The sequence below is a fragment of the Shewanella sp. 10N.261.52.F9 genome (genome assembly GCF_041471165.1).
Classification (GTDB): domain Bacteria; phylum Pseudomonadota; class Gammaproteobacteria; order Enterobacterales; family Shewanellaceae; genus Shewanella; species Shewanella marinintestina.
Map to the genome: position 1 here is coordinate 26574 of NZ_JBFRNX010000007.1, position 57671 is coordinate 84244.

55 protein-coding genes (1 of these 55 only partly in view) are annotated in these 57671 nt (G+C 43.0%); 20 read left to right on the forward strand and 35 right to left on the reverse strand.

Annotated features, from left to right (window positions below; genetic code table 11):
- Nucleotides 1-72: 72 nt before the first annotated feature.
- From AB4298_RS05355 to AB4298_RS05365, 3 genes are all read right to left on the reverse strand, one after another.
- Entirely contained in the window at nucleotides 73-417 is a 345-nt protein-coding gene (locus AB4298_RS05355) for a 5-carboxymethyl-2-hydroxymuconate Delta-isomerase (protein WP_248999189.1), read from the reverse strand.
- Between the two features lie 66 nt (nucleotides 418-483).
- Complete coding sequence (locus tag AB4298_RS05360) at nucleotides 484-843, reverse strand: VOC family protein (protein WP_371985942.1); 360 nt, start codon at nucleotides 841-843, stop codon at nucleotides 484-486.
- A gap of 145 nt (nucleotides 844-988) precedes the next feature.
- The gene (locus AB4298_RS05365) at nucleotides 989-1696 is read right to left on the reverse strand and encodes a DUF445 domain-containing protein (protein WP_248999191.1); all 708 of its coding nucleotides are present in this window, start codon (nucleotides 1694-1696) and stop codon (nucleotides 989-991) included.
- A 364-nt stretch (nucleotides 1697-2060) separates the two neighbouring features.
- On the opposite strand from AB4298_RS05365, the gene AB4298_RS05370 reads away from it, so the two are divergent.
- The 3 genes from AB4298_RS05370 to AB4298_RS05380 all read left to right on the forward strand — a co-directional run bounded on the left by AB4298_RS05370 (nucleotide 2061) and on the right by AB4298_RS05380 (nucleotide 6447).
- The gene (locus tag AB4298_RS05370; protein ID WP_371985943.1) at nucleotides 2061-5198 is read left to right on the forward strand and encodes a DUF748 domain-containing protein; all 3138 of its coding nucleotides are present in this window, start codon (nucleotides 2061-2063) and stop codon (nucleotides 5196-5198) included.
- 149 nt (nucleotides 5199-5347) lie between these two features.
- Entirely contained in the window at nucleotides 5348-6001 is a 654-nt protein-coding gene (locus AB4298_RS05375; RefSeq protein ID WP_371985944.1) for a Type 1 glutamine amidotransferase-like domain-containing protein, read from the forward strand.
- Nucleotides 6002-6090: 89 nt separating this feature from the next.
- Nucleotides 6091-6447, forward strand: a complete 357-nt coding sequence (locus AB4298_RS05380; protein ID WP_371985945.1) for a glutathione S-transferase N-terminal domain-containing protein — start codon at nucleotides 6091-6093, stop codon at nucleotides 6445-6447.
- 91 nt (nucleotides 6448-6538) lie between these two features.
- Here AB4298_RS05380 and AB4298_RS05385 read toward each other — a convergent pair whose 3' ends face one another.
- From AB4298_RS05385 to AB4298_RS05400, 4 genes are read right to left on the reverse strand one after another with little or no spacing between them, the layout of a single operon-like run.
- Nucleotides 6539-6946 carry a CBS domain-containing protein gene (locus AB4298_RS05385; protein ID WP_248999195.1) on the reverse strand — a complete coding sequence of 136 codons (408 nt, stop codon included), beginning with the start codon at nucleotides 6944-6946 and terminating at the stop codon, nucleotides 6539-6541.
- Nucleotides 6943-7293, reverse strand: coding sequence for a P-II family nitrogen regulator (locus AB4298_RS05390; RefSeq protein ID WP_248999196.1), 351 nt, complete (start codon nucleotides 7291-7293; stop codon nucleotides 6943-6945). Before AB4298_RS05390 ends, AB4298_RS05385 begins: the two co-directional genes overlap by 4 nt.
- On the reverse strand, nucleotides 7283-8068 hold the full coding sequence (locus AB4298_RS05395) for a DUF1538 domain-containing protein (RefSeq protein ID WP_248999197.1): 786 nt from the start codon (nucleotides 8066-8068) through the stop codon (nucleotides 7283-7285). Before AB4298_RS05395 ends, AB4298_RS05390 begins: the two co-directional genes overlap by 11 nt.
- Nucleotides 8069-8803 (reverse strand): DUF1538 family protein, encoded by a 735-nt coding sequence (locus AB4298_RS05400; RefSeq protein ID WP_371985946.1) that lies wholly within the window; start codon nucleotides 8801-8803, stop codon nucleotides 8069-8071.
- Nucleotides 8804-9520: 717 nt separating this feature from the next.
- On the opposite strand from AB4298_RS05400, the gene AB4298_RS05405 reads away from it, so the two are divergent.
- The 6 genes from AB4298_RS05405 (at nucleotide 9521) to trpA (ending at nucleotide 16312) form a co-directional block, all read left to right on the forward strand.
- Nucleotides 9521-11104, forward strand: coding sequence for an anthranilate synthase component 1 (locus AB4298_RS05405; protein WP_248999199.1), 1584 nt, complete (start codon nucleotides 9521-9523; stop codon nucleotides 11102-11104).
- Nucleotides 11101-11715, forward strand: coding sequence for an aminodeoxychorismate/anthranilate synthase component II (locus AB4298_RS05410; RefSeq protein ID WP_248999200.1), 615 nt, complete (start codon nucleotides 11101-11103; stop codon nucleotides 11713-11715). The genes AB4298_RS05405 and AB4298_RS05410 overlap by 4 nt, the downstream gene beginning before the upstream one ends.
- A gap of 4 nt (nucleotides 11716-11719) precedes the next feature.
- Entirely contained in the window at nucleotides 11720-12778 is a 1059-nt protein-coding gene (trpD, locus tag AB4298_RS05415) for an anthranilate phosphoribosyltransferase (RefSeq protein ID WP_248999201.1), read from the forward strand.
- A gap of 1 nt (nucleotide 12779) precedes the next feature.
- Nucleotides 12780-14207, forward strand: coding sequence for a bifunctional indole-3-glycerol-phosphate synthase TrpC/phosphoribosylanthranilate isomerase TrpF (trpCF, locus tag AB4298_RS05420; RefSeq protein WP_371985947.1), 1428 nt, complete (start codon nucleotides 12780-12782; stop codon nucleotides 14205-14207).
- An 85-nt stretch (nucleotides 14208-14292) separates the two neighbouring features.
- The gene (trpB, locus tag AB4298_RS05425; protein WP_371985948.1) at nucleotides 14293-15492 is read left to right on the forward strand and encodes a tryptophan synthase subunit beta; all 1200 of its coding nucleotides are present in this window, start codon (nucleotides 14293-14295) and stop codon (nucleotides 15490-15492) included.
- A 10-nt stretch (nucleotides 15493-15502) separates the two neighbouring features.
- Entirely contained in the window at nucleotides 15503-16312 is an 810-nt protein-coding gene (gene trpA / locus AB4298_RS05430) for a tryptophan synthase subunit alpha (RefSeq protein ID WP_371985949.1), read from the forward strand.
- Between the two features lie 111 nt (nucleotides 16313-16423).
- Here trpA and AB4298_RS05435 read toward each other — a convergent pair whose 3' ends face one another.
- The 12 genes from AB4298_RS05435 to AB4298_RS05490 all read right to left on the reverse strand — a co-directional run bounded on the left by AB4298_RS05435 (nucleotide 16424) and on the right by AB4298_RS05490 (nucleotide 30415).
- The gene (locus tag AB4298_RS05435) at nucleotides 16424-18229 is read right to left on the reverse strand and encodes an aryl-sulfate sulfotransferase (protein WP_371985950.1); all 1806 of its coding nucleotides are present in this window, start codon (nucleotides 18227-18229) and stop codon (nucleotides 16424-16426) included.
- Between the two features lie 353 nt (nucleotides 18230-18582).
- A complete protein-coding gene (locus tag AB4298_RS05440) occupies nucleotides 18583-18888 on the reverse strand; it encodes a hypothetical protein (protein ID WP_371985951.1) in 306 nt (101 codons plus the stop codon).
- 450 nt (nucleotides 18889-19338) lie between these two features.
- Nucleotides 19339-19833 carry a hypothetical protein gene (locus AB4298_RS05445; RefSeq protein ID WP_248999207.1) on the reverse strand — a complete coding sequence of 165 codons (495 nt, stop codon included), beginning with the start codon at nucleotides 19831-19833 and terminating at the stop codon, nucleotides 19339-19341.
- Nucleotides 19834-20414: 581 nt separating this feature from the next.
- Nucleotides 20415-21170 carry a putative porin gene (locus AB4298_RS05450; RefSeq protein WP_371985952.1) on the reverse strand — a complete coding sequence of 252 codons (756 nt, stop codon included), beginning with the start codon at nucleotides 21168-21170 and terminating at the stop codon, nucleotides 20415-20417.
- Nucleotides 21171-21632: 462 nt separating this feature from the next.
- Complete coding sequence (gene nqrF / locus AB4298_RS05455; protein ID WP_248471300.1) at nucleotides 21633-22850, reverse strand: NADH:ubiquinone reductase (Na(+)-transporting) subunit F; 1218 nt, start codon at nucleotides 22848-22850, stop codon at nucleotides 21633-21635.
- Between the two features lie 55 nt (nucleotides 22851-22905).
- On the reverse strand, nucleotides 22906-23514 hold the full coding sequence (nqrE, locus tag AB4298_RS05460) for an NADH:ubiquinone reductase (Na(+)-transporting) subunit E (RefSeq protein WP_371985953.1): 609 nt from the start codon (nucleotides 23512-23514) through the stop codon (nucleotides 22906-22908).
- 8 nt (nucleotides 23515-23522) lie between these two features.
- The gene (locus tag AB4298_RS05465) at nucleotides 23523-24146 is read right to left on the reverse strand and encodes an NADH:ubiquinone reductase (Na(+)-transporting) subunit D (RefSeq protein ID WP_220782342.1); all 624 of its coding nucleotides are present in this window, start codon (nucleotides 24144-24146) and stop codon (nucleotides 23523-23525) included.
- A 3-nt stretch (nucleotides 24147-24149) separates the two neighbouring features.
- Complete coding sequence (locus AB4298_RS05470; RefSeq protein ID WP_371985954.1) at nucleotides 24150-24923, reverse strand: Na(+)-translocating NADH-quinone reductase subunit C; 774 nt, start codon at nucleotides 24921-24923, stop codon at nucleotides 24150-24152.
- A complete protein-coding gene (locus tag AB4298_RS05475; RefSeq protein ID WP_371985955.1) occupies nucleotides 24913-26127 on the reverse strand; it encodes an NADH:ubiquinone reductase (Na(+)-transporting) subunit B in 1215 nt (404 codons plus the stop codon). The genes AB4298_RS05470 and AB4298_RS05475 overlap by 11 nt, the downstream gene beginning before the upstream one ends.
- Nucleotides 26127-27488 (reverse strand): Na(+)-translocating NADH-quinone reductase subunit A, encoded by a 1362-nt coding sequence (locus tag AB4298_RS05480; RefSeq protein ID WP_371985956.1) that lies wholly within the window; start codon nucleotides 27486-27488, stop codon nucleotides 26127-26129. Before AB4298_RS05480 ends, AB4298_RS05475 begins: the two co-directional genes overlap by 1 nt.
- A 1013-nt stretch (nucleotides 27489-28501) precedes the next feature.
- Nucleotides 28502-29764: a dicarboxylate/amino acid:cation symporter gene (locus tag AB4298_RS05485; RefSeq protein ID WP_371985957.1), complete on the reverse strand. Its 1263-nt coding sequence runs from the start codon at nucleotides 29762-29764 to the stop codon at nucleotides 28502-28504.
- A gap of 363 nt (nucleotides 29765-30127) precedes the next feature.
- The gene (locus AB4298_RS05490; protein WP_371985958.1) at nucleotides 30128-30415 is read right to left on the reverse strand and encodes a hypothetical protein; all 288 of its coding nucleotides are present in this window, start codon (nucleotides 30413-30415) and stop codon (nucleotides 30128-30130) included.
- A gap of 142 nt (nucleotides 30416-30557) precedes the next feature.
- Here AB4298_RS05490 and AB4298_RS05495 point away from each other — a divergent pair, with 142 nt between their 5' ends.
- Nucleotides 30558-30983 (forward strand): GFA family protein, encoded by a 426-nt coding sequence (locus AB4298_RS05495; RefSeq protein WP_371985959.1) that lies wholly within the window; start codon nucleotides 30558-30560, stop codon nucleotides 30981-30983.
- Between the two features lie 8 nt (nucleotides 30984-30991).
- Here the strand turns inward: AB4298_RS05495 and AB4298_RS05500 are convergent, their stop codons facing one another.
- The gene (locus AB4298_RS05500; RefSeq protein WP_371985960.1) at nucleotides 30992-31693 is read right to left on the reverse strand and encodes an energy-coupling factor ABC transporter permease; all 702 of its coding nucleotides are present in this window, start codon (nucleotides 31691-31693) and stop codon (nucleotides 30992-30994) included.
- A 97-nt stretch (nucleotides 31694-31790) separates the two neighbouring features.
- Here AB4298_RS05500 and AB4298_RS05505 point away from each other — a divergent pair, with 97 nt between their 5' ends.
- Nucleotides 31791-32294 carry a hypothetical protein gene (locus AB4298_RS05505; protein ID WP_248999216.1) on the forward strand — a complete coding sequence of 168 codons (504 nt, stop codon included), beginning with the start codon at nucleotides 31791-31793 and terminating at the stop codon, nucleotides 32292-32294.
- A 164-nt stretch (nucleotides 32295-32458) separates the two neighbouring features.
- On the opposite strand, the gene AB4298_RS05510 is transcribed toward AB4298_RS05505, so the two are convergent.
- A complete protein-coding gene (locus tag AB4298_RS05510; RefSeq protein ID WP_371985961.1) occupies nucleotides 32459-33040 on the reverse strand; it encodes an SRPBCC family protein in 582 nt (193 codons plus the stop codon).
- A 470-nt stretch (nucleotides 33041-33510) separates the two neighbouring features.
- Between AB4298_RS05510 and AB4298_RS05515 the strand changes: the two genes are divergently transcribed.
- Nucleotides 33511-34296 carry a 5'-methylthioadenosine/adenosylhomocysteine nucleosidase gene (locus AB4298_RS05515; RefSeq protein ID WP_371985962.1) on the forward strand — a complete coding sequence of 262 codons (786 nt, stop codon included), beginning with the start codon at nucleotides 33511-33513 and terminating at the stop codon, nucleotides 34294-34296.
- Between the two features lie 151 nt (nucleotides 34297-34447).
- Here AB4298_RS05515 and AB4298_RS05520 read toward each other — a convergent pair whose 3' ends face one another.
- The 4 genes from AB4298_RS05520 to yqfB all read right to left on the reverse strand — a co-directional run bounded on the left by AB4298_RS05520 (nucleotide 34448) and on the right by yqfB (nucleotide 40020).
- Nucleotides 34448-37558 carry an efflux RND transporter permease subunit gene (locus tag AB4298_RS05520; protein WP_371985963.1) on the reverse strand — a complete coding sequence of 1037 codons (3111 nt, stop codon included), beginning with the start codon at nucleotides 37556-37558 and terminating at the stop codon, nucleotides 34448-34450.
- Complete coding sequence (locus AB4298_RS05525) at nucleotides 37555-38898, reverse strand: efflux RND transporter periplasmic adaptor subunit (RefSeq protein WP_371985964.1); 1344 nt, start codon at nucleotides 38896-38898, stop codon at nucleotides 37555-37557. The genes AB4298_RS05520 and AB4298_RS05525 overlap by 4 nt, the downstream gene beginning before the upstream one ends.
- Nucleotides 38898-39515 carry a TetR/AcrR family transcriptional regulator gene (locus AB4298_RS05530; protein WP_371986008.1) on the reverse strand — a complete coding sequence of 206 codons (618 nt, stop codon included), beginning with the start codon at nucleotides 39513-39515 and terminating at the stop codon, nucleotides 38898-38900. The genes AB4298_RS05525 and AB4298_RS05530 overlap by 1 nt, the downstream gene beginning before the upstream one ends.
- A 190-nt stretch (nucleotides 39516-39705) precedes the next feature.
- Nucleotides 39706-40020, reverse strand: a complete 315-nt coding sequence (gene yqfB / locus AB4298_RS05535; RefSeq protein ID WP_371986009.1) for a N(4)-acetylcytidine aminohydrolase — start codon at nucleotides 40018-40020, stop codon at nucleotides 39706-39708.
- A 234-nt stretch (nucleotides 40021-40254) separates the two neighbouring features.
- Between yqfB and AB4298_RS05540 the strand changes: the two genes are divergently transcribed.
- Complete coding sequence (locus tag AB4298_RS05540) at nucleotides 40255-40497, forward strand: DUF2986 domain-containing protein (RefSeq protein ID WP_371985965.1); 243 nt, start codon at nucleotides 40255-40257, stop codon at nucleotides 40495-40497.
- A gap of 75 nt (nucleotides 40498-40572) precedes the next feature.
- On the opposite strand, the gene AB4298_RS05545 is transcribed toward AB4298_RS05540, so the two are convergent.
- Together AB4298_RS05545 and AB4298_RS05550 are read right to left on the reverse strand one after the other, a co-directional pair.
- Nucleotides 40573-42108, reverse strand: coding sequence for an MATE family efflux transporter (locus AB4298_RS05545; protein WP_248999223.1), 1536 nt, complete (start codon nucleotides 42106-42108; stop codon nucleotides 40573-40575).
- A 59-nt stretch (nucleotides 42109-42167) separates the two neighbouring features.
- Complete coding sequence (locus AB4298_RS05550) at nucleotides 42168-43001, reverse strand: ion transporter (RefSeq protein WP_248999224.1); 834 nt, start codon at nucleotides 42999-43001, stop codon at nucleotides 42168-42170.
- A gap of 212 nt (nucleotides 43002-43213) precedes the next feature.
- Between AB4298_RS05550 and AB4298_RS05555 the strand changes: the two genes are divergently transcribed.
- The 3 genes from AB4298_RS05555 (at nucleotide 43214) to AB4298_RS05565 (ending at nucleotide 45211) form a co-directional block, all read left to right on the forward strand.
- Nucleotides 43214-43717: a L,D-transpeptidase family protein gene (locus AB4298_RS05555; RefSeq protein ID WP_371985966.1), complete on the forward strand. Its 504-nt coding sequence runs from the start codon at nucleotides 43214-43216 to the stop codon at nucleotides 43715-43717.
- Between the two features lie 84 nt (nucleotides 43718-43801).
- Nucleotides 43802-44362: a VOC family protein gene (locus AB4298_RS05560; protein WP_371985967.1), complete on the forward strand. Its 561-nt coding sequence runs from the start codon at nucleotides 43802-43804 to the stop codon at nucleotides 44360-44362.
- A gap of 144 nt (nucleotides 44363-44506) precedes the next feature.
- Nucleotides 44507-45211 carry an SDR family NAD(P)-dependent oxidoreductase gene (locus tag AB4298_RS05565; RefSeq protein WP_371985968.1) on the forward strand — a complete coding sequence of 235 codons (705 nt, stop codon included), beginning with the start codon at nucleotides 44507-44509 and terminating at the stop codon, nucleotides 45209-45211.
- 49 nt (nucleotides 45212-45260) lie between these two features.
- Here AB4298_RS05565 and AB4298_RS05570 read toward each other — a convergent pair whose 3' ends face one another.
- Nucleotides 45261-45524 (reverse strand): hypothetical protein, encoded by a 264-nt coding sequence (locus AB4298_RS05570; protein WP_371985969.1) that lies wholly within the window; start codon nucleotides 45522-45524, stop codon nucleotides 45261-45263.
- Between the two features lie 89 nt (nucleotides 45525-45613).
- Nucleotides 45614-46528, reverse strand: coding sequence for a M14 family metallopeptidase (locus AB4298_RS05575; RefSeq protein WP_371985970.1), 915 nt, complete (start codon nucleotides 46526-46528; stop codon nucleotides 45614-45616).
- A gap of 214 nt (nucleotides 46529-46742) precedes the next feature.
- Between AB4298_RS05575 and AB4298_RS05580 the strand changes: the two genes are divergently transcribed.
- On the forward strand, nucleotides 46743-47123 hold the full coding sequence (locus tag AB4298_RS05580; RefSeq protein ID WP_248999230.1) for a SpoIIAA family protein: 381 nt from the start codon (nucleotides 46743-46745) through the stop codon (nucleotides 47121-47123).
- 92 nt (nucleotides 47124-47215) lie between these two features.
- Here AB4298_RS05580 and lolE read toward each other — a convergent pair whose 3' ends face one another.
- From lolE to AB4298_RS05595, 3 genes are read right to left on the reverse strand one after another with little or no spacing between them, the layout of a single operon-like run.
- On the reverse strand, nucleotides 47216-48469 hold the full coding sequence (lolE, locus tag AB4298_RS05585) for a lipoprotein-releasing ABC transporter permease subunit LolE (RefSeq protein ID WP_371985971.1): 1254 nt from the start codon (nucleotides 48467-48469) through the stop codon (nucleotides 47216-47218).
- Entirely contained in the window at nucleotides 48466-49164 is a 699-nt protein-coding gene (lolD, locus tag AB4298_RS05590) for a lipoprotein-releasing ABC transporter ATP-binding protein LolD (RefSeq protein WP_371985972.1), read from the reverse strand. The genes lolE and lolD overlap by 4 nt, the downstream gene beginning before the upstream one ends.
- Nucleotides 49165-49220: 56 nt before the next feature.
- Entirely contained in the window at nucleotides 49221-50444 is a 1224-nt protein-coding gene (locus tag AB4298_RS05595) for a lipoprotein-releasing ABC transporter permease subunit (protein ID WP_371985973.1), read from the reverse strand.
- Nucleotides 50445-50662: 218 nt separating this feature from the next.
- Between AB4298_RS05595 and AB4298_RS05600 the strand changes: the two genes are divergently transcribed.
- From AB4298_RS05600 to AB4298_RS05610, 3 genes are all read left to right on the forward strand, one after another.
- Nucleotides 50663-51259: a hypothetical protein gene (locus tag AB4298_RS05600; RefSeq protein WP_248999234.1), complete on the forward strand. Its 597-nt coding sequence runs from the start codon at nucleotides 50663-50665 to the stop codon at nucleotides 51257-51259.
- Between the two features lie 89 nt (nucleotides 51260-51348).
- On the forward strand, nucleotides 51349-54822 hold the full coding sequence (gene mfd, locus AB4298_RS05605) for a transcription-repair coupling factor (protein WP_248999235.1): 3474 nt from the start codon (nucleotides 51349-51351) through the stop codon (nucleotides 54820-54822).
- Nucleotides 54819-55835, forward strand: coding sequence for a peptidoglycan binding protein CsiV (locus tag AB4298_RS05610; protein WP_371985974.1), 1017 nt, complete (start codon nucleotides 54819-54821; stop codon nucleotides 55833-55835). The genes mfd and AB4298_RS05610 overlap by 4 nt, the downstream gene beginning before the upstream one ends.
- On the opposite strand, the gene AB4298_RS05615 is transcribed toward AB4298_RS05610, so the two are convergent.
- From AB4298_RS05615 to nagZ, 3 genes are all read right to left on the reverse strand, one after another.
- Nucleotides 55832-56107 carry an acylphosphatase gene (locus AB4298_RS05615; RefSeq protein WP_371985975.1) on the reverse strand — a complete coding sequence of 92 codons (276 nt, stop codon included), beginning with the start codon at nucleotides 56105-56107 and terminating at the stop codon, nucleotides 55832-55834. The two genes, AB4298_RS05610 and AB4298_RS05615, sit on opposite strands and share 4 nt — an antisense overlap.
- A gap of 263 nt (nucleotides 56108-56370) precedes the next feature.
- Nucleotides 56371-56910 (reverse strand): alpha/beta hydrolase YcfP, encoded by a 540-nt coding sequence (gene ycfP, locus AB4298_RS05620; protein WP_371985976.1) that lies wholly within the window; start codon nucleotides 56908-56910, stop codon nucleotides 56371-56373.
- Between the two features lie 73 nt (nucleotides 56911-56983).
- Nucleotides 56984-57671: the 3' portion of a beta-N-acetylhexosaminidase gene (nagZ, locus tag AB4298_RS05625; protein ID WP_371985977.1), read on the reverse strand. 320 nt of this gene lie beyond the right edge of the window; 688 of the gene's 1008 nt are visible here — the last part of the coding sequence; its start codon lies beyond the right edge, outside the window; its stop codon occupies nucleotides 56984-56986.

The window sequence follows — 57671 nt, forward strand, 5'->3', positions numbered from 1 at the left end:
AGTGGTTTTTTATTGGGTATATTTTTTGCTAACGCACTTATTCTAGAACGTGTAAATAGCTCACTTTATTCGCTAATTTAACACTTTAAAGTAATGCTTATGCTGTATATCAACGACTTCTATCGTAACGCTACTGACTGCAGAGGTAATAAGAGCAATAGCATCGTATACTCGTTCAAGCAGCAGCGATTTTTGCTCATCAGTGCGGCCTGGCATAATCGCAATATTGAGATGAATAAAACTGCCGCTTTCATCTTCACCAACTTGAAAATAGTCACAGCGCAGTGCACGAGTTTTAATAGCACTTGGTTCAAACAGCTGAGACTCAATTAATCCTCTATGACACGCAGTCACTAAAGCTTCTACCGACAATACATCGGCTAACGGGGCGGCATACTCAATGGTGCAGTGCGGCATAATTAACTCTTCTTATATTTAATATTAGCTCATACTTTGGTTTGCAATAAAGCGCTTTGATAAGTGTTACTCAGACCAAACAGCATATTCATTGCCATTAGGATCGATAAAGTGAAAACGCCTACCACCAGGAAAGGAAAAAATGCTGTGGCTTATCTCGCCGCCTGCGGCAGTTATTTTATCTTGGGTAACTTCAAGCTGTGCAGAATAAATAACAATAAGTGGAGAGCCGTTCGCGCAGGTAAAGGACATATCACTAACAAAAAATCCACCTGTAATACCGACGTCAATAAAACAGCTATATTCGGGCCCATAATCAACAAACTGCCAAGCAAAAACCTGGCTAAAAAAGGCTTTAGCCTTATCCAAATCGTGTACAGGGATCTCTAAATAATTAATACTATGATGTTGATTACGATGTTGCATCTCCGCCTCCTTTTCAAACCTATTTAATGATTAAAACATAATCAGCGTCGAATAACAGCCTCCAACATTAGCAGCTTTCTCATCAATTCACCGCAATAAAAAAGGGAGCCTTAGCTCCCTTAATATGGTTTTAATTATTTAGCTGTTAACCTTGGATCAAGGCTGCCGCTAAACCTATCAAGCCGCCAAATACCCCGCCCCAAACCACAAGCCAACCAAGATGCTCTCGGATCATCTCTTGTACAATCTCTTTAACAAGCTGTGGCGTCAGTTCATCGAGTCGCTGCGTCACAATCTCTTCAACTTTTGCGCGCATATCGGCAATCATATCCGGCTGTTCAAGCTCGGCTTTTACCAACGCATAGAAATCGTCACTTTGGGCAATTTCGCTTAATGAACTTTTCATTTTTTCAATAAAAGGCTCACGTAATGGTGTAATAGCATCACTGCCACCAAACATTGCCAACATGCCACCGAGTGACGATTGCTCAACCGTTTTAACTAACGCATCAAAGGCCGGTGACAAATCAATTTTATCAATCACAGGCTGTAGGTTAAGTTGCTTCTCGACTCCGCCCTCGCCAGAAAGAAATCGGTCAATGTTCTCTTCAGTAAAAAACTGTTTCATCATCAAATTGGCTATTGCAGCTTTAAACTCTTCAAAGCGTGACGGAATAACACCTGAACCGTATAAGCCTGGCACTTTTTCAAACAGCATATGAATCGCAAGCCAATTGGTTACCGCGCCAGAAAGCGCAAACAAACCAACAGTTAATACAATCGGCAGAGCAAACAAATAACCCACTGCAACCAAAATGGCCGCTAGCAGATTAGTAATAACACTTTTATTCAAGCTAATTCCCCAAAGCAAGATCGAAAACGCGCTATGGTATCAATCAAGAAAGACCCGAAGCAATAGTCAGCATCACGCTTATTTCATTCCACTAAGATCAATTAACGCCAACTCATGGATTTGTGTAGTTAACTCCCCTATCTCCATGGATAAATCGCTCACAACAAAAGTGCGTTTGTAACAACTGTTTTCATACGTTAATAATTTAAAGGGATTTAATAGAAAATATTATGATCCAAGAGTCGTTTACCTGATAATGAAGCTAAAATTAGTAGGGCAAGTATCAGGCTTTAACAAACAGTACTTTTAACGTCGCTGTTAGCATGACAAGCACTCCGCCATAAACGAATCGACAAAGGTTAGTATGTCTTTTATCAATAAGTTGCTTAAACCACTCCTTAATAGCTATCGCCAACGTCCAAAATATCAGCGTCTGCTCATTATACTGAGTGCTATTTACTTTAGTTTTACCGTAATACTTGGCCTTTTGGTTCCCTATGTACTGGTGAAACAAGCTCCAAAACAATTGTCATCGTTGTTGCAGCGCCCTGTTACCCTTAAAAGCGTTAAAATAAACCCATTTACGCTTGAAGTAGCCATTGATAAATTCAAAATCAAAGAAACTGATAATCAAGACTTTATCGGTTTTGACCAGCTAAGCTTCGAATACCAATTCTGGAATTCTCTGTATAACACCGCCTTTAGTATCGCCGATGTTACGCTAACAGCTCCCAGTGCGAATATTGAGCGCCTTGCTACTAAGCGGGCATTACGCTTTAACTTTTCCGACATCATAGATACCTTCGCAAATCGGGCTAAAGAGCAGGCTGAAACCGATAACTTAGAGGCCAATTCCGAGCAAAAATCTGCCAGTATTCCGCATTTTATTGTCAGCAACTTAAGCATAGTGAGTGCCGACCTTAACTTTGTTGATAAGGTGACCAATAGCCAGTTGCACTACCCGCAGCTCAATCTCAACGTTGCATTTTTTGACTCAAAACATGCCATTGCAACTTCGCTTAATAATCTCGGCAACGAGCAACAAACCAACCACTATGCTATCCATATTACTGGCCGTAAAGGCGGAGAGATTGCGACGCAAGGTTTGGTACAACTGTCTCCTCTTAACATCGTTGGCGATCTGCAGCTAACCAAAATACAGCTTCCTCAGTTTTGGTCATTTATTGCTGAGCAATTCTCGCCTGCACTGACATCTGGTTATGTCAGCTTATCGAGTCACTACCAATTAAAGCTGCAAGATGAACAACTGAAATTAACCACCAATCAAGGCGAAATACAATTTGGCGATATTAATTTTGACTACCAAAAACAATCAATAATTAAGCTACCTATGATTGCTTTAAAAGGCATTGATTTTGATCTTAATCAGCAATCTGTTAGTGCTGAGTTACTCGATACTCAAGGGCTTATTGTCAATGCGAAGCTAAATAACAACGGCGTCGATTTAGTTAAGCTATTTACGCCAGTTGCATCGAACAAGTCGCAAGCATCAACAAACAGTACAAGTCAACAGCCAAAAGTGAGTGCCGAGGAAGCAGCTACTCCTCAAGCGTTATCAGCAACAGTGCCTAGCCGTTGGCATGCTGTTTTAAATGCTATCGAGCTTAAAGGTTATCAAGTTAATATCAGTGAGCAATTACTGACTAAAAATACTCAATGGCAATTAGATGATATCGCCTTTAGCACTGGTAGTATTAACGCCAATCTTGAAACCCCTATCGACTACCAGCTGTCCCTCAATATCAATCAACAGGGGAAAATCAAATCAAGTGGCAATCTCGATGCTATCAAACAAACGCTCAACGCTAAGCTTGCCGTCTTAGACTTTGCATTACCACAACTGCAAGATTACTTAAGTCCCTATATCAATATCAGCCTTAAAAAAGGTGAGTTCAGCACCCAAGGAGCTGTTACGTTTGATGCAAAATCAGAGCAAGCGACGTATTCTGGTACCTTAGATGTTAATGATTTACTGATAAAAGACACAGTACAAAAAAAAGAGCTCCTAAAGTGGCAAGCATTAACAATCAACCAGCTTACCTTTGACCGAGCAGCTAATAGCCTCAGTATTGACCATGTTGCGCTTAATAAGCCTTTTGGGCGCATTATTATTGCCAAAGATAAAACAACCAATATCGGTGACTTAATTGTCACAGAGCAAACAGCTGGTGAACAAACAACGACGAGTCACGCTAAACAAACACCAACTGTAGCAGCTAAGGTATCGAGCAAACAAAATGAATCAGCCTCGCCTTTAGCGCTTACAATCAACAAAATAAGCTTCAAAGATGGTTCGACTTTCTTTGCTGATAATTCATTAACGCCAAACTTTGCTGCCAGTATTGAGCATTTAGATGGTGAGATCAGTAAACTATCTTCTAGCAGCGAACAAACTGCTTCAGTTGATATTAAAGGGAAAATTGATCGTTATGCCCCAGTTAGCTTAAAAGGCGATATTAATCCATTACTTGCGCAGCCCTATCTCGATCTCGCCCTAAGTTTTAAGCATGTCGAGCTGACATCAGTCAATCCATACTCAGGCACCTATGCAGGCTACTACATAGACAAAGGCTTACTGTCGTTAGATCTCAATTATAAACTGGATAAAAACCAACTTGTGGGTGATAACCACTTAGTGGTCGACCAATTAAAACTAGGTAAGCCAAGCGATAGCAGCCTTGCTACAACATTACCTGTCACCTTAGCCATTGCCTTACTGCAAGACCGACATGGCGTTATAGACTTAGGCCTGCAAGTATCTGGTGACGTAGATGATCCAAGCTTTAGTATCGGCAGTATCGTGATGACAGCCTTTACCAATGTGATCACCAAAGCCGTTACCGCACCGTTTAGCTTACTTGCGGGTTTACTTGGTGCTGATGACGATGAATTGGACAAAATCAGTTTTGCCGCGGGCGCTGCTAGTCTTGATACTAAGCAAGTCGATACACTAGATAAGCTCGCAAAAGGCTTAGGCGATAGACCTATGCTAACGTTAAATGTTGAAGGCGGCGTTAGTATGATTGACGACAGTCAAGCATTAAGCGAGCAGCAACTACAAAGCAAATTAGCGCAGCTCGCCAAAATGGAGACCTCAGCATTGCCAAAAGCTCTATCAGCCAGTCGTTACCCTACTGATGGGGCTTTATCTGCAGCGCTGATTTCGTTATATGAAACTGAAATTGGCAGCTCAGCTGAATTAGTGAAAGATAAAATTGAAGCTGAGCACCAAGACGAGCAAAAACTCAATGACGAGCAAGTCACTGAACGCTGGCACATCGCGCTGTATAATCTCTGCTTAGCTAAACAGCGTGTCAGCGAGGAAGCTTTAGGTCTACTAGCACAGTCTCGTGCAGCAGCAGTAAAAGGGTATTTAATCGAACAAAAAAGTATCGCGCCAGAGCGTGTATTCCTGCTTGATAGTCGAGTAGAACTTAATACAGGCGCAAGCCAAGCACTATTAACGCTCGGAGCAAATTAGCTAGACAAGTTATTGTTAAACACTAAAGCACGCTTAATAGCGTGCTTTTTTCTATAAATTAAGGACTTTCGATTCAATCGTCTTAACAATAGCGGTTCTTAACGCTAAGTTAGTCTTATATACACGTTTATAAGCTCAAAGGATTGAAGATGAAGCTCGCCTTTTTAAGTGACCCCAATAGCGAAAATGCCCACAAGGCAATCAAATCTATACTCAATGAAATCATAACTACCGATGCAGAAAACAACGGCGGCACCATCAAAATAGGCTATATCGCCTCACAGCCAGATCCTACGCGAGAGTATTATCAACAAACTCAGCTGCTATATAAACGGCTTGGCGCTGACCTATCAGTCTACCTTGAATTGGAATCGGGCTTTTTGCAAAGCAGCCTAATGGCTTTACTGGAATGTGATGCTATTCATCTGTCTGGCGGCGATACTTTTCGCTTTTTAGCCGCCCTTAAGCAAAAAGGCTTATTACCCTTATTACGACAATTTGTGGTTAATGGCGGCGCGGTTATTGGCGTCAGTGCTGGCGCAATGATTATGACTCCTAATATTAGCAGTGCTGTACTTTGTGGTGATAGCAACCATTGTGACCTAACAGATCTAACGGCATTAAATCTTGTCGACTTTCTATTTGCTCCACATATCTCAGCCCAACTTTTACAACAAGGTGACTTCAAACAACAGGTTTCATCTTTTAGCCAACAACTTTGCTTATGTGCCGATAACGAAGCGCTAGCGGTTATCGATAATAGGGTCCTTTCATATGGGCAACCTCATTGGGCTATAGCGTAAAACAGCTGTAAAGTTCTCTAATCAATACTTTCAACCCTGTAACGCTTGAGTTAAAATCGGCGCGAGTATCAATACATCAGAGGTAGTTAATGTTTATCATTCGTTGGGTATTAGGACGTATCATTTTGTTTTTAAACTTTGTTTTTGCGCCTAAGAAACTAAAGCGTCCGGCAGAAGAACAACAAAAAATCGACAACGCCACCAGCAACATGACTATTTACGAATACAAAGCATGCCCATTTTGCGTAAAAGTACGTCGCTCATTACGTCGTCAAGGTTTGAACATAGTAACCTTAGATGCCAAGCAAGAGCCACATAAGAGCACGTTGCTAAATGGCGGTGGCAAACTACAAGTACCATGCATGAAAATTGAAGAAAACGGTCAATCAACTTGGATGTATGAATCATCTGAGATCATCGGTTTTCTTGATAAAAAGTTCGTTTAAGCAACTTAATTATTCAAATTTTATAACGCGAAAGGCAGCATTAATATGCTGCCTTTTTATTTCAAGACTGATTAATGCTTAAAATATGCCGTCAACTCGACCTATTTATCATACCTTTGAGCACAATATCGTGATAACTCACAAGTCCAGCAATCTTGCCGTTTTCAACAACTGGTGCTTTAGTAATACCAAATCGGTCAAATAAACGTGCGCTATAGCGTACATCCATAGTGCCAGGCACACATAGCACTGGCTTAACCATGATTTCATACACATTAACTCGTTCAGGCGATCTGTCTTGGGCCAACACTTTTTTAGCAATATCACTCATTAGCACCATGCCATATTCATCATCGTCATTGCGCTTATTCACAAATAGCACATTTACTTTGTTTTCAAGTGCAAGCTCAATGGCCTCAGCAACAGTTTGTAAGCCATCAACCATTGCATATTCTTGGCTCATTACTGTATGGTTTTTGATAGGGTGACGATTATTCATATTTGGTCCTCAATATCACGGCTCAGCTTTTGCACCTGATGCGCAACGCCGACGGCATCCTCTACATCAATTTGAATAGCAATGCCTTTTCCTGAATCACTATCAAACTCCCCTACTTTGCTTACCGTTTCTAAAATGGCTCGGCAAAGATGTTCTTCGACCAGCAACAACACTACATCTCGCTGAATATCTAACGATAACCCCATAAAGGTTTTCTGCTTTTTTAACCCTTCACCACGAGCGTGGTTGATCACTGTGGCGCCAGTAGCCCCTTTGCTGCGCGCAGCTTCTAGAATCGAATCGGTGCAGGCATCGTCAATAAACACCAGAATCAGTTTAAAGCGCATTATCTCGCTCCTTTTGGGTTCGTTTTTTTAATTCCACTAATTGGGCGTAGCCCATCACAGTGATCATTGGAAATAAACTAGCAAAGGCAATAAGCCCGAAGCCATCAATCAACGGATTACGTCCCTCGACATTTGTCGCTAAACCTAGCCCTAAAGCCGCGACTAATGGCACCGTCACCGTTGAAGTTGTCACACCGCCAGAATCATAAGCCAGAGGTACAATTGTCTTTGGGGCATAAAAAGTTTGAATAACTACCAACACATAGCCAGCCATTATGTAGTAATGGATAGGATCGCCGACCACAATACGAAAACAACCTAGCGCAATTCCAAAAGCGACCCCAATAGCCACTGAGATCCGCAAACCTTGAATACTGATAGTGCCACCAGACACTTGATTGGCTTTTATCGCAACCGCAATAAGCGATGGTTCAGCAATTGTAGTACTAAAGCCTATCGCGGCAGCAAAAATATAAACCCAGTAATAGTCCTGCCAAACATTTACAGTATTGTGTAAGTCATCTTTGTGAATAAATTCATGAGAGGTGAGCTGTTCGGCCATACTTTCCCCAATAGGAAACAGCGCCATCTCTAGCCCTACGAGAAAAAAACTTAAGCCTAAAATCACATATACAAAGCCTGCCGCAACCCTGCGCCAGTTGGCCACAGGCCTCTTAAGCACACCAAGTTGGAAACCAAATAGGATAACAGCAATAGGCACCACGTCGCGTATGGTTACCAGCAGCGTATCGATGACTTGCTGAAGCAGTTCCATTTAAAGCACCACCATCCCGTAAACCAGCACAAAAATCATCGGCATTAAGCTGGCAAAAGCAATAAGTCCGAACCCATCTAACATTGGATTTCTGCCTTTAATTACCGTAGCAAGGCCCACACCTAGCGCAGTTACCAAAGGCACGGTAATAGTCGATGTTGTTACTCCACCAGAGTCATAAGCAATACCGATAATGTTTTCTGGCGCAAATGAAGTCAGGATCATGACAATGATATAACCTGAAATAATCAGATAATGGATTGGCCAACCCTTTAAGATCCGCACTACACCAAGCAAAATAGCCAAGCCAACCGATAACGCTACCGTTAACCTTAGACCCATAGCATAACTATCCATCGACTCCTCTGAGGTTTTAATCGCCCCAGCTTCAGCAGCAACTTCTGCAGCTTCGTTAGCCACAGCTGTTAAAGCAGGTTCAGCTAATGTGGTACCAAATCCCAAGGAAAATGAAAAAATCACCAGCCAAAAGATACTTCCTTTACGAGCTAACGCTTGCGCTAGTGACTCACCAATAGGAAACAATCCCATTTCCAAACCGAATACAAAGAAAGTCAATCCGACTACAATAAAAATTAGGCCAATTAAAATAGAAAATAGATTGTCAGGAGCTTGTTGAAGCACAAAAAGTTCAAAAAAACATACGACGAGTATGATAGGAATTAAATCTTTAAAGCTACTAAATAGCGCTTTAAATAATTGATGAATTGAAGCCATACTCACTCCTTGTGGGCGACAATTTCAGTGTGCCAAACCCAGCAAAGAACTCAACAAGTAATTAACAACCATTATACTAAGCATGCGCTAGATCAAATTTTCCGACTTAAAAACCAAGCTCCTGCCATACATACAGAAAAATATGTCACTAAAATGCACGAATATATTCGACTAACATCCTAAACAACTAATTTATGCACCAGTTCCTCATTAACTAACAAAGATGTAGAACGTTTTCGCCTCAATCAAAGCTGCTTTTTGCTGCAGATGTACATTTAGTTAATATCAATAACTCTATTTATTAGCAGAATTCACTCACAAGGTATTAAATTCAGCTGATTCCAAGCGCTATTTGTAGAAGTTTTCATCTATTTGATAAAGATCAGCCAAAAACAGAAATATTCAATTGACAGCTTTCACCTGCAAATGTTTCTATATAGTCACTGAAACAAACAAGATGAATTTTAAATGACACAGTTTACAACTTTCCAAAACATTAATTGGTGGTGGCACTTCCCAACTTAGCGGGTGGTGTGAAACTGTGTGCTCAAAACATTGAGCCAAGATTCAACAAGAAAGCCCGCAGACTCTGCGGGCTTTCTTGTATCTAAACGAAAATAAATCGGCAAGAAGAGAGAAATCCCAGAGCAGCAGGCTTAAGATAAACTGAGATAAAACAATGAATAATGCGTTACCCTACAAGGCAGGAGCATAAGCATGACAACTGATACTATCGCTAAAGTCGTCACTCAAAAACAGCAGTTGGCCTATCACGATGATCCGCTGCGCTTATACCAGCATGTGACTCAAAACGCCCCTCATACTATGCTGCTGGAATCTGCTGAAATTGACAGTAAAGACCACTTAAAGAGTATCTTACTGACTCACGCGGCCATGAAAATTCGCTGTGACGGTTACCAGCTCAAGTTTAACGCGTTAACAGATAACGGTAAGACACTGCTTTCCCCAATAAAGTCGTTCTTTGAAAAAGACTTTCCAGCCACTGAAATTAATCATTGCGATGAATCGAGCTTAAGCCTTACCTTACAGAAAGACGCTAACCAACTCGATGAGGATGCACGTTTAAAGTCGACCTCTCCCCTTGATGGCTTAAGAATGTTGGTTAAGCATATCCGCTGCGATGAAAGACCTGAGTTTGAAGACATGTTTTTAGGCGGCGTGCTTGCTTATGACTTAATCGATACCGTTGAACCACTGCCAAGTGTGCCTGAAGGTGACAACACCTGCCCTGATTACCTATTTTATCTAGCCGAAACCTTAATCCTTGTAGATCATCAGCAACAAAGCGCTGAAATCGTCACTCACCAGTTTATTCAGCCAGCACAAAGCCCACTTGAAAGCGTTAGCCTGTCACTGGCTAAACGTATGACTGAGCTCCAACAAGCTTGCCACTCATTGGCGCCGGTAGCTGAGTTACAAGCTGTTGAAGCCCAAACTCAAGTCAATATCTCAGATGACGACTTTAAAGATACCGTTAATGGTCTTAAAGAACACATCATCGCCGGAGATATTTTTCAAGTAGTGCCATCACGCAGTTTCAGCCTACCTTGTCCAAATACATTAGGCGCTTATCGCGCTTTAAGACTGACAAACCCAAGCCCATACATGTTCTACTTTCGCGGTGACGACTTCACCCTATTTGGCGCCTCCCCAGAAAGTGCGCTCAAATACGAAGCACAAACCAATCAAGTCGAGATCTACCCGATTGCCGGCACCCGCAAGCGCGGAAAAACTGCCAGCGGTGAAATCGATTTCGATCTCGATAGCCGCAATGAGCTTGAGCTACGCCTTGATAAGAAAGAGCTATCAGAGCACATAATGCTTGTAGACTTGGCTCGTAACGATATCGCCCGCATCAGCCAAAGCGGAACTCGTAAAGTACCTGAGCTATTAAAAGTCGATAGATACAGCCATGTTATGCACCTTGTTAGCCGTGTTACCGGTCAACTTCGCACAGATTTAGATGCACTGCACGCCTACCAAGCTTGCATGAATATGGGCACCTTAACTGGCGCGCCAAAGGTCAGCGCAGCCCAGCTTATTCGCGGCGCAGAGAAAACTCGCCGCGGCAGCTATGGCGGCGCTGTGGGTTACTTAAACGGCCTAGGCGATATGGATACCTGTATTGTTATCCGCTCCGCTTTTGTCAAAGAGGGTACCGCCTTTATTCAAGCGGGTGCAGGCGTGGTGTTCGACTCAGATCCACAAGCAGAAGCCGATGAAACGCGTCAAAAGGCTCAAGCAGTTATTTCAGCAATTAAAATGGGAGGTGGACTATGAAAATCTATCTACTCGATAACTTCGACTCATTCACCTACAACCTAGTGGATCAGTTCAGAAGCCTAGGCTATGAAGTCGTGATCTACCGTAACAATGTTGATGCAGACTTTATTGCCAGCAAGCTATTAAACGAAACTGAACCTGCAGCATTAGTGTTGTCACCGGGACCTGGTGCCCCCCATGAAGCAGGCTCATTAATGGCCTTAATTGAATGTGTCGCTGGCAAAGTGCCTATGCTAGGAATTTGCCTTGGCCACCAAGCTTTAGTTGAGCATTACGGCGGTAAAGTTGAGCGTGCAGCCCAAGTGGTGCATGGTAAAGCCAGCCCAACATTTCATAACGGTGAGGATATCTTTAGCGGCTTACCCTCGCCGCTTCCTGTAGCTCGTTATCACAGCTTAGTCGCAACCCAAGTGCCAGATTGTTTAGAAGTCATTGCCACAACTGAAGAGATGCCAATGGCGATTATTCACCGCCAAGATAAAGCGGTTGGGTTCCAGTTTCATCCAGAGTCAATTTTAACGACTTTAGGTAGCCAGTTATTAGTACAAAGCTTAGATTATTTATCACGCGCATTGAATGAAAACAGCCAAGATAAAGACAGAGGATAAGATAATGACTCAAATAGAAATCAAACCGACAGCAGCCCTTATCGAAACACTTTATCAGGGTGACAGCTTGACTCGCGCAGAAGCTAAAGCGCTATTTAGCCAAATAATTCAAGGCGAAATGAACGAAGTCACTATGGCGGGCATGCTCGTTGCCATGAAAATGCGTGGTGAAACCATTGATGAAATATCCGGTGCCGCCGATGCTCTGCGCGCTGCGGCTAAAGCTTTTCCAACGCCGAGCGAATCAACTGTAAATCAAGGTATCGTCGATATTGTTGGTACAGGCGGCGACGGTCATAACACCATTAATATCTCAACGACTGCAGCCTTTGTCGCAGCGGCTGCTGGTGCTAAGGTTGCTAAACACGGTAACCGCAGTGTATCGAGCAAATCCGGTTCATCTGATTTACTGGCGCAATTTGGTATCGATTTAACCATGGCACCCGAAACAGCGCGTGACTGCTTAGATGAGCTAGGTCTGTGCTTCTTATTTGCGCCCCATTATCACGGCGGCGTGGCTCATGCAGTGCCTGTACGCCAAGCACTTAAAACCCGCACGCTATTTAATGTACTAGGGCCGCTGATTAACCCATCTCGCCCTGACTTTATGTTACTTGGTGTATATAGCCCTGAACTGGTTGCACCTATTGCTGAGGTCGTAAAAGCCCTTGGCATTAAACGCGCCATGGTGGTTCACGGCAGTGGTCTTGATGAAGTGGCGCTACACGGTGAGACCTTAGTCAATGAACTAAAAGATGGCGCAATCAAAGAGTACCGCATTACTCCAGCGATGCTTGGTGTACCAGAAGCGCAACTAACCGATTTAGAAGGCGGCGCACCAGAAGAGAATGCCGAGTACACCCGCGCCATATTACAAGGCACAGGTAAAAGCGCCCATATGAATGCCGTTGCCATCAATGCTGGCTGCGCCCTTTATGTGGCAGGTGTTTGCGAAGACATTAAGTCAGGTACCGCGTTAGCATTAGACACCATTAACAGCGGTAAAGCCTACCAACTATTAACTCAACTTAGCGACGCTAGCCAAGCCAGTAAAGGAGCTTAATGTGAGCACCGATTTAAGAGACGCACCCACAATAAAAGAAAGCAATGTATTGACTAAAATTGTCGATACCAAAGCTGCGCATATAGCCTCACTCAAGCAACGCTTTGCTGAAAATGACTTATCGCCCAAAGTGTCTGACAGAAGCTTATTTGATGCCCTTAAAGTGCCAAATGCAGGCTTTATTTTAGAATGTAAGAAAGCCAGCCCATCGAAAGGGCTGATCCGTGATGTGTTTGATGTCGACGCTATCGCCGACGTCTACAACCACTACGCAGCGGGTATTTCGGTATTAACCGACGAGCAGTTCTTCCAAGGCGACATGGATTACATTCCAAGGGTTCGTGCTCGCGTCACTCAGCCAATTTTGTGTAAAGACTTTTTCGTTGATGAATACCAAGTCAAATTGGCCGCACATCAAGGCGCAGATGCCATTTTATTAATGCTATCGGTACTTGATGACGGCCGTTATCAAGCCTTAGCCACCGAAGCTGCTAAATATCAACTCGATATTTTAACTGAAGTCAGTAATGAAGCTGAGCTGACTCGCGCCATTGCGCTAAATGCCAAGATCATTGGGATTAATAACCGTAACCTGCGCGACTTGTCTACCGATCTGGCAACAACTGAAGAGCTTGCACCGCATATTCCCGCCGACAGAGTGGTGATTAGCGAATCAGGTATTTATAACCAAGCCCAAGTTCGCCGTTTAGCACCTTTAGTTGATGGCTTCTTAGTTGGCAGCTCGTTAATGGCAGAAGATGATTTAGACCTTGCTTGCCGTACATTAACCTTTGGCCATAACAAGGTGTGTGGTTTAACTCGCCTTGAAGATATGCTGGCAGCGGCAAAAGCCGGTGCCATTTATGGCGGCCTTATCTTTGCGCAAAAATCACCACGTGCAGTAACCGCCGAGCAGGCCAAAGAGCTAGTTGAACAGTTGACGCAAAGTGGCACTAAACTCAATTTAGTTGGCGTGTTTGTTAATGAAGCAGCTGACGTGATTGCCAAACTCGCAGTTGAATTAAATCTATTTGCCGTGCAATTGCACGGCAAAGAAACCGCCCTCGAAATTGATGCCTTAAAAGCAATATTAGCCACACACAACAGTCACACTCAAATATGGAAAGCGGTTGCTGTCGATGTAGCAAGTGACAATCAATTAGACATTCCAGCAGGTATTGACCGCGTTGTGTTTGATAGTAAATCTGATGGTCAATTTGGTGGAACAGGCCAAAGCTTCGATTGGCAAAAGACACTCCCGAGTAAAGAGCTAGCACTTCTGGCAGGTGGGCTTAGCCCAGAAAATGCAGCGTTAGCCGCTAGCCAAGGATTTTATGGCTTAGATTTTAACTCAGGCCTTGAGCAAAGCCCTGGCATTAAAGATCCTAGCAAAATTAGCGCAGCATTTAAGCTTTTGCGTCAGTACTAAACTGAGCAGAACTGAAGCAAACAAAATTATCGTCATATGCCCCAAGCGCCTGTGACCACAAATTGAAAAGAAATAGGATAAGAATATGAGTAAGTTAAACCCATACTTTGGGGAATACGGTGGTATGTACGTACCGCAGATTTTAATGCCAGCGCTTAAGCAACTTGAAAGCGCTTTTATTGAAGCCCAACAAGATGAAAGTTTTCAACAGGAATTTACCGAGCTATTAAAGAACTATGCCGGTCGTCCAACCGCGTTGACTTTAACCCGTAATTTAAGCCCTAACCCGCTAACTAAAATCTATCTAAAGCGTGAAGATTTGCTACACGGCGGCGCTCACAAGACTAACCAGGTATTAGGTCAGGCGTTGCTAGCCAAGCGCATGGGCAAAAAAGAGATCATTGCTGAAACAGGTGCGGGTCAACACGGCGTAGCAACCGCCCTAGCCTGCGCATTACTGGGGCTTAAATGTAAAGTGTATATGGGCGCCAAAGATGTTGAGCGTCAATCACCAAACGTATTTAGAATGAAGCTAATGGGCGCAGAAGTTATTCCGGTAACATCGGGGTCAGCTACCTTGAAAGATGCCTGTAACGAAGCGATGCGTGACTGGTCTGGTAGCTACGATAAAGCCCACTATCTACTTGGCACGGCTGCAGGTCCACACCCATTCCCAACAATTGTGCGTGAATTCCAGCGTATGATTGGTGAAGAAACTAAGCGTCAAATTCTTGAGCGTGAAGGCCGTTTGCCTGATTCGGTTATCGCCTGTGTTGGCGGTGGCTCTAACGCAATTGGTATGTTTGCCGACTTTATTGACGAAGAAGAGGTCGCTTTGATTGGTGTTGAGCCTGCCGGTAAAGGCATTGATACTCCTATGCATGGCGCGCCGCTAAAACACGGTAAAACCGGTATTTTCTTTGGTATGAAAGCGCCGCTAATGCAAGACAGTGAAGGCCAAATCGAGGAATCTTACTCAGTGTCAGCCGGTCTTGACTTCCCATCGGTTGGGCCGCAGCACGCGCACCTTGCCTCAACAGGCCGCGCGACTTACGAATCGGCTACCGATGATGAAGCACTAGAAGCATTCCAGTTATTGGCACGCAGTGAAGGCATTATCCCAGCACTTGAATCTGCTCACGCCTTAGCTTACGCAGTAAAACTTGCCAAAGAGGCGACCAAAGAAACCATTTTAGTGGTTAACCTGTCTGGCCGCGGCGACAAAGATATCTTCACGGTTGCGGACATCCTTGAAGAGCAACAAACTAACAAGCAAAACAACTAGGAGAGTGGCAATGAGTCAACGTTACCAGGCAGCCTTTGCCGCCCTAAATGAAAAAAACCAAGGCGCATTTGTGCCATTCGTTACCTTAGGTGATCCATCGCCTGAGCTATCGCTTAAAATCATCGACACCTTAGTCGAAAACGGTGCTGACGCTCTAGAACTCGGTTTCCCGTTTTCAGACCCACTCGCCGACGGCCCTGTTATCCAAGGCGCTAATTTACGCTCTTTGGCTGCTGGTACCACACCAAGTCAGTGTTTTGAGATGTTAGCCAGCATCCGTGCTAAATATCCTGAGCTACCAATTGGTCTGCTACTGTACGCCAACCTAGTGTTCGCGAATGGCGTCGATACCTTTTACGCCAAATGCCAAGCTGCTGGTGTTGATTCAGTCTTGATTGCTGACGTGCCAGTGGAAGAAGCTGCACCATTTATCGAGTCAGCAAAAGCTCACGGCGTGTGCCCAATATTTATCGCTCCGCCAAATGCTAATAGCGATACGCTTAAGCAAGTGAGCGAGAAAGGTGAAGGTTATACTTACCTATTATCGCGCGCAGGAGTAACAGGCACAGAGTCAAAAGCGGGCATGCCAATTACCGATATTCTTAATCGTCTGAAAGAATTTAATGGCGCGCCGCCACTATTAGGTTTTGGTATTGCCGAACCAGCTCAAGTCAAAGAGGCGATTGATGCTGGCGCAGCTGGCGCGATTTCAGGCTCAGCAGTGGTTAAAATTATTGAAGCCAATAAAGACAACGAATCCGCGCTATTAAGCGCCCTTGCTGAATTTACCCGTAATATGAAAGCGGCAACTGCACGTTAGTTAATAACCGAGTAGCAGATACAAAAATAGCGCCTTATGGCGCTATTTTTATTTGTCAGCTCGATTCTGTAACCGATTAATTCAGCATTGAATCATTTAAGCATTTCACTGTTATTTCAACATCTCATTAGCCCGAATAACCTGAGCGCGGTAACCCGTCGCAAACATATCATGGCTGTCGATATTGATGCGAACAGCAGGCTTAGTTTCGCCGTATCTGTGCTCAACCAAGATAGATTGCACCTTACCTGTGGTGTCATCCATCTTTAAGTTACCGTAACCACCACCTAAACCAAACAGGCCGGCAGAAGCGAAGTAGCTCATCATGCTATCTTTATCCGCTTGGTATTTAACGATAGATGTCACCGGTGAGTAGCCTTCATAACCCAGCTCATCTTTACCGTATTCCCAGACTTGCTGAACCGTCATGTTTTGCTCATCGATTTTATATTCAACTGAGCGAGAGTACTTTTCGTTGGCAAACATCGGCTGACCTAAGTCACGACCATCGCCATTATCAAACACGGTCAAGGTACCCTTTTCTGGGACTAAATAAGCTGTGTGTGATGTCCAACTAAAGTCAAAGTCTTTGTCCTGACATGCCCCTTTCTCGTTACACCAAATTGGTTCACCGTCAGCGGTAATAGGCTTTAATAATTTATCTTGAAACTTTTCGCTCCAGCCCTTGCTGGCACTTAAGATCCATTTCACTTGCTTGTCACGACCAATTTTAATCACCGCCGACTGATGACGTGAGCTGATAATAATGCTGTCATCTGTTGGATCATATTCAATCGAGTTTACATGGGCCCAGTTACGACCTGTCGCAACGCCGTGAATATCGCCATACGGCGCCTTGGCTAAGTCTTCTTCTGTGGTTTGGTGCCCCGCATCATCAAGATTAATGTTTAAACACACTGCGCCCGCATCGAGTGATAACAGCGCAGCATCACGCATAGGATCTAAAATGGTGTTCAGGTCCCAGTAATCCACCAGCTTACCTGTGTTATCTACTTCTATAATCTGATCGCGGACAGTATTAACTAGGCGACCATCTTTGGTGCGGTAATCTTTGGCTGCTGCGCGGATAAACACGTTACCGTTAGCGCCTTCTATGCCTTCATGAGAGGCATCGATAAAGTTACCCGGCAGACTATGCTCAGAGATCATCCGTCCCATGATCGACATTTTCTTCCAGCCTTGGCCCTGTACCCACACCATGTTGCCGTCTTTAGTGACGTTCATCCCCATAGCGTAACCTGCGTTATCGTAGGTTTTAGCGTCATGAGTGGTATAAGGGTTCATATACCAGCGAATATCCCCCGCAGTATCAATAATAAAGAAGCCTGGCTTACCGTCCCAAGAAAAAGCGCCAGGTGCATCAGAGTTATTGTGCATTAGTGGCGCGGCTTTACCGTCGGCATTGGTCCAGTTAACAAAGTACAGTCTGTCTTTAAAGTCGGCATCTACGTGCTCAACCTCGACAAGTGGCGCTTTTGCCCACTGGCTTTCAGAAAAGCCCATGTCGATATCAGGTGTCAGCATTTGATAATCGTGCGACTTAGGCTCACCGTTCTCGGTCCACTTCACGGTAAAGGTGTTCATAAATGCAGGATAAAGACCAAAAATAGGCACGCCACCTTCATCCATCACCCGCATATCATCGACCTGATAAGTCAGGCTTACACCGTCTGCATCATTAGCATGCACAGTGACTTCTACGCCCGAAATAGTGTGGCCTGCTAAAGTGACTAGAGCGGTAAGTGGCGCATTTTCATAGGGATTATGAATGATATAACCTAAAGGCGCCCCTTCGACAGGTTTAGGCTTCATACCATCAATAGAAGCAAAGGTTTGTGCTGAGCACAAACTTAAAGACAAGGCTAACGCCGAAAGAAGCAAAGCTGGTTTAGACATTGAAAATTAACTCAACAGTACGGAAACTGAAGCAGATTATAATCAGCTAATGCAAAAAAAACTGTCAGAGAATTAACACTCTAGTGAGTATATTTTGAGTTTGATTAGCCGATCACGGTTTAAGGCTTTTGTTTGCACTGGTTGCAACTTTTACAGCTGCTAGCGCTCTTCACCCGTGCTGTCTTGCCGACAAAGTCTTGGTTTACTGGCGTTGACAGCTAAATGACGGCAAGTAAGAAACAGAGAATAAAGTAAGAAGAAGTATTGAGTAAGACTTTAAATAGAGCATTCAAAACCTGTGAATCCCAAAATAGCCCTTAGCTAAGGCTCATCATTTGCAACTGACGCTACAATTATTCTTCACCGTTAATCGCAACACCATATTTTTTGAAATACCAAATAGCTAAAGGGATCTCAATTAAGGCATAAATAATCAAAGTGAACCAAAACCAGTTTGTGCTAAAAAGAAATAGACTGAACTCATAACCTGAGCCCCAATATTGAGTCCCAACGAGCGTAAATACAAATGCAGAACACACTAGATCGCACATTGAAATTTTATTGAAATTATTACCTGCAACTTTAGGATAAATCGACAAGTAACCAAGAGCTAAAGCTGCTGCAACCAAAGCTATAATCAAAAATTCAGCTGTGCCCATTTACTCTGTCCTACCTATAAATAATGAATATTCAGTATCATATATTGTTAGTAATGAATGAACAAACCAATAAAATAGAATCATGATATCTTGAACTTAAACAATGTCTGAAAATAAACAACTAATAGGTACCCAGTTCTTGACGTCTAGCAACAACATAGCACTATCATTGACTCTATGGTTTACACCACATTTAACCAGTAGCAAACTATAATAGAGTTAGATATAAGGCATTACACAGGTTTAACTCGAGGCATAATTTATACCATTCGAAAACAATGAAGGGATAACACCTCTTCAGCAATCAGTTAATATAGTCCAAAATTGAAATAACCATATAAACCTAATGGAATTTAAAGACCTCTTATAAATTTTTGACTAGAAACAAATAGAATTAATTCATCTATAAAATAACCATAAAAATATGATACTTAAATAGAAAAATATAGACTAGTTCGATGTAATAAAAGTATTGGATTTGACTTCCAATTGAATAAATGAACGTTCTCTACCGTTCATTATTTGCTCTAGAACAACTACGCTCTGATCATGGTTTACGCCAATCCAAAGCATACCAACACATTCGCCTTGCAAGATACACTGATAGGATGATAGCTCGCTTTGTCTAAACTCCCTCGTTTCGTAGCCATCGTTAATTAAATAATCTTGAATTTCTACATAATCACTTTGAAAGCTATCACTAAAGGCTGAATACTCGTAACTCGTCATCAAGATTTTAACTAAGCCATTATCAGGCTTTTGTACTAGTTCATAATTTTTGGCTATTGAAAGCGGCTCTGGCACACTATTTGTTACTACTTTATAATAATCGTTTAGCTTAGTTAACTCGCCATACTTATCAATACTTTCCCCCCAATCAACACCAAAAAGTGCCGCAGGCGCATAAAATGGTACCAACACAAGTATTAGAATAAATACTCTCATTAAAACTCCATGTAATGATTTAAAAACCAAAAAAATAGCTAAGCGCACTCAAACCACACTCCTAAAATAAATTTAAAGACGTAATTTAAATAATCGCTAGATAAGTAAAAACAAATATAAACTCGGTGAGTCCTCATTAAGATGCAAACAAATGCATTATTAATAGATGATTTATTTACATCAGAATTATTAAACCCTTAACTTTTCTGTTCAACTATATCGATACATTATAGTTAGAACTGATTTAATATATAGCAAATGGAATTTAATGCTCTTATTTACCCAATAAGTCATACAGTGAATAAAGCTAATTTGGAAATCATCTCTTCAAGAGAGGTTTGATCACTGATACGACCTAAATGAGGCGCAATTGTAACCTGCACCGATACAAAATTAAACAGATTTAAGCAAAAGTTTACAATGCTAGTGAAAATCTCTTTTCGCGACCTAAAACAGCAAAGGTATCCAACAAGTAAATGAAATCAATCTATGACTGCGATTCGATAGCCTCACTCATGGACAATCACTGGCTCAATGATATAAAGCGCAGCCATCAGCTACGCTTTGACATCCCAAGTAACTTAGAAACGACCTACTAGGCCTAAGCCTAGGCCAACACCGTCGTAATCTGAATCTAATACTTTAGAAATTTGGAAGTTAGCTGAAATGCCGTCGGTAATACGTAACCAATAAGCTGTACGCACATCAAATGCATCATCATTATCACTATTTGTGTAACCTGCGCCAACAGACCAAGCATTATTGATATACCAATCAGCGCCTACATTTAGCACATCATCAAATTCGTTATGTGCCCAGCTAGCATTCAAATCGATGCCAGCTGTAGATTGCAGAGCGATGTAGCTACGTACCTTTAGACCGTATGTTTCGGTGAAGTTATCATCACCATCTTGATAAAATGCAGAAACTGCAGAGCTATCATTAAAGTAATAACCCACTTCAGCACCATAGGTGTTGAAGTCATAACTTGCGACATCAAATTTTTGATAATTAGCACCAACGAACCAGTTAGATCCAAGCACAAATGTGCCATCAACACCGTAACTATCGCTATCTGCTGGATCGAAATTTTGGTAATTTGCACCGATATTTGATTCTTGTGCTAAAAAGCCGTTCAGTGCGTAAGGTGCTTTACTTTGCTCTACACTTTCAAAGTAATAACGATAATTCGCGTTCCAAAGACCGTCGCTCACTTCTTCTGAATTAGTTGTATAACTAAGACCTGCTTCGTGTTGATAATTATTATCTTGAGCTGCTACAGCGCTTAGGCTTGTAAGACTTAAAAGAATGGCTAAAGCAGTGGTTGTTTGTCTCATCAATTTATTCCCTTATATTGTTTGTAATGCTAAGAGATAAAGATGTGCAGGTATATGATAAGCATGAGCAGGTACTATGCCATCCTTGATATAATTCAGTGATTAAATCTCATAAACACTGCAGCTCTCCTAGCTGCGCAAACAATAATCCAATCGATGACAAAATGAAACACTAAAACACAAAAAAACCAACAATTACAATGCATTTTACACTGACTAAAAACCACAAAAACAAATTGACAACAAACCAATCACACTTAAGATACAAATCAAGCAAGAAATAATAAAACACAACAAACAGATGATCTCGATATATGTTTTTCAATATAAAAAAACGCAGCCATTAAGCTGCGCCTTTTATGTTTTTATAGCAATTGAAAATCTATTGCTCATTGATTAGGTACGACCACATATTTGTGACCCTACTCTAGTCACTCTAGATTGAAAACCACCTAATTAGAGCTAGTCACCAAAGTCATCTAGTAAGATGTTCTCTGGCTCAACACCAAGGCTTTCAAGCATCGCGATAACTGATGAATTCATGATAGGAGGTCCACACATATAGAACTCACAATCTTCTGGCGCTTTATGATTTTTAAGATAATTCTCATAAAGTACATTATGAATAAAGCCTGTGTAACCATCCCAGTTATCTTCCGGTAATGGATCAGACAATGCCACATGCCAAACAAAGTTATCGTTTTCTGCCGCTAACGTATCAAAGTCTTCTTGATAAAATACTTCGCGAGTTGAACGCGCGCCGTACCAGAAGCTCATCTTACGTTTGGTTTTAACACCTTTAAGCTGATTAAAGATATGTGAACGCATTGGCGCCATACCTGCGCCGCCACCAATAAACACCATTTCAGCGTCAGTTTCTTTAACAAAGAACTCACCAAATGGGCCGGAGATAGTGACTTTGTCACCCGCTTTTAGGTTGAAGATGTACGATGACATCTTACCTGGAGCAATATTGTCGCTTGGCGGCGTAGCAATACGCACGTTCAGCATGATACGGCCTTTCTCATCAGGATAGTTAGCCATTGAGTATGCACGCAATACGTCTTCGTCAACTTTTGAAACCAACTTGAATAGGTCGTACTTTTCCCAATCGTCACGGTACTCTGCAGGAATATCAAAATCTGCATATTTGACTTCGTGAGCAGGCGCTTCAATCTGAATATAACCACCGGCTTTAAACAGTACGTCTTCACCTTCCGGTAATTTAAGCAGTAACTCTTTAATGAAGGTCGCTTGGTTATTGTTAGAAATAACTTCACATTGCCACTTCTTAACGCCGAAGATCTCTTCTTCAACTTCAAGTTCCATATCGGTTTTCACCGATACCTGACACGCTAAGCGACAACCTTCTTTAGCTTCTTTCTTATTTATATGGTCACGCTCTGTGGCTAAGATCTCGCCACCGCCAGATTTTACTTTAACGCGGCATTGACCACATGTACCACCGCCACCACAGGCTGACGGAATAAAGATATTTTTACCCGCTAACGCGCCTAAAAGCTTGTCACCCGCTTGGGTTGAAATACTTTTTTCAGGGTCGTCGTTAATACGGATATTCACATCACCCGTAGACACCAGTTTGCTCTTGGCGAATAAAATCACCATTACCAATATACTCACCACAAACGTGAACATACCGATACCAATTGCCATTTCCATCGAATCTACCTTTTGTTTAATTCGTTTTCATTAAGGTTTAAAAACTCAAACAGCCTTAAATAGAAATACCGGAGAAAGCCATAAAGCCTAACGCCATCAAGCCCGTGGTAATAAATACAATACCAATGCCTTGTAAGCCTTCAGGAATAGCATGGAACTTCATGCGCTCACGCAGACCCGCTAGCATCACAATCGCCATTGCCCAACCAAAGCCTGAACCCATAGCAAATACCGTTGACTCTGCAAGGTTATAGTCGCGGTTTGCCATAAAGATAACCCCTGCGAAAATCGCGCAGTTAACGGTTAGCAAAGGTAAGAAAATACCTAACGAGTCATACAGTGCAGGAATGTATTTATCTAAAAACATTTCCAAGATCTGCACTAAGGCTGCGATCACACCAATAAAGGTAATTAGCTGCAGGTAGCTTAAATCCAATGCAGGGTAACCCGCCCAAGCGAGTGCGCCTGGCGCCAGAATATTGGAGTAAATCAACTGGTTAAGCGGTACAGCCAAGGTCATTACCACAATAACGGCGACACCTAGGCCAAAAGAGGTTGATACCTTTTTTGATACCGCTAAGAAGGTACACATGCCCATAAAGAAAGACAGCGCCATGTTGTCGATAAACGCGGCTTGTACAAACAGATTAATATAATGTTCCATATCAGCCCTTAGCCTCGCTTACGTTGAATGACGTTGATTGACCAAATCATTAAGCCAATTAAGAAGAAGGCACTTGGAGGTAACTTGAACATTTCGTTCGCAAGGTACCAACCGCCATTCTCAACCGTCTTTAGGATCTCATGACCAAATAGTGTGCCACTGCCCAGTAATTCACGAACAAACGCCACACCTAATAAAATTACGCCATAACCTAACGCGTTACCGACGGCATCTACCACGGCTAAATGCGGCGGGTTTTTCATGGCAAACGCTTCAGCGCGGCCCATGATGATACAGTTGGTAATAATCAAACCAACGAATACCGATAACTGACGTGATAGTTCATAGGCTACGTCTTGTAGCACCATATCAACCACAATCACCAGTGATGCAATCACTGTCATTTGCGCGATAATACGCACGCTATTTGGGATAAGTGAACGTATGCTTGAAATAATCAAGTTCGAGAACACCAGTACAAAGGTCACCGCTAGCGTCATCACCAATGCAGTTTGCATTGAGTTACTTACCGCCAAAGCCGAACAAACACCCAACACCTGCATTGCTACTGGGTTATTAGCAAAAATTGGCCCTGTTAGCATTTCGCGAGTCGAAATAGATTGAGTACTCATCCGTTATACCTCCGACGCTTTTAATTTTTTGAAGAAAGCTTCGAAACCTTCGCTACCAAACCAGAACTGAATTGAACGTTGTACGCCGCGTCCAGTCATGGTTGCACCACTCACAGCGTCAATACCATGAATATCGCCTTCTTTAGCTCCACCTTTAACCACTTTAAAAGCAACCTTGCCTTTGTCGTCAAAAATCTGCTTGTTATGCCATTGATTGGTCCACTCGGCATCATTAAGAAAGTCACCAATACCTGGAGTTTCACCGTGCTCATAAAACACGACGTTTTCAATAGTATTTAAATCAGGTTTGAGTGCCACAAAGCCGTATACCATCGACCATAAGCCTTTACCGTAAATCGGTAAAACTACGCTGGTTAACTCGCCGCTATCGTCAAAGACTTTAAATACACGCACTTGATTTGCACGGGTTTTGATCTTGGCTTTATCTTGCTTTTTCTCAAGCTTGATTGATGTTTCAGGGTTAATTGACGCCATGCGTGGGTCAAAATCCATCACTGTTGCATCACTAACGGCTTCACCCGTGTCGATTGACACTAAAAGCGGCTTAACGTCTTTTTTGAACAAGGCTCTAAAGTCTTGACCGCTTAGTTCAACATCAGCAGCAATCAGCACGTTGCGCATCAACTCATCACGCTTCTTAACTAACTTGCGCTCTTTCAATACTTCGGCAGTACCTGTGATCATAAATGAGCACAATAGACATAAGGTCACCGTGAAAATCATGGTGCCAACAAAAGAATCTTTCTTAATTGCCATGGCGTTTTAGTCTCCGCTTGATGTTTGCTTTCGCCACCAGGTAATCGAAAATTGGTGCCCATAGGTTGGCAAATAGAATCGCCAGCATAATGCCTTCTGGCATTTTCGGGTTGACCACACGAATAAGCACTGTCATAAAACCAATCAGCAAACCGTAAGCCACTTTGCCTTTACGGGTGTATGAAGTGGTTACCGGATCGGTTGCCATAAACATCATACCCAGAGCAAAACCACCGGTGACCAAGTGCCATGTCCAAGGCATTGCGAACATATCGTTTTTGCTTGAACCAATCACATTGAACATTGTGGCAGTTAAGATCATGCCAAACAGCACGCCAGCAACAATGCGCCAGTCAGCTAAACGGGTAAGAATAAGGAAGCCACCACCAATCAATAATGCCAACGTACTGGTTTCACCAATCGCACCCACGGTAAAACCAAAGAACGCGTTCCACCAGTTAGGGTCGCTAAAGGCATTAAACCAAGCGTAATCAGCAAAGCTGACCTTGCCCGCCGCCGTTTGCATTAAGGTGGTTGCGCCTGAGAATCCGTCAACCGCAACTAACTGACTTACCGCTGTCACCTGTGACGGATAAGCAAAGTAGATAAAGGCTAAACCGGCTAACGCAGGGTTTAAAAAGTTGTAGCCCATGCCACCAAATACTTCTTTTGCCATGATCACGCCAAAGGTAATACCCATAGCCACCAGCCACAGCGGCGTTGATACAGGTAAAATCAAGGTGAACAATAATGCGGTAACAAAGAAGCCTTCATGCAACTCTTGGCCACGCACCTTGGCAAATACCATTTCCCAAAACAGGCTCACCGCCAACGCAGTTAGGTAGATAGGTGCATAAAAGCTCAGACCATAAGCAAATAAACCCACAATACCGGTTTGTTCACTCAAGCCACCAAAGACAAAGTTAAAAATCGCTAGCTGCCAAACATCAGCGGTAGCTAAACCTGAAGCCACGGCAATTTGTGCTTGCAGGCCGATGTTGTACATACCAAACAAAATGGCTGGCAATAAACATAAGCCGACAATAGTCATGGTACGTTTAACATCAATGGCGTCACGAATATGGACTTTGCCTTGAGTGCTGCGGCCACGAGCAATCAGTAATGAACTTAAATAGCCCTTAACTGAACTACCCGGCGCATAATAATCTTCTTGGATATCAGGCTTTTTATCTTGCTGACTCATTACCCTTCCCTCTCAATAATCTCTAAACAAGCACGTAACTCTTTACCGAAGTCGTACTTGCCAGGGCAAACAAACGTACACAGTGCTAAATCTTCTTCATCTAGCTCAAGTGCACCAAGTTGCTGCGCCTCATCCGTATCACGAACCACTAAGTCCCTAACGAGTAAGGTCGGTAAGATATCAAGTGGCATCACGCGATCAAGCTGACCAAATGCCATCATGGCGCGAGCTGAACCACCGGTGTGAGTGGTAAAATCAAATAGTTGCTTAGCGCCTTTTAAACGTGACGTTACCGCACGCGTAATAGAGAACTTTTGCGAACCACCACGTACCCAAGGAAGCACTTGATGTTTAGCATCTTCTTGCAGCACACTGATTTGGTTATTAAAGCGACCTAAGAAATCATGAGGCCCTTTTGCGGTGTGACCCGATAATACTGAACCAGACACCACACGTGAATTGCCCTCTTTTAACTCGCCAGCAACCACTTCTGATAGCTTTGCCCCCGCTTGAACGCGGATAAGACGTGGATTAATTACATCAGGACCAGCTAACGCCACAACACGGTCGGTATAAAGCTCACCAGTTAAAAAGAGTTTGCCGTAGGCAATAACGTCTTGATAGCCAAGGTGCCACACTGGGCGCTCTAGACTTGCAGGTAAGACGAAATGAATATGGGTACCAACTATGCCTGCAGGATGCACACCCGCAAAGAAATGGTTGCTCACTTTAGCAAGATCGTGGCCAGGTAAAGACTCACCAGCCTCCTGACATAAATGTACTTTACCGTCGGTCAGTAGGCTTAGAATTTGTAAACCAGCGGCAAATGCTTCAGTTTGCTCAGCAATAATCAATCTAGGCTCAGCCGCCAATGGATTAGTATCCATTGCGCTTACAAAGATGCCAGCAGGCGATGTATTTAATTGAGGCACTTTAGAGAAAGGACGCGTACGTAATGCTGTCCAAAGGCCACTTTCTACTAACTTGGCTTGAACATCTTCTCGGCTTAACTCGTTAAACGCTTTGCAAGGTGCAAAGGATTTAGGCGCATCATCATTGCATTCAATAACGATTGATTGGAATAGTCTGCGTTCGCCGCGGTTAATAGCAACGATCTTGCCACTCGCGGGAGCGGTATAAATGACACCGGGGGTTTTCTTGTCTTCAAAAAGCGCTTGGCCCTTTTGGACAATGTCACCCTCTTCAACCAGCATAGTTGGCTTTAAGCCAATATATTCTTCACCCAATAAGGCAACATGTGTCGATGACTTAGTGTCATTAATCACTTGTTTAGGTGCGCCGGCTATGGGCACATTTAAGCCCTTTTTGATTGTTATAACTTGGTTTGAGAAACCTGCCATCACTAAAATCAACCGTTAAAAGTTTGGATACCCAATAGTAAATCTTTGTTAACTAATATTCCGAGTTGAACTTCACACTTTCCGGTCAAATTTGTAAGTTACCGACAAAAAATCAGGTTTTCGAGGTAATTAGTGTGACGCAACGCCTGAACTGGTTGAATAAATAACGCTTTATGTAGTTTTAATACGTAAAAATTGACGTTAAACAACTTTTGACATACCAACAAGTCACCAACAGAATTTCATTAAGTTAATTCTATATTCAACAATAACTTAAGATAAAAGTCAGACGTAAAACTGAAGTCACATCCCACAAACTGATGAAATATGACACAGTTCAAACAACACAACAAAGACCATTTGTCATACAGTTAGCAGACCTTAAGCACTTATTTCGATCAAAGCTGTTTTTTTTTGATATAAAACAAAGAACAACTAAACCGACGACATTCATGAAGAATATTTACTCACTAAGCGCAATCAATCGCTCTTTCCACAAAAATAATCGACATTAGCTCGCAGAAACCATGTTTACAAGCAGGGGAATGGTCACACTTTAGCTATTACTGAATGAGACTTTATAAAATGTTGCTACGGCAACTCTAGCTCGAACAGATATTGTTCTGGCTAGTCTTGCCAACTATTCGCCGCAGCAGTTTAAGCGCACGTTCAGCGTCAGATATATTGGGTTTATAGCTTAATCACCGAGCATGACCAAATAGGAAATCCGAATAGCTAGGACACTGATTAAGGTTATCACTGTAGAGGAGCTTTCACTCTAAAAATCAATAGCTCCAGCAACTTTAGCAAGCTAGATTAAATGAAATTCTTAGGTTACACGTTGATTAATCAGGCAGCAAAATCGACTAAAAAAAATCCCCCATTCAAACTTATTGAATAGAGGATTTAGTATTGTTGCTAATGTTCTACTGCTAATTTTTTGTTTTGCTAACTAACCGTTTCTAAACGGTGTCGAGCCTAGCAATTAAAACAATTTCTCATCAACTCTAAGATTAACTTTTAGCTGTAGCTTCTACACTTTCAACAACAGCCTCAGTCTCTGGATTGAACTTATCAATTACCACAGCACAAACTGCATCACCAGTAATGTTGAGTGTTGTTCTGATCATGTCAAACACACGGTCTAAAGCAAACAATAGTGGTAGACCTTCAATTGGAATACCTGCCGCCACTAATACCGCAATAACAAGGAATGATGGACCCGGTACACCAGCTTGACCAATTGCGCCTAATGTCGAGGTGAAGATGATCGCCACATAGGCCGCAAGACCTAATTCAACATTGAACATTTGCGCAAAGAATACCGCTACTAGACCATAATAAATCGCGTTGCCACTCATGTTAATCGTAGCGCCTAATGGCAATACGAATGCAGCCGTCGACTTAGAAACGCCTAGCTCTTTCTCACACACTTCGATGTTAACTGGCAGCGCTGCCATAGATGAAGCGGTAGACATAGCTAGCGCTTGTGGCTTCTTCATTGCCGATAGGAATTTACCAACCGGTACATTAGAGAAGAACTTCACCATTAATGGGAAGAAGATAAAGCCATAAATCAAGATTGCAGCAACATAAACCACGAATAGGTTTAGCACGACAGTCAGTGACTGGAAGCCAAAAGTACCAACAGAATCAGCCATCAAGCCAAATACACCAATAGGGGCAATTAGCATAACGATGTTGATCATCCAAATGAAGGCTTCAACGATTGTATTCAAAGCTGAAGTAATTGGCTTAGCCGCTTCTTGATTCACTTTAGTCAGTGCGATACCGAAGAAGATACAGAATACTAAGATCTGTAAAATATTGCCGCCTGTCAGTGCTTCAAATACGTTAGTTGGGATCATACCAATAATGGTATCAGCCACACCTGGCAGTGCGCCCTGCTCAGCCGTTACCGCAGCGAGACCTGCAGTATGCTGTGAAAAGTCCATGCCCACACCTGGCTGGAAAAATTCGCCCATCACTAGTGCTAAGGTCACAGCCAATGCTGACGTCGCCATAAAGAAAGCGATAGTACCAATACCGACTTTACCTGCTGACGGGCCCGCACCTAAGCTTGCTGCACCTGCAATAATTGAAACGGCAACTAACGGGATCACTAACATTTTAATTAAGTGAATGAAAAACGTCCCTAGCGGAGCAAATATAGAGGCATCATGTCCCATCACCATACCAACGATTGCGCCTAAAACCATGGCGACAACCACTTGGAATCCGATATTTTTATAAAACTTACTCTTCTTGTTCAACACCCTAGCTCCATCACTGACATTTTATAAAAGGCATAAATGCCCTTTTGATTATTTCATGCCAAAGTAACATGCCCAGTTCACAAAAAATGTGATTCACTAAAAGGTTATCTCTAAACACATCAATTAGTAAGAAATACCCCACTTACTTTGAACAATCCTTAAAAATATAACCTTAAAAAAATGAATAACTCAATATAAAAAACATTGTGTTAATTAAACAGGCCACACAAGCAACACGCAGTTAACCCTGAAGCATAAAAACAACAATCACGCCGATAAAACACACGATTTAAACGCCATAAAATGACAATTCACAGCAGATAGTGCTAACAAATTAATCAAATCCATTAATTCTGTGAATAATTAGTTTGACTCGAGACTATTTATTAATTCATGGGCTTGCTTCAAGCTCGCTCCTGTATGGTGGCGATATAAGCGAATGGCTTTTAATTTGTGACCTAAATTGAATGCCACTAGCACATCTTTCGGAACATAGGTTTGCTTATCGAAAAGAATCCCCTTTTCCTCTAATAAACAATCTAGTTTGCGATCTATATTGAAAAAGCGCTGACGGGTTACACGAAGCTCGTTATAAATGTAAAAAACAGCAACAAACAGTAACAACAATAAAACTTCAGTTGTTTCAAACATACAGGCCTCCAAGCCAACGATAACTATCCATTCAATAATGTAGAGCATCACGCTCACAAATTGACCTTAACATAATTAGTTGCTAAAAGGGCTAGCTATTAACTGCCAGTGATGACCACTATTGAATACGGAGAAATACATTATGTCAGAACGAGTGACCGCAATACGTTTAACTAAGCGCAGCGGTAGTTGCTTATGCGGCAAGGTGCAATACCAAACCTCAGGTGAACCTTTTGATGCCGACTATTGCCATTGCCGTCAATGTCAAAAAAGTACGGGTTCCGTAGTGGGAGCTTGGATGGACTTTAAACGTGAACAAGTTAATTGGCTTAATCAACAGCCAAAAGAATATGCCTCATCTGAACATGTAAGGCGGGGGTTTTGCCAGCACTGCGGCACTCAAATCAGCTTTCGTGATTTACGCTACCCAGACTACCTCACATTAAGCATGACTAGCCTTGATGATCCAAATTTAATTAGCCCGAATTATCATATCTATACAGATAGTCAGTTAAAGTGGTTAACAATTGCTGATGAATGCCCTAAATACAGGGCTGGGCGCAGCTAAATTAAGTGTCACTTCTTCCAAAGGTAGGTTCTATCAGAATAGTCATATAACCAGTCGGGGCGATACACCACTAACAAAGTTATCGCCATGCCGTTAAGCAACGCCTCGGGAAACCCAAGTAAGGGAATAAGCACTAAGTAATTATCGCTTAAGAACTCCCAACTATAGTCCGTCGATACCGATAACCAAGCTGCCCAAGCTAATATATGAAACACAATAGACAGGAAGCCATTAAGGAAAGAGCCACAAAATATATAGATAAATAGTTGATGTGGTAGATACTTAAACATTTGGCTATACAGTAAAAAACAGCCAAAAATTGGTAAACACACACCAAGTAATGCATATACAGCAAACTCTGCAGGTAGCTTAAATACAAAAAGACTAAAAAACAGCGTGGGAGGTAATGCAATCAAAGTCGCCAGTCTCCAGCCAAACATTAGCATTAATACAACAAGGCCTAAGAAATGAATATGGATCCCTGCAGTGACATTTGCATTGAGCAGCCACAGGCCTGTTAAACTGACTGTTGCAATCAGGATTTGAGATTGTCTTGGTGGATTTTTTAATAACCTTGCCAACTCTGCTGTAGGCCATAAAACCCAAAGCCACAAAACTAGCAAAAATAACGCTGCAAAATCTCCAGCCGTAAATGTCCAATCAATGTTGTTAACCCTTTCAAACCAAAATTGAGTAACACTTGCATCCATTGGCGGTAAAATCCTGTAATCATACTGCTAACTTACTTCAATATACGTTATGCTGATGACTAATAATAAAAATTAGCCTAAAAACTAGAATAAAAATATGACAGCTAACTTACCAAATTTAATCATTTCCCCTCGTAAAAGAGGCGCTTGTTTACCTCATAAGGCTACTAAACACCTTAGCGCACTTGCCTTTACCCTATTACTCAGTGCATGCAGTAGTAGCAAGCCTGAAATTAATCCGGAGGAGTTTGCAGGCTTGGTGACCGACTCTTTTAGAACTGATATCAAAAGTAATGGCCTTAAGCTATTTACCTATCGCGCCTTATTGTCGTTACCAAAATCACAAACAGCGGCTTTACCTCACGAAGTTCGCTCAAATCAGAAAAAGCGTTCACGCTCTAAAAAGCGCTATCAAGGGCCCGACTTAAGTGGCTGGACTGCGCAAATTGAACATGGTTTGCAGCAAACAATAAAGATGAATGGTTATTGCCGCGATGGCTATATCGAACTTTATCGAAGTATTCAGTATGATCGCGGCACAATCCGCGGAGAATGCAATGATGGTGCTAATGAAGCGGATCTCACTAAATTTGATTCTTAAAAAATAAAAGCCCATGGGAAAACCGTGGGCTTTATTATCTAGGTAAGTCCATTTAGGTAAAGAGCCTAAATTCAGTGAAGCGACAATACTTATTCCAACTTTATCAGCTATTTAAACAACTCAGTGTTATGCCCCCTTAAAAGGCGTTAACAGAGCTTAATGCACTAAGAGCAACCATCAAACTTCTCCTTTAACGACGGCGCAAACACAGTATTAAAAAGTTTTTGTATTTTGGCTTTTGTTGCTTCTTTCCTACTCGGAGGAACATTTATACTCCCTGACTGAGAAAATTTAATAAGCGTGTAATCAACAGGTTTATCTATAAAGGTAACTTTTTCCAATGTGACTTTCGTCGTCCATGGCATCAGAGGTAAGGTCGAGCGATTAAATGTTGTCACCAATTGATAATTATAATCGGAAAGTACAATCAGTCGCTCTTCACTCTGACCCGTTGCATTTTCCTGTCCAGTCCCTGTATCAACTTCATAACTAACAATAGTTTCTAGCTCTCTGTTTCCTCCAGTGACTTTAATGCTAACCAAAAAATCACCTAATACCGATTCAAACCAGCTTTTTACATTGTCGACAGTTTTCCATGTTTTATCTATTGGACACTGAACAATAACACTGCCAAATGTTTTCATATCAGAATATTTATTGACTGTAGGGAGAGAGTCCACTGATGCTGATGCTGATGCTGATGCGCACAATAAAACATAAGTTAAAAGATATATAACTCTTTTCATAACCATACTCCTTCGGTGCTTGTGAGTGTTAGATTTTACTTTTGTGTGAGCCTATCAAAACCTAGATCTATTTAGCCCAACAATGAAGGGCACATTCTTTAACTCTATGGAGCAAACACCGCTATTCAAGCCTTAGCGTAACCAATCAACATCTGAATAGGCATCATCTAACACAAGCTCTTTGACTATGGATTCTGAATTAAAATCAATCGCTTAACTATTATATACTTTTGCCTGCATTGCCTTAATTGAACATTCAGATTCGATCAGATGTATGGTTGGCATGATTTTAAAATATCTTGCTTGATACCTATAATTGCGAAACGGCCCCATACCAATGTTTAATTAAATTGGATGATGACTATGCCTTAGTCACTTCACGTTAAGAGAATATAAGCGTGCCCCACATTTACTCTCTCAAACGATGTGATTATGATGCGCGCATCTAAACTCTCTGGAATCCCACTAAGATGCGCACCGCTGCTGTTATTATCACGCTACTTTCATCACTTATGACTATTAATACTCAAGCAAAACCTGCAGATACCGCTACTAGCTCACAACCCATCGCGATTTTAGGTGCAATGGATGCTGAAATTGAAAAACTACTGCCTAAAATTAATCAGCGCGAAACTCATACCCTTGCCAAAAATACTTATTACACCGGCTTTATCCAAGGTAAACCTGTCGTTGTGGCTCGCTCTGGTGTGGGCAAAGTCAATGCCGCAATAACCACTTATGTGTTGATTAACCAGTTTAATGTAAACAGTATTATCTTTACCGGTATTGCTGGCGCTGCGGGAGCTGAACTCAACGTTGCCGATGTGGTAATTTCAACGGCACTGGTACAGCACGACGTCGACTTAACCGCCTTTGGCGCGCCAAAAGGTCAGCTTGATGGCTATGATGACCGCTTATTCTATGCCGATAAAAAGTTACAAGCGTTAGCACTTAACGCTGCAGAGGAGTCTGTGGGTAAAGCGCGCGTTCATTCAGGCATTATCGCAACGGGCGATCAGTTTATTGCAGACAAAGCTGTGGTTAACATGCTACTTAAGGAATTCAATGCTATCGCCGTTGAGATGGAAGGCGCTGCGGTTGCCCAAGTGACCGATATGTTCAACATTCCGCTAGTCGTTATTCGCACCATCTCAGATAAAGCTGATGGTTCTGCGCATTTAACCTACGAAGATGCGAAACAAACCACCGCAGATAACTCTGTCGCTATTACACTCAATATGCTCAGCAAAATGTAATAAAGCACTAAAATATAATAAAGCAACAGCGGTCACATAGCTAAAATCCGCTGATTGCAGATTAACGATAAAAAAGGCGCTAACTTTTGCAGTTAGCGCCTTTGTTCTATCTATCGGCTTACTCAGGATAATACTCAGTGAGTACTCAAGATTAAGCTTTTATTGCTTCGTCTTTTTTACTAAAACTCACCTTGCCAAAGTCTTCTAAAATTGCGTAGCAGGCGGGCACCATAAACAGTACTAGTGCGGTTGATGCAAAAATACCGAACACCATAGAAACCACAAGAGGTTGCAGTACCTGCGCTTGAATACTGGTTTCAAGTAACAGTGGTAACATACCGGCGGCCGTGGTTAAGGACGTAATAAATACCGCTCTAAAACGCTCTTTGCTAGCACTCACTACCGCCTCATGCACCGATTGGCCCTCTTCCACATGGTAACGAATATATTGCACCAACAAAATCGAATCGTTAACCACTACCCCTGCCAGCGCAACAAAACCAAGTATTGATGGCATACTCATTGAGTAACCTAGCAATAAGTGGCCCCAGAGTACGCCAATCAAACCAAGCGGAATAACCGCCATCACCACTAAGGGTTCGATATAGCTCTTAAACTGCAAGCTTAAGATGGCAAATACCGCTAATAGGCCAACAATAAAGCCACTCGCCATTGAGTTTTGGGTGGTGGCGCTCTCTTTGACTTCACCTTCATAGCTTACTCTGATCCCAGGGTAGCGCTGTTTAAGCTCTGGTAATAACTCGTCCCTAAAGGCCTTATTAATCTCGCTGGCATTGGCTAAGTGAGTATCCACTTCGCCGGTAATGGTGACAAAGCGCATACCGTCTAGACGTGAAATTTTGACGTAATTTCGCTGCCATTTAAAGTCAGCCACCGCCGATAACGGCACCTGCTCACCAGCACTGCCAATAGTGATAGGGAAATTAGCTAAGTTTTCAAGTTTAGCGGCATCGACTTTATCCAGCTGCACATCAATTTGAATGCTCTCAGGCCCCACTTGAATGTTATCAGCAGTTTGATGGAAATACGCGCCGCGAAGCTGACTGGCGAGCATCATACCGTTAACCCCAAAAGCTTCCGCTCCCGGTTTTAAGGTCATCAAGATTTCGGCTTTCCCCGGACGCATACTATCCATCACACCTGATACGCCATTAAAGCCCTGCAAATATTGCTGCACTTCAATTGACGCAGATTTTAGCTCGTCTAAATCGTCACCACGTACCCGAATTTCAATCGCGCGGCCAGCAGGTCCCATTGCGCCTTGCTTGTAAACAATCGCAATTGGATCAACCAGTTCCCCCACGCCTTGCTGCCATTCGCGGATAAAGGTGTTTATTAACGTCTGGCGGATCTCCGCGCTCAATAAATCAATCTTAACCGTTGCTACGTGAGCGCCGCTTTCTCCTGCATCAGCGTTAAAGTTAAACCGCTCGGTAATATGTTGAATCAGTCTTTGATTGTCTTCTTTTTGGCTGTATTTATCATCCAGCTCGCGTGCAACACTCACTACCCGATTAACCACAAACTCCGTTTGTTCAAGCGTTGATCCTGGCGGCAATATAATTCGCGCTTCAGCAACATCGCCATCAAGCTCTGGGAAACCGATAAATTTCACCGCGCCACCCGCGGCTAACGAAATTGAGATAAGTAGCAGGCTTATCACTGAGCCCATAAACACATAACGCCAGTTAATCACCCACTCAACTGCTGCTACCAATTGCACCGTTCTAAAATACTCAAACTTTTGATTAAACTTTTGTTTAAAGCGGCTGGTTTTACGCGCTTTACCTTTAGCGGCATGGGCTAAGTGATTTGGTAAAATTAAGAAGGCTTCCACTAAACTTACGGTTAAAATAAGCAGCAAGGTTTGCGGGATCACTCTAAGTACTTTACCCATATCGCCTTCCATAAAAGCGATACTGGAAAAGATGAAAACTGTGGTTAAAAACGATGACACTACCCCAGGCAATACACGTTTTACTCCTTGAATAACGGCATCAGCCTTATTCATACCCCGCTCAATGTGCGCCGCAATCGATTCGGCAATCACAATCGCATCATCCATCATGATGCCGATAGCCATTAAGAATGCCACCAGCGTCATAATGTTAATGGTTAATCCAACTTGCGCCATAAAGAACAAGCTGCCCATAAAGGCAACAGGTAAACCCATTGCCACCCAGAATGAGTAACGCAAACTAAAAAATAACCACATGCACAAAAAGACTAACACTACACCTTGCCAGCCATTTTTAATCAGCATGGTTAAGCGATCCCACAATAGTGAGCTCAAATCATTAGAGGTACTGATGGTGATACCGTTTGGCGTGCGCAGCTTCTCAGCGTCTAAGAAGCCGATCACCTCCTCTTTAAGGCGCAGTGAATCTTGCGATTTATTCTTAAACACGGTCAAAATAGCCGCTTGCTCACCATCAAAGCGAATACTTTCTTCATCTAGCTCAAATCTATCAGTGATAGTGGCAATATCCCGTAGCCGCACTACCCCGCCTTGGGCATTTGAGCGGATAACGATATTACCAAGGCGCTCTGGTTCAACTTCACGTTGATCGAACCGAATTAATATATTCTTACTGGCCGTTTCCACCGTTCCGCTCGGTAACTGCACGTTTTGTTGTTCGATTTGATTGGCGACATCGGCAACGCTCATACCTAAGCGCTTGATTGCACCGAGTGAGACTTCTACCAATAATTGATGTTGAGAAAAGCCAGCAATCTCAACTTGGCTAATACTGGTATCTAACTTTAAGCGACGCTTTAAATCTTCGGCATAAGCTTTAAGCTCTGGTTTGCTGGTAGAGGCTGATACTGCGATGTCGATAATGCGTTCGTTAAAGTCTAGCTCCTCAACAATTGGCGGCTCAATTTCGGCCGGGAAATCTTTAATCGCCGAAATTTTAGTTTGCACGTCAACCAAGCTACGCCCAAGGTCGGCATTATCTTCAAGCTTTAATGTCATGCGTGCCACGCCTTCTAGCGCGTCACATTTGGTTTCGGTAATACTGCCGAGACTGTCTACCGCATCTTCCATTCTCAGGCAGAGGTTTTCTTCTACATCTTGCGGCGACGCACCTGGAAGCACGACTTGAGCACTAATGTAGTTTTTTGAAAACTCCGGAAATGTTTCACGTTTAAGCTCAGGTAACGCTTTAATACCTAGCACAATAAACGCTAACATCAACAGCGTTGTTGCGGTTGGATGACGAACAAAAAAACCGATCACGGCTGCGTCTCCTCATTTGCAGGCTCAGATCCGCTAACATCATTACTTTTAGTGCGCAGCGCCATGCCATTAACTGCTGGAATAAGATCGGTCAGTACTAACTGCATGCCTTCAACTAACGCACCTTGTACAGCAGCTTGGCCTTCTTGACGGAATAGCACTTGTACATCAATAATTTGCAATCGGTTATCTTGATTCATGATATACAGTTTATCGCCATGTAATGCACGCTCTGCCACCATCCAGTAGTTACGCTCGCCGCCTTTGATCCGAGCGCTAACAAACATGCCATTAACCAGCGGTGGTGACTGGCCAATTTTAAGCTCGCGATACTCTTGCTCTACCTGCAAAACCACACTTACCGTCGCAAGTGTTGGGTCAACGGTTTCGCCAATACGATTAATCGCAGCTGGCCAGCTAAACGAATAAGTTGCGCCTTTAAGAGTGATTTCAGCCGTTAGCCCTAACGCTTCAGCGCGAGGCAGTTGTCCCTTTTCTGCTTGCGGTTGATTAACGGTTTTCATTAATGTCATCACATCGCCTAACGAGACCTGCGCTTCAACTTCCATGGTCTCAATGCCATTAATACGCGCAAGAATTTGCTGTGGCGACACCACTTGGCTGGCTTCAACATTCACTTCGGCCACACGGCCTTCAAAAGGTAATCTAATTTCAGTCTTAGTTAGCTGACTCTGGGCTTCTTGTTCTCGGGCAATCGCTTGCTGTAACTGCGCCTTCAGAATGTCAGTTTCATTCGGCATTAGATTTAAGCTGTTATCTAATTCTTGCAGTTTTTGCTGCTGCGCTAATAGGTTTTGCCTTTCACCATCAAGTTCTGATTGCGAAATCAAATTTTGCTTACGTAATGTCTCTTTACGCTTTAAATCTGATTTAACTAAGTCGTAGCGATTATTTTCGATTTGTAGTGATAGCTGTAGATTTTTAAGTTGCAACGCTTTACCGGCAAGCTGACCTTCAAGGGCTTTACGGTCTGCTTGTGCTTGAGACAGGCGAATTTGGTAATCAAGTGGGTCAATAGATAATAATAAAGTGTCTTTAGCGAGGATTTTACCCACTGCGAGATCAGGGTGCTTATACACCACACGTCCGCCCACCTCTGGTAATAACTGCCACTGAATTTTAGGACTCACTCGACCAAACGCATCAACTTGAGCAATAACCGGGACTTGCTTAAGTGTGGTCACTTCAACTAATTTTCTCGGCTCTGACTGTAACTCTAGCGGCGGATGACTGCGTAACTTAACCACTAAAACCAACACCACAAAACCAACTGCCAATGCAGGAAAAAAATACCAGCGCTTACCTTTAAAACTAGACATTAGCGCTTTCCTCCACAGATCCCGTTTTCGAGCAGCGCAATATTGTGTTTGGCCAATTGTTGATAAAATTCTTCATTAAGTTGATAACCATGTAGTTTTGCCATTGGAATTGGCATGACAAAGGGGAAAATCATTAAGCTCAGTAACGACATTTTCAGCATTTGTGGATCAAGCTCTCCCCATCCTTCTAATAATTTATGTGGCATGGGAGTCAGTTCAGCGATTGGCTCAAACAATTTAAAAATGACCCCTTTAGCCTCGACAGAGTGCTCCGAGTTCATCAACTGAAACAGAAAACGCGGAAACTCAGGATTGGGGATCATTGTTTGGTAAAACTCCCCCATGATATCTGCCAAGGTCGGTTTATCATGGGATTGTTGTAAGGCTTTAGCGCGGCGATGAATCGGCTGTATATGCTCGCTCACCATCGCTTCAAATAAACCCAGCTTACTACCGAAGTAATAACGGATCATCGCCATATTAACGCCAGCTAACTCGCTAATTTGTCGAATGCTAACCTTGTCATAATCAGAGGCTGTGAAACACGTATAGGCGGCGCAAATAAGATTCGCACGTACGTCTGCTTGCTCTGTTTTTTTAGAGGGCTCAGTTGTCATCACCGACATAGACCGTATTATTCAGTTGAATAACACAAGTCTACTGTCTGCTTTGGGATTTTGCATGAACTATCGTTATTCAAAAACCAGAGTTTTGAATAACCGCACACTAAAATAATTTAGTGAAAAAATAACGACTAAGAAGTTGAACTAAACGAGTTTACAAAGGATTAAACCCATTTAAATTGCATCAAACTAACTTAAAGTGAATTAAGTACAGCGCTTCAATACCAGGATAAATTTGCCTAATTAAGGTTTTAAGCTCAGCTAAACTCATATTTTCTTGCTCTGCGTGGGTGTCATTTAAGTCATCAAAAGCCACGCGGCTAACAGAGAGGATATCAAGCTCACCATAACAGCGACCATCTTCTAAGTTAGACACGCTCACACGCTGGCCCGCTTGATAGAAAGACTCAGACTCATCACGCAGGGTAATGGTTTTTTTACCGGCTAAAATATCGGCTTCAAATCGGCTGAAAAAAGTAATACTGTTTGGTGGATTCATACTGCAATAACTCATGGCTGCACCACTATTGATGCTTTGAAGCCATTTTAATCTGTTAGTAATCTGCGGTACATCATTTTTACGCTAACCTCACTCCTTAAAAAGTAATCAAGTTGTAATAAACACGACGGTAGCGATAGCGGCGCGTTTAGGGTAAAATCCGCATCCGATTTCTAGCTTGGCGCCTAATGTGCCACAATTGTCATACTATAGACGACATATCGTAGAGAACTCATGAACAGAAAACAGAAGATGATCAAAAAGACCGCTAAACGTGCCAAGGCTCGCCTTAATAAGCACACTGCGCCTACGATCAAAAAATATGTGTCTAAAGCAGAGCGTGCTGAACAGCAAGCGAAACTAGAGGCTGAAGCCGCTGAGCAAGCATTACTTGCAACAGAAGGCACCGCAGAAGCTGACCTTTCAGCTGCTGATACAGCAGAAACAAACGAAGAAAAAGCAACACCTGCAAGCTAGCCCATTTTACGGTTAGCGAGTTGACCTCAAGCCAACTCACTCTTTTGCATCACTATGCGCTTCGTTAGATTGAGCTTACTTGGTTGACGCTTTCTCGTCTGTACCAATAAGCTCAGCCACTTTATTACTCGCAACGCAATCTTGCTCTTCATTCACCATTGCCATGTTAGCGCATGATGATGACATGGGATTTTGACTACTTAAGCTTAATTCCTCATCAAACTCTGTCTTATCTTCCGCTTGTGTGACGCTCTCGCGCAACTCACTCGCAGACACACTACCTGTCGCCATATTTTGCACTTTATCGACTAGTCGATAAGCCACCACGACACCCAATACACCAAAGATAATCGAACCTATTGCTTGGCCAACAAGCACTCCATATACTCCACCCCATTGGGCGCCAAAATACACAAAAGGGATAGTGCCCACAGTGGCTTTACCCACGTTAAATAAGGTTGAATATTTGGCCTTGCCTAAATTGTTAAAGGAAGCATTAGCGACAAATAAAATCCCTGAAAAAACAAAAAACACTGCGATATACGAACAGAAAAATAAGATTAACTCTGCCGCATCACCTTTCATATCAAACACACTGACAATTTGATGGCGAGTAAGAAACAGCAGTAAAGACACTGCGATGACGTATACGGCACAAAATTGAATGGCTCGGGTGAGCGACTCTTTCACTCGCTCAAATTCCAACGCGCCAAAGTTTTGCCCAACAATTGGACCCACTGCGCCAGATAAGGCGAAAATCATCCCAAATGACACCGGAATTAATCGGCCAAGTACCGCCCAACCAGCCACGTAACTGTCACCAAAATCGGCAATAGCGCGGGTAACCACCGCATTACCAATTGGTGTTGCCACGTTAGTTAGCATTGCAGGGCCTGCAATTGCAAAAATGGGTTTTAAGTCTTCCACAAAGTGATCAAAGTTAAAACGGCCAAGTAAATTGTGCTTAACCACCACCCCTTTTGCAGCGACAGCGAATACCGCAAAACGCGCCATCACCGACGCAACCGCAGCCCCTTCAATGCCCATAGCGAACATAAAGATAAATATCGGGTCAAATACAGCGTTAACACCGCCACCGATTAAGGTCGATACCATAGACAATTTGGCATCGCCCACAGCCCTTAGTGCACTGCCTAACGCCATTGCTAAGCAAATAAGCGGTAGTGATGGCACCAAGATATTAAGATAACTTTCAGCCAGCTCAGCAGTTTTACCAGTGGCGCCGACTAACTTTAATAAATCAGGGATAAAAAGATAAACGGTAATCGCAACTAAAATGCTCATCAGTAAGGTCACCACCAAACTGTTAAGCAGTAATCGTTTCGCTTTTTTCGTTTCTTTAGCGCCAATAGAGCGAGACACTAAAGCCCCTAGCGCAATAGATAACCCGATACCAATTGAGGTGGTGAAAAATGAAATCGTGCCCGCATAACCGACCGCAGCCGCCAGCTCTAACTCACCTAATAAACTAAGGAAAAAAATATCTAATAAGTCGACCACGAACAGCGCAGAGATCCCCACTGCCGCTGTTGAGCTCATCACTAAAATATGTCGTAAAATCGATCCCTGTACAAACTTGGCTACCGCCATAACACCTCTTAGCCTTTGGCTAGTCCTTTAACTAAATACATTCAAAACATGTAAGTGATTTACAATTCACTCTCTAATTCGCTGCCACAATGATCGCAATACAATGCGTTGTTTTCATGACCAACTTTTAAACAGTTACTGCAACGTCTTAAATCTCTTGTACGGCCAATTTCTTGCGATATTTCTGCGGTCAAAATACCGGTTGGTATCGCAATAATTGAATAACCCAGTAGCATAGTAAATGCTGCGATGGCCTGACCTAATGGCGTACCCGGTGTGATATCGCCATACCCTACTGTGGTAATGGTCACGATTGTCCAATAAATAGACTTGGGGATTGAAGTAAAACCATTATTCGGCCCTTCAACCACATACATTACGGCGCTCAGAACAACCACGATCAGGCTAACAGAGAAAAAGAAGATAAACACCTTACGCCCTGATTGCAGCATGGCTCGCAATAACAGATTACCTTCACTTAAATAACGCAGCAGCTTTAATACTCTAAAGATCCTGAATAAGCGCAAGATCCTAATAACCATAGTGAAGTTAGCACCCGGGAACAGCAGTGCCAAATACGTTGGTAATACCGATAAAAGGTCAACTACGCCATAAAAACTTCTCGCGTAACTGAGCGGCTTAGCCGAACAATAGAGCCTAAGAATGTACTCTATCGTAAAAATAAAGGTAAAGCCCCACTCCAGCATCACGATAATATCGCCATATTTCGCGTGAACACGCGCCACTGTATCAAGAAAAACTAACGCCACACTTAATACAATGCACACCATCAAACTGAGGTCAAAGTAGCGCCCTGCGGGAGTATCAGTACCGAAAATTACCCGACGTAACTTAAGTTTAAATTGGCTTTCTAAATCTTTCTCTGTTGCCATTATTGCAGCAACTCCTTACAAAAAAGTGATGTTTGCTCTCGTCGACTTCAGTCGACGGATCAATGTTTTAAAATCAATAATGCTAATAGTGTGACACGCAAAAGATCAGAGCTCAAAAATAATCTTAGCCTTTGCCGTCAACACGGGCGGAATTTTAAGGTAATATGCCATTATTCATTTATCGCTAATTCGTCTGTCTGCAAGGTTTTCTAATGCGTTTTTTAGCTCTATCACTTAGCTTAGTTCTATTGGCCGTCAGCAGTTTCTTATCCAATTTTGCTTGGGCAGCCCCAAAGATAGATTTAGTCGTTGTGACAAAGTCAGAATCCAGCATGAAGGTATTACGTCGAGGTAAAGTCCTAAAAACCTACCGCATTGCTATGGGCGATAGCCCTGTAGGCCATAAGCTCACCGAAGGTGACCAACGTACTCCAGAAGGTCGCTACATATTAGATTATAAAAAATCTGATAGCGCATATTACCGGGCGATCCATATCTCTTACCCTAACGATGAAGACAGATTACGTGCCAATGCGTTAGGCATTAGTCCTGGTGGACAGATTATGATCCACGGCGAGAATCCCAATTCCAGCCTGTCACCAGAAGAAGCACAAATGTATAACTGGACCGACGGTTGTATCGCTGTGACTAACGCCGAAATGGATGAACTTTGGCAAATGATTGATGCAGGCACACCTATTGAAATCTGGCCATAATAGGCCTCTTTGCAAGTCATATTTATCGGATTTTTTAATATTTTACCATCACTCTCCACGCCCTTTTAGCATTAAGGCTCACCCATGACATACCAAGAATTAATCAATAGCTGGCCGGTATTTAGCCAGCGTATACAAGCGTTTACTCAAGAGTTAGGCTTAGATAAGCTAACACTAGAATGTGATCATAGCGCCTTAAGAGTGAATACGAATGCAAGCGCTGACCAGCTTAGACAAGACTTCGCTAACGTCGGCACGATTATTTCAGACAACATGATTAATGGCCGCCCAATTTTAATTATTGAGCTAAACACGCCACTTTTGATGGGTACCAATACTATTGAATGTGTTGAACTGCCTTACCCTGGTGAAAAAGCTTATTCAAAGGAGGGCTGGGAGCATATAGAGCTTGTGCTCGATTGCGGCGCTAACAATTGCGACATGCTAACCCAATCCCTGCTTGAACAAGCACCACAGCTAGCACCAGTATTAGCGGGACAAACTGACATCAAAGTGAAGCTAAGCTCACCACAAGGGGATAAAGAGCGCTTGCCCAACCCTACTATCGCCTTCAAGAAAGATGGCCTATGCGTAAAGGTTCACTCTCACGGTATTAAAGCTGTTATCGCCTCAGAAGCAGAGTAACCACTTAATCAATAAAAGTGCCCCACCAGCGCGTAAAGTTATCAGCCATTCAAGTACATCATGGAGACTGAGTTGATCCCTCAGCCTCCAATACCCGTATTTCTTTAAAGTCACGACATCGGTAACTTTGTAAGGACAACAAACGTGAATGTATTGATAGTAGGCGGCTCTGGTGGCATAGGCTTGGCACTGGTAGAACATTATTTAGCGACAAATACAGCAACCGTATTTGCCACCTATCGCACAAATAAGCCTGCACTTAATCACCCAAAACTGATTTGGTACAAGGTAAATGTCACGGTAGAAAGTGACATTGAAGAACTTGCTAAGCTTTTACCAAAGCTAAACTTATTAATTAATGCAGTAGGTATGCTGCATGATGGCGAACATAACCCAGAGAAAAGCGTTAAAGAGTTTGATAGCAACTTTTTCAATAAAAATATTGTTATTAATGTCACTCCGAGTTTATTACTCGCTAGTCATTTTGCAGAGCACTTGAAATCGAAAGCCACAAGCCACTTTGTGACTGTTTCCGCCAAAATTGGCAGTATCGAAGATAATCGTCTTGGGGGCTGGGTAAGCTATAGAAGCTCAAAGGCGGCGCTCAACATGGCAATGAAAACCATCAGTATCGAGTGGCGCTTTAAGCAGACTAATACCTGCGTATTGGTGTTTCACCCTGGGACCACTGACACAGAGTTATCAAAACGATTTCAGCGTAATGTGCCTGAAGGAAAACTGTTTACTGCTGAATATGTGGCCGACTGTTTAAGCAGCATCGTCCGTAATACCAGTGCGAGTGATACAGGAAAATTCTATAGTTATGACGGCTCGATTTTACCTTGGTAAGTAAACACTGAATATTAAATTTACCGAATCGAAGATTTGAAAATACGCGCTAATCAAGATGTAAACTAGCGGTACCGGAAAGCTTGGCTTTGCCATGCCTGATAGAACGTAAAAACTCAGAAATAGCACAAATAGCTAAACTCAGTGTTATCACTAACTCAATACCTACATGGCTAGTTAAACTTTGAGTAAATGGTTGCTCGCTATATATCAATAATCCCATTATACGACCTGCGTTAAATACGCTCACGATAATGATAACGGGGCAAATAATCAAACCGAACCAAAACCAGAATCCTTTGAAAAATCTCAACGTTATATCCCTTAACTATTTGGTTGTTATAAAAAGCCCGAACTTCATTTCAGGCTTTTTTGCTTTCGCGCTCCTCAATACCTGATGATTTACAAGCTCAGCAAGTAGTCTAAACCACCTGTGATTGCCGCTACTTGGGCGACAATGCAGTTTTCATCATCAGATAATGGGCTGTCTGGGTACACTTCTGTCGTCGTTACATATTTAGCATCCGTTACACCGGCACATAAACCAAGGGCTTTAGTGGCGTAATTAATCACGCCAAACTGCGCTAAATCAACGCCAATTAGCTTGCCGTCATCATCGGCTGGGGCAATATGGGTGACTTGCTCTACTGATTTGATAATCGCAGTTTGAAATTCATCTTGCGGATGAATGGTGTCACCAACAAGATAAAAACCATCCGGGATATTCCAGTTAGTATGCTCAACAGCATCACGTGCCGACAATGCAGGTCTAAATTCGCTGTTATCGGTATCAGTGGTTTCATGTAGGTCGATATGAGCAAATATCTCAACATCTAAACCCGCTAACAGCTTGATTAACGCTGCCGACTCCTCAGCAGGGCTATCAGCATAGAAAGAGCGGTTCGGGTCGATTGCTTTTGGGTTCCAGCGGTTAATGGTTTCATATCCCCAAGGGCTGATACACGGCGCCACTAGAATATTAAAATGCTTGGCATAATCAGCGGCTTTAGTTTCAGCAAAACGGATGGCGCCTTGTACGCCACTTGTTTCATAACCGTGCACGCCACCAGTTACCAAAATCGTCGCTTTATTGGCATCCCAATTTTTTGATTTAACCGCCAACAATGGATAACGCTCAACATCATAAGAAAGAGCGCCATACTGCTCAACATCAAATAGGCCTTTTAACGCCTGTACCTTAACGAGTACTTCATCTTGATAAGAGCGCTTAATCGACTGAACATTGATCCACTGAGCTTTTTCAGCGTCGCCCCATTTCTGACCTTTTACGCCTATTGCGTGCACTTGCTGATCCATTTTTGATTCCTTTTGGCTTGGTTTTGTCTCCAAGCTCTTCTATACCTAATACAGTAAAAAGACTAACCTGATCCCAGCGCCTTTTAACTCCAGCGCTAAATTACTCGAGAGCATAAACGTGATATAGATTGATATCAATGTCGTTATCCGTAATAGTTTTCAATCAGGTAGTTAGAGCTGCCAACCTATTCTTCATTTTACAAGGATGAATTTTATGAATGCATTAAGACATGGATTTTCAATTGGAATAGAAAGAGTTGAGGATGAGTTTTTCCTCACACTCAAAGCAAAGGGTAAGTTAACTCACAGTGACTATCTTGCTATCACACCGGTCATTGATTCCGCATTAGCAGAAGTTAAGCAGCCAAAAATTAAAGCCTTGTTTGATGCTACTGAACTTGAAGGCTGGGAGCTTAGCGCTGCTTGGGATGACCTTAAACTGGGGCTTAAACATGGCAATCAATTTATAAAAATTGCACTTTATGGCAATAAAGGCTGGCAAGAAACCGCGACTAAAATAGGTCGCTGGTTTGTCGCGGGTGAAATGAAATACTTTGACAATGAAGCCGATGCATTTGCGTGGCTAAATGAATAATACCAATTAATTAATAAGCCCTTTAATCAAATAAAAAACGCCAGCAAATGCTGGCGTTTTTTATTTAAATCCACAATGTTAAGCAAGATTAATCACCTACCTGCCAAGGCTCTTGCTGGCGGTGTCTGGCTTGCCTTCCACGCAGGGTAAAGCGTGGCTATCACGCTCATCACAAACGCTAAACACACCACAGTAATGACATCATTCACTTGTAACTGTGAAGGTAAGAAGTCAATAAAGTACACATCCGCCGATAACAACTGAATACCTAATATTGATTCAATACCACGGGCAATAGCGCTTAGGTTTATTGAGATTGTCACACCTAACACCGCGCCGATTACGCAACCTAAAACACCGTTAAAGGCGCCCTGCACCACAAATATCAGCATCACAGAGGCCTTTCTCATGCCCATAGTCAGCAAAATAGCAATCTCAGATTGTTTATCTCGTACAGCCATAACCAAGGTTGAAACGATATTAAAACATGCCACAGCAATAACCAATGCCAGTACTAAATACATCACCATACGCACTAATTGAATATCTTGGTATAAATGCCCTTGGGTGCGAGTCCAGTCGGAAATATACACATATTGCTGCTGGCTATAGCCCAAATCACGAATTAACCGCGGCGCAGCAAACACATCATCAGCCTTAATCCGCACGCCTGAAACGCTATCACCTAAATTTAATGTTTTAGCGGCATACTGCATCGGAATATAAGCGGTGCTCATATCGAGTTCACCGCCCAGCTCAAAAATACCAGACACCACAAAACGGTGACTCTTAGCTGCACCGATTTTGTTTTGTGACTTGCCATTCAGATTGGGCATATAGAGGTTGAGTGACTGACCGACGGTTAAATCTAAACTCTTAGCAAGCCCCTTACCTAACACAATGTTATTGCTGTTATGTTCACTGAGGCTTTGCCAGCTCTTAGGTGACATAAATTGCTGGATGTTAGACACTTTGGCTTCATTGCCAATATCTATGCCCATCACGGTGAGGCCCTGAAAACCGCCCACCTTTTGTACTAAACCTTGCATACGCACAAATGGCGCAGCAGCAGCAATACCAGGCACTTGGCTGGCATCATCCACAATTGATTGCCACTGATGAATAGGCTCATTGACCCCAACTAGTTCACCATGCGACACCACGCCCAATAAGCGTTGCTCTAACTCTTTTTCAAAACCATTCATTGCCGATAGCACAACAATGAGCACCATCACGCCAAGGGCAATACCCGCCGTTGAAGCAAACGAGATAAAGTTAATAAATCGGTTTGATTGGCGCGCAAGATAAAAGCGCCAACCGACCCACATGGCTAACAAACTTCTCATGCAGTCAATTCCTCCGCTTTAACTAAGCGGCCATCTTTCATGTGCAGTTGTCTATCCATTCGCGCGGCTAGCTTTTGATCATGAGTCACTACCACAAAAGCTGTGCCTAGCTGCGCTGCAAGCTCGGTAATGAGCTCATACACGGCTTCACCGCTATTGGCATCGAGGTTACCTGTTGGCTCATCAGCAAGAACCAATTTAGGATCATTAATTAACGCCCTTGCAATCGCCACGCGTTGACGCTCACCACCAGACATTTCAGCCGGAGTGTGAGTTAAACGGTGACCTAAACCAACCCGCTCAAGCAGCGCCTTAGCTTTAGGCTCCACCAGTTTACGACGCTGACCTTGAATAAGTGCGGGCATAGACACATTTTCAAGCGCTGTAAACTCAGGCAGTAAATGATGAAATTGATAAATAAAGCCAACGTTCTCATTGCGGACTTTAGCTTGGCGCTGACTCGATAACTGATACAGATCTTCGCCCAACATAGTAACGGTACCGCTTGTAGGGCTATCGAGTGTCCCCATAATATGCAGCAAGGTACTTTTACCTGAGCCAGAACTACCCACTATCGCTAATTGCTCACCTTTAAATACTTGCAGGTCAACATTGTGTAGCACCTGAGTGTCTACCGACCCTTCTTGGTAACGTTTACTAACATTACTCACTTGTAGCAATAATTCTTGCGTCATTGTTAACTCGCTATTCATCTAAATCTACTCGTATCATCGCTTCTTGGTGTCTAGGCTTATTCATATCTAAGCGCAGTAGCTGGCTGCACATTAGCAGCGCGAATCGCAGGGTAAATGGTGGCTAATAACGTCATAACTAACGTGCCGACCACAATCCAAGTTAATTGGCTAAGCTCTAATTGCACAGGTAAGTTCTGCCCTGCGCCTAAAATAGAGATCCCTAAAAAGTGGGTAATACTATTTAAGTTAAAGGTTAACAACACGCCAACTGTAACGCCGGAAATCAAGCCAAGAATAGCGTTGAGCGAACCTTGAATAAGGAAAACCCCCATCACATTAGGCGTTGTCAGCCCTTGGGTTTTTAACACAGCAACATCGGTGGTTTTGTCGACCACCATCATCACTAATGCAGAAACAATATTAAAAGCAGCAACCGCAATGATAAGACTCAACATTAAGCTCATCATATTTTTTTCCATTTTTACCGCGCCAAAAAGATGACCATAGGTATCACGCCAATCCGTTGTGGTAACAGGCGTTGCAAATTGTGCGGTTACTTTTGGAGCAATTTTAGCGGCGTTAAATGGATCATCTAGATACAAACGCAGCTGCTTAATTTCGCCTGGTGTTTGTCTCATCAGACGCTGCGCATCATCATGATGAACATAAGCAAGCGTGCCATCAACTTGCGAGCCCATTTCAAATATGCCAACAACGGTAAATTTACGCTGACTTGGCACAGGGCCTAACGGCGTATATACCACGCCGTCACCACTTAATACGCGAATTTTATCGCCCGGAGCTACATCCAGAACGCGCGCTAATTCTGCGCCTAAGATAATTCGATACTTACCGGCTTCAAGTAAATCGAAATTGCCGGAATATACATTCTGGGTGGTTTTTAATAAGCTTTTTTCTTGGGCTGGGTAGATCCCATAAACCTGCGCCGCGCCAATATTACTGGCTGACTGCAGCATAGCTTGGGTCGAAATACTTGGCGTAGCGCCCACAACGCCAGGAAGCAGGCTAAGCTTTTCAACTTGCTTTTGCCAGTCCGCTATAGAGCTAGAGGCATGCACGGTTAATTGCGGCACCGCGCCCAAGATACGCTGCTTAAGTTGGCCTTCTAAACCATTCATCACCGAGCTCACAACAATTAATGCCGCCACACCCAATAAAATGCCAGAAACGGAAAATAAGGTAATAAAGGATGCAAATGCATTGGTTTTCTTTGCGCGCCAGTAGCGATAACCTATGTAAAACGATAATGAAAAATTCATTAAAAAACCCAAATAAAATCGACTGATGCTGAAGCCTCAGAGCCAGAATTTAGTCACCCACTAATGCCCCGTTTGCACGAAGAATCATTGCATAACTTGTAATAAGAACTGTAGAACTCAGCGCCAAAGCAAGACATTTTAATGTCTAACCTTGCTAAATCATAAAGATGCGCACGATAATAGGGGTATTAGCCCCCTAAAAACAAGAGGCAACTCCCTTGTTATCCGACTCTACCGCCTATTTTAGTATTATTCACCCATTTGATGCCTATTTGAGTCCTTGGGACAGCGCTAAACCTTTACCAACCGCTGAGCAGTTGAGCATGTTGTTACCCACCAGTTTACAGCTGATCAGCGATGTAAAAGCGTTAGAGTCAGATTGTTTATTGCAATTGCGTCATTTAGACGATGATGCAAAAACTGTGGTGGAATTTTTAAAACTGCAATCACGCAAAATCGATATGGTTTTGCAGCATATTATGGCCAAAGAACAGTACGAAGGTACTCGTTATCAAGGCAGTCATTTTGGCGGCAGTGGATTAGCCATTACTAGCCCTATCGCGCTTGAACTTGGGCAAACGTTTCAAGTGACCTTGCATATCAAAGAAGAGCTGATTGCTATTTTATGTGTTGCTACAGTGCAAAGCTGCCAACAAAAAGCCCTTGAGTCGTCAACGACTCAATTAGTAGAAGCTGCGCCTTATGTCTGTGAACTCAGTTTTAGCGTGATCCAAGAAAATGATGTCGAGCAATTGGTCAAAGCCAGTTTAAGTTTGCAACAAAAGCAACTCAAATTACGCCAACAGGCTCGCTAGCACAAAAAGATTTTTCGCTGGCATGAGTTGAAACAAGCCTCTACAATACTTAGCAACTTTACTGCAAATGGACTTGTTTCCTCGCCTTAATGAATGCTTTCTCTGTATTGACTCCGCCAGCTGTCAAAAGTGCCAAATTGGCACAAACGCTGTGTACACTCGGCGGCGCTGACCAAGCGCTAACCATCGCAAATATTGCTAAGCAACATCAAGGGATCACCCTAGTTGTTACCGCCGACACCCCAACGGCTATAGCGCTCGATACCGAGCTTAGTTATCTGCTTAGTGAACAATCAATATCGATTTGGCTATTTCCAGATAGAGAAACTCTGCCCTACGACAGTTTCTCACCGCATCAAGATCTGGTCTCGCAACGCTTAGAGGCATTATCGCGTATTCCCCAAGCCCAACAAGCTGTGGTCATTGTGCCTATCACCACCTTGATGGTGCGCCTACCACCGCAATCATTCTTAACTGGCAATGTGTTAATGCTAGAAAAAGGCGATAAATATCGCCTGTTAGATGTGCGTGAGCAGCTCATCAATACCGGCTACCATGTGGTTGAGCAGGTCTATGAGCACGGCGAGTTTGCAGTTCGCGGCTCGATTATCGATATTTTTCCTATGGGCTCTAGCCAACCTTATCGAATTGAGCTGTTTGATGATGAAGTGGAAACCATTCGACATTTCGACCCGGAAACCCAACGCTCAAGTAAAGAGATAGATTCAATCCGCCTGTTACCGGCTAAAGAATTCCCAACTGATGACGCTGCGATTGAAGGCTTTAGACAAAGATACCGCCGCCGCTTTGAAGTCTTAGTCAAAGAACCGGGCTCTATCTACCAAATGGTCAGTAAAAAGACCATGCCGGCTGGTATTGAGAATTACCTGCCATTGTTTTTCGACGAAACGGCAACGCTATTTGACTATCTGCCTGACTCAACTCAGCTTGTTAGCGTTGGCGATATTGAAGCCGCGACTCAGTCACACCTTAAAGAAGTTGAAACACGCTATGAAGATAGACGCGTCGATCCATTAAGACCTTTATTAGCGCCGCAAGAGCTGTATTTACTGACGGAGCAAATTTTTGCTAACTTTAAAGCCTTACCTCGCTTTGGGCTTAAAGATCTCAGTTATACCGGTACAGCAATACCGGCAAAGGTCAGCAAGCTGCCGGATATCACAGCTAACCATAAGCTTAAACAGCCACTTGCAGAACTAGAGCAGTACGCAACGCTGGGTGAGCGTATGCTATTTAGCGCCGAATCTGAAGGTCGTAGAGAAGCGCTATTAGAGCTGCTCGGCAAGATTAATATCAAGCCTAAGCTATTTGCACATTTTGATGAATTTGCCAGCAGCAAAACCAAAATAGGTTTAATCGTATCGCCGCTGGCACAAGGCTGCGTGATTGAGAAGAAAACCGGCGGTAAGTTTAGCTTAATCTGTGAAACCGAACTATTTGGTCAGCGGATCTCCCAGCGCCGTCGCCGTGATAAGCAACGCCAAATTAGCTCTGACGCATTAGTTAAAAACCTTGCCGAGCTTAAAGTCGGCCAACCTATAGTGCATTTAGATCATGGTGTTGCCCGTTACCAAGGATTAGAGACCTTAGATACTGGAGGCTTAGTTGCAGAGTACTTAGTATTAGAATACTCAGGCGGCGATAAACTTTATGTACCGGTTTCATCTCTGCATCTCATTAGCCGTTACAGCGTTGGGCCAGATGAGGAAGCAACGCTTAATAAACTCGGTAATGAAAGCTGGGCTAAGGCGAAGAAAAAAGCCGTTGAAAAAATTCGTGATGTAGCAGCAGAGCTGCTCGATGTTTATGCGCGCAGACAAGCCCGTCCAGGTGAAGCTTGCCGTATCGACCAAGAAGAATACGCCCAGTTTGCCAATAGCTTCCCTTATGAAGAAACCGTTGACCAAGAAACGGCTATTGAGGCGGTTCTTGAAGATATGCGTAACCCAACAGCCATGGACCGACTCGTTTGTGGTGATGTGGGCTTTGGTAAAACAGAAGTCGCGATGCGCGCCGCTTTTGTTGCGGTGAACGATGGCAAGCAAGTCGCGATATTGGTGCCCACCACCCTGCTTGCTCAACAACATTATGAAAACTTCAAAGACCGTTTTGCCGATTGGCCATTTAAGATTGAAGTGATGTCGCGTTTTAAAACCGCCAAAGAGCAAACCCAAGTTATGAAAGACTTGCTCGACGGTAAAGTCGATATCGTGATTGGTACGCATAAACTGCTGCAATCTGAGGCTAAATTTGAGAACTTAGGTTTACTCGTTATTGATGAAGAACACCGTTTTGGTGTCAGACAAAAAGAGAAAATTAAAGCGCTACGCGCCAATGTGGATATTTTAACGCTTACGGCTACGCCAATTCCACGTACTTTGAATATGGCGATGTCGGGTATGCGTGACTTATCGATTATTGCTACGCCCCCTGCAAAACGCCTTGCAGTTAAGACCTTTGTTAGAGAGTACGATGAAGCGACAATTCGCGAAGCTTTGCTGCGTGAAATATTAAGGGGCGGCCAAGTTTACTTCTTGCATAACAGTGTTGAAACCATTGAAAAACGCGCTGCTGAAATCAGTGAATTGCTACCTGAAGCGCGTGTAGTTACTGCCCATGGTCAAATGCGTGAGCGTGAACTTGAACGAGTCATGTCTGATTTTTACCATCAGCGCTTTAATGTGCTGGTGTGTACTACCATTATTGAAACTGGTATTGATGTACCATCAGCCAATACGATTGTGATTGAACGCGCCGATAACTTTGGTCTTGCGCAGCTGCATCAGCTACGTGGCCGCGTTGGTCGCTCGCATCACCAAGCTTATGCTTATCTCATGACGCCTCATCCAAAGCGAATGACCAAAGATGCTCGCAAGCGCCTTGAAGCCATTGGCGCGTTAGAAGATCTCGGTGCAGGCTTTATGCTTGCCACTCAAGACCTTGAGATCCGCGGCGCCGGTGAGTTACTCGGTGATGAACAAAGTGGTCATATTTCGAAAATCGGTTTCACTCTCTATATGGAAATGCTCGAAGATGCAGTGAAATCGTTAAAGCAAGGCAAAGAGCCTTCGCTTAACCAGATGCTGCGCCATCAGTGTGAAATCGAGCTAAGAATCCCAGCACTTTTACCCGAAGATTATGTTGCCGATGTGAATATGCGCCTATCTTTATATAAGCGCATTGCAAACTGTGAAACAGCCAAGGCTTTGGATGAATTGAAAGTCGAGCTAATCGATCGCTTCGGTATGTTGCCTGACGCCACCAAAAACTTGATGGAAATGACACTTTATAAGCACTTAGCCACGCAGTTAGGCTTAAGAAAAATCGAAATGCACGCTAAAGGTGGTAGTATAGAGTTTGGTGAAAATAATAAGGTTGATCCAACCTTTATCATCGGCTTACTGCAAACTCAGCCCCAAGTATATCGAATGGACGGGCCCAATAAGCTAAAATTTGCTATGCCGTCTGAAACAGCAAAAGACAGGCTTGCACTACTAAAACTGTTAATTGAGCAGTTGTTTCAACATCGTCTTGGAGAATGATCGTGTTAAGACTATCTAAAAACAAGCTAAGCGCAGCTTTAGCTGTTAGCCTTTTATCTAGCCTATCTGCCAGTGCCGTTGCTGCAGCTGAACGCTGGTTTGAGGTCGAAGTCTATATCTTTGAACGGGATACTCCAACGACCGAACAATGGCCAACAACGGCGGCGACTAAGCAGAATCGTAAGACTGTCGATTTTATTACACCTATGATCAGCACTGATTTAACTGCGCTAAATATGGGTCTCAACGGTTGTACCTCAACTGATTGGGCAACCGATAGCGTGAACTGTAATGAACAACTAAGCAGCGCTAACCATAAAGCGATGGCCGATGTTCCAATGCAAATTTCTGCGTCGACGCCAGCGGCTGCTCATTTAGGCGATGGTGCAGTGCTACTTGCCGAAAGCCAAAGTCAATTTAAAGATATTATGGCAACCATTTCACGTGAAAAAGGTACTACAAGCCTGTTACACATGACATGGCAACAGTCGATGTTACCGCGAAACCGTGCCGTACCCGTTAAATTATTCTCAGGTCATGACTATTCTGAAGAGTTTGAATTTAATGGCCAGCCTATTGAGGCAAGCTCAACGACCTCAGAGTTCGGTAACTTTGATTTTATGGGCAGTCAGTTTGCAACTGATAACAACAAGCCTGTTTGGAAGTTTGACGGAACGATAAATATTTATTTGCAGCACTATCTGTTTATCGAAACAGACTTTAGATTACGTGAAGCGGGCAGTAAAACCGTGTTACTCGCTAACAACGAGTTAAGAGCTAATCCTAATACGTTGGCAAACACTGGGGAAAATGCAGAATCACAAGCGGTCACAACACCGTACCTGTACTCTATTCCGATGACGCAAAATCGCCGGGTACGCAGTGATGAAGTCCATTATTTTGACCATCCTAAAATGGGCATGATTATCCAGATCCGTAAAATGGAACAACCAACAGCTAAAGTCGTTGAGCCAACAAAGGACGTTGCAGAATTACCTGCAACAACACTTTAAAGCTGAATGATTGAAAAATCGAGGTAGATATCATCTGCCTCATCTTCTTCTACAAAGACCTCATCAATCTGTGATGATGGCGAACCGATATGGCACCAACTAATCAGCTTATCGACTGCGGGTTGCCCACCTTGCGCTAAAATCTGCACCGAACCATCACTTAGATTACTGACATACCCCGTAACTCCTAAAGTGTTTGCTTGAGCGAGTGTATTTTGCCGGTAGGAAACGCCCTGAACCCTACCTTTCACTTTTATAACCACACGTTTCATCACGTATTCCTTTTAAGAATCACTCAACTTAGACACTGCCTACAATAGTCATTACTGATCTCAAACAAATATCTGTTTGTATAAGAAATAACATAGCCTAAAGCACACAGTTCAGCAAAGTAAGCTAAACCATTAACCTGCCGACTGCTGCTATCTAGCGATTGTTGTGTTTCATACTTTAAAAGTCTTCAGTCTGCATATAAAAAAGCCGCCACAAGCGTCAATTGCTTGTGGCGGCTCTATTTATATTTACGACAAAATAGTTAGCTTGCTTTAAATGCCTTAATAAGTTGTAACTGACTCGCAAGCGAAACAAACTTGTGCTTCTGATCTTCATCCCACTCTATCGAGTAATACTCTTTAAGTGTAGATTCAACTTTCGCATTATCATTCACATCATCTTGACGAGCCAAAATACACAATGCTTTACCAGCATTTAGCGCCCGAAAACCTTTAACGCATTTATTAGCGATATCAGCATATTCTTCAGGACGGTCAATATGTTCAGCCATATTGTCTTCAGGCTTTAAATTAGGATTAATCAGGACCGACTTAATACCGTTTAAGAAACCAATCCGTTCAGCCCAAAAACCACCTAGCCCGACACCTAAAATCAACGGCGCTTCATCATCAGAAGAAGCAATTTGTTTACTGACCTCATTCAACAAATACTGCATATCATTTTTAGGGTGTTGCGTACTGTAGCTGATTAAACGCACATCATCGTCGATAAATTGCAGCTGACGCATTTTATCGTGATTACCCGGGCTCGTTGCGTCAAACCCATGAAGATAAAGGATCATTTTGTCCCCCAGACAATAAATACAACGGTAATTATGACTTAACCTATCAAGCTGCGCCTGTTTTTATGTTGCGCTAAGTCAAACTTTTCGCGATTGCTTTAGCACGTTCCCAGCGGGCGTTGTCTTCCAGCGCCTTAGCGACTTTTTTGGCGTCTGGCTTTAATAAGTTAGCGCTTAAGCCTTTGTCATCAGTTGGCCAGTTAACCGTGTTTAACACCTCGGTGGCGCCAGCGCTATCGTTACACACTAAGATCATATTACAACCAGCATCCAGTGCAGCTTGTGCTCGAGCTGCATATCCACCAGCCACGGCAGCGCCTTTCATTCCTAAGTCATCGGAGAATATTACGCCATTAAATGACAACTGCTTGCGGAGTACTTCTTGTAACCAATAGGGAGAAAAGCCGGCTGGCTGACTGTCTACTTTTGGATATATGACATGCGCTGGCATAATGCCTTGTAAGCGCTCTTTTCCAATCAAGTTAACAAATGGCTGCATATCTTCTGCAAAAATCTGATCTTTGCTACGCTCATCAACAGGTTTAGCAATATGAGAGTCCGCCTCTACACTGCCGTGTCCGGGGAAGTGTTTACCAACAGCGCACATTCCTGCTTGCTCCATACCATCAATAAAAGCACTAGCAAGCTCAATCACTTCGTCTTTTTCAGAGCTAAAACTACGAGTGCCAATAACCTGACTGATGCCGTTTAAATCAAGCACAGGTGCAAAGCTTAAATCAATATCAACAGCTAATAATTCA

Bases quoted from the DNA above. Each gene is read 5' to 3' on its own strand.
- AB4298_RS05355 (WP_248999189.1), bottom strand. From the start codon at position 417: ATGCCGCACTGCACCATTGAGTATGCCGCCCCGTTAGCCGATGTATTG.
- AB4298_RS05530 (WP_371986008.1), bottom strand. From the start codon at position 39,515: ATGACAACTGAGCCCTCTAAAAAAACAGAGCAAGCAGACGTACGTGCG.
- AB4298_RS05560 (WP_371985967.1), top strand. From the start codon at position 43,802: ATGACATACCAAGAATTAATCAATAGCTGGCCGGTATTTAGCCAGCGT.
- AB4298_RS05610 (WP_371985974.1), top strand. From the start codon at position 54,819: ATGATCGTGTTAAGACTATCTAAAAACAAGCTAAGCGCAGCTTTAGCT.
- AB4298_RS05405 (WP_248999199.1), top strand. From the start codon at position 9,521: ATGACAACTGATACTATCGCTAAAGTCGTCACTCAAAAACAGCAGTTG.
- AB4298_RS05380 (WP_371985945.1), top strand. From the start codon at position 6,091: ATGTTTATCATTCGTTGGGTATTAGGACGTATCATTTTGTTTTTAAAC.
- AB4298_RS05375 (WP_371985944.1), top strand. From the start codon at position 5,348: ATGAAGCTCGCCTTTTTAAGTGACCCCAATAGCGAAAATGCCCACAAG.
- AB4298_RS05580 (WP_248999230.1), top strand. From the start codon at position 46,743: ATGAATGCATTAAGACATGGATTTTCAATTGGAATAGAAAGAGTTGAG.
- AB4298_RS05595 (WP_371985973.1), bottom strand. From the start codon at position 50,444: ATGAATTTTTCATTATCGTTTTACATAGGTTATCGCTACTGGCGCGCA.
- yqfB (WP_371986009.1), bottom strand. From the start codon at position 40,020: ATGAATCCACCAAACAGTATTACTTTTTTCAGCCGATTTGAAGCCGAT.
- AB4298_RS05490 (WP_371985958.1), bottom strand. From the start codon at position 30,415: ATGTTTGAAACAACTGAAGTTTTATTGTTGTTACTGTTTGTTGCTGTT.
- AB4298_RS05385 (WP_248999195.1), bottom strand. From the start codon at position 6,946: ATGAATAATCGTCACCCTATCAAAAACCATACAGTAATGAGCCAAGAA.
- AB4298_RS05575 (WP_371985970.1), bottom strand. From the start codon at position 46,528: ATGGATCAGCAAGTGCACGCAATAGGCGTAAAAGGTCAGAAATGGGGC.
- trpB (WP_371985948.1), top strand. From the start codon at position 14,293: ATGAGTAAGTTAAACCCATACTTTGGGGAATACGGTGGTATGTACGTA.
- trpA (WP_371985949.1), top strand. From the start codon at position 15,503: ATGAGTCAACGTTACCAGGCAGCCTTTGCCGCCCTAAATGAAAAAAAC.
- AB4298_RS05410 (WP_248999200.1), top strand. From the start codon at position 11,101: ATGAAAATCTATCTACTCGATAACTTCGACTCATTCACCTACAACCTA.
- AB4298_RS05465 (WP_220782342.1), bottom strand. From the start codon at position 24,146: ATGAGTACTCAATCTATTTCGACTCGCGAAATGCTAACAGGGCCAATT.
- trpD (WP_248999201.1), top strand. From the start codon at position 11,720: ATGACTCAAATAGAAATCAAACCGACAGCAGCCCTTATCGAAACACTT.
- nqrF (WP_248471300.1), bottom strand. From the start codon at position 22,850: ATGGAAATGGCAATTGGTATCGGTATGTTCACGTTTGTGGTGAGTATA.
- lolD (WP_371985972.1), bottom strand. From the start codon at position 49,164: ATGACGCAAGAATTATTGCTACAAGTGAGTAATGTTAGTAAACGTTAC.
- AB4298_RS05550 (WP_248999224.1), bottom strand. From the start codon at position 43,001: ATGGCAACAGAGAAAGATTTAGAAAGCCAATTTAAACTTAAGTTACGT.
- AB4298_RS05540 (WP_371985965.1), top strand. From the start codon at position 40,255: ATGAACAGAAAACAGAAGATGATCAAAAAGACCGCTAAACGTGCCAAG.
- AB4298_RS05495 (WP_371985959.1), top strand. From the start codon at position 30,558: ATGTCAGAACGAGTGACCGCAATACGTTTAACTAAGCGCAGCGGTAGT.
- AB4298_RS05615 (WP_371985975.1), bottom strand. From the start codon at position 56,107: ATGAAACGTGTGGTTATAAAAGTGAAAGGTAGGGTTCAGGGCGTTTCC.
- AB4298_RS05545 (WP_248999223.1), bottom strand. From the start codon at position 42,108: ATGGCGGTAGCCAAGTTTGTACAGGGATCGATTTTACGACATATTTTA.
- AB4298_RS05445 (WP_248999207.1), bottom strand. From the start codon at position 19,833: ATGAGAGTATTTATTCTAATACTTGTGTTGGTACCATTTTATGCGCCT.
- mfd (WP_248999235.1), top strand. From the start codon at position 51,349: ATGAATGCTTTCTCTGTATTGACTCCGCCAGCTGTCAAAAGTGCCAAA.
- ycfP (WP_371985976.1), bottom strand. From the start codon at position 56,910: ATGATCCTTTATCTTCATGGGTTTGACGCAACGAGCCCGGGTAATCAC.
- AB4298_RS05395 (WP_248999197.1), bottom strand. From the start codon at position 8,068: ATGGAACTGCTTCAGCAAGTCATCGATACGCTGCTGGTAACCATACGC.
- AB4298_RS05525 (WP_371985964.1), bottom strand. From the start codon at position 38,898: ATGTCTAGTTTTAAAGGTAAGCGCTGGTATTTTTTTCCTGCATTGGCA.
- AB4298_RS05470 (WP_371985954.1), bottom strand. From the start codon at position 24,923: ATGGCAATTAAGAAAGATTCTTTTGTTGGCACCATGATTTTCACGGTG.
- AB4298_RS05505 (WP_248999216.1), top strand. From the start codon at position 31,791: ATGACAGCTAACTTACCAAATTTAATCATTTCCCCTCGTAAAAGAGGC.
- AB4298_RS05360 (WP_371985942.1), bottom strand. From the start codon at position 843: ATGCAACATCGTAATCAACATCATAGTATTAATTATTTAGAGATCCCT.
- AB4298_RS05450 (WP_371985952.1), bottom strand. From the start codon at position 21,170: ATGAGACAAACAACCACTGCTTTAGCCATTCTTTTAAGTCTTACAAGC.
- AB4298_RS05370 (WP_371985943.1), top strand. From the start codon at position 2,061: ATGTCTTTTATCAATAAGTTGCTTAAACCACTCCTTAATAGCTATCGC.
- AB4298_RS05510 (WP_371985961.1), bottom strand. From the start codon at position 33,040: ATGAAAAGAGTTATATATCTTTTAACTTATGTTTTATTGTGCGCATCA.
- AB4298_RS05400 (WP_371985946.1), bottom strand. From the start codon at position 8,803: ATGGCTTCAATTCATCAATTATTTAAAGCGCTATTTAGTAGCTTTAAA.
- AB4298_RS05390 (WP_248999196.1), bottom strand. From the start codon at position 7,293: ATGCGCTTTAAACTGATTCTGGTGTTTATTGACGATGCCTGCACCGAT.
- AB4298_RS05555 (WP_371985966.1), top strand. From the start codon at position 43,214: ATGCGTTTTTTAGCTCTATCACTTAGCTTAGTTCTATTGGCCGTCAGC.
- AB4298_RS05480 (WP_371985956.1), bottom strand. From the start codon at position 27,488: ATGGCAGGTTTCTCAAACCAAGTTATAACAATCAAAAAGGGCTTAAAT.
- AB4298_RS05435 (WP_371985950.1), bottom strand. From the start codon at position 18,229: ATGTCTAAACCAGCTTTGCTTCTTTCGGCGTTAGCCTTGTCTTTAAGT.
- AB4298_RS05500 (WP_371985960.1), bottom strand. From the start codon at position 31,693: ATGGATGCAAGTGTTACTCAATTTTGGTTTGAAAGGGTTAACAACATT.
- nqrE (WP_371985953.1), bottom strand. From the start codon at position 23,514: ATGGAACATTATATTAATCTGTTTGTACAAGCCGCGTTTATCGACAAC.
- AB4298_RS05475 (WP_371985955.1), bottom strand. From the start codon at position 26,127: ATGAGTCAGCAAGATAAAAAGCCTGATATCCAAGAAGATTATTATGCG.
- AB4298_RS05515 (WP_371985962.1), top strand. From the start codon at position 33,511: ATGCGCACCGCTGCTGTTATTATCACGCTACTTTCATCACTTATGACT.
- AB4298_RS05440 (WP_371985951.1), bottom strand. From the start codon at position 18,888: ATGGGCACAGCTGAATTTTTGATTATAGCTTTGGTTGCAGCAGCTTTA.
- lolE (WP_371985971.1), bottom strand. From the start codon at position 48,469: ATGAGAAGTTTGTTAGCCATGTGGGTCGGTTGGCGCTTTTATCTTGCG.